The organism is Streptomyces sp. NPDC002181 (assembly GCF_042890485.1).
Lineage (GTDB): Bacteria > Actinomycetota > Actinomycetes > Streptomycetales > Streptomycetaceae > Streptomyces.
The window spans coordinates 55106-111384 of the sequence record NZ_JBIASC010000009.1 but is presented as its reverse complement, the minus strand read 5'-3'; the positions used below and the strand labels follow the sequence as shown (position 1 = coordinate 111384).

General features: G+C 72.9%; 50 protein-coding genes (2 of these 50 running past the window's edge). 28 read left to right on the top strand and 22 right to left on the bottom strand.

Annotated features, from left to right (window positions below):
• Window positions 1-1523: the 5' portion of a carbohydrate-binding module family 20 domain-containing protein gene (locus ACFYXV_RS22300; protein WP_389383827.1), read on the bottom strand. Its footprint begins 184 nt before the window's first position; 1523 of the gene's 1707 nt are visible here — the first part of the coding sequence; it begins with the start codon at window positions 1521-1523; its stop codon lies off the left edge, out of view.
• Between the two features lie 227 nt (window positions 1524-1750).
• Between ACFYXV_RS22300 and ACFYXV_RS22295 the strand changes: the two genes are divergently transcribed.
• Both ACFYXV_RS22295 and ACFYXV_RS22290 read left to right on the top strand, forming a co-directional pair.
• Complete coding sequence (locus tag ACFYXV_RS22295) at window positions 1751-2317, top strand: hypothetical protein (RefSeq protein WP_385474741.1); 567 nt, start codon at window positions 1751-1753, stop codon at window positions 2315-2317.
• Window positions 2318-2472: 155 nt separating this feature from the next.
• A complete protein-coding gene (locus ACFYXV_RS22290) occupies window positions 2473-2724 on the top strand; it encodes a hypothetical protein (protein WP_385474739.1) in 252 nt (83 codons plus the stop codon).
• 65 nt (window positions 2725-2789) lie between these two features.
• On the opposite strand, the gene ACFYXV_RS22285 is transcribed toward ACFYXV_RS22290, so the two are convergent.
• From ACFYXV_RS22285 to ACFYXV_RS22265, 5 genes are all read right to left on the bottom strand, one after another.
• The gene (locus tag ACFYXV_RS22285; protein WP_383345355.1) at window positions 2790-3806 is read right to left on the bottom strand and encodes a LacI family DNA-binding transcriptional regulator; all 1017 of its coding nucleotides are present in this window, start codon (window positions 3804-3806) and stop codon (window positions 2790-2792) included.
• Window positions 3794-5386, bottom strand: coding sequence for a glycoside hydrolase family 13 protein (locus ACFYXV_RS22280; RefSeq protein WP_385474737.1), 1593 nt, complete (start codon window positions 5384-5386; stop codon window positions 3794-3796). The genes ACFYXV_RS22285 and ACFYXV_RS22280 overlap by 13 nt, the downstream gene beginning before the upstream one ends.
• Window positions 5387-5460: 74 nt before the next feature.
• Window positions 5461-6309, bottom strand: a complete 849-nt coding sequence (locus tag ACFYXV_RS22275) for a sugar ABC transporter permease (protein WP_383345580.1) — start codon at window positions 6307-6309, stop codon at window positions 5461-5463.
• A gap of 2 nt (window positions 6310-6311) precedes the next feature.
• Window positions 6312-7340: a carbohydrate ABC transporter permease gene (locus ACFYXV_RS22270; RefSeq protein ID WP_385835991.1), complete on the bottom strand. Its 1029-nt coding sequence runs from the start codon at window positions 7338-7340 to the stop codon at window positions 6312-6314.
• Between the two features lie 8 nt (window positions 7341-7348).
• Window positions 7349-8620 carry an extracellular solute-binding protein gene (locus ACFYXV_RS22265; RefSeq protein WP_385476477.1) on the bottom strand — a complete coding sequence of 424 codons (1272 nt, stop codon included), beginning with the start codon at window positions 8618-8620 and terminating at the stop codon, window positions 7349-7351.
• Between the two features lie 222 nt (window positions 8621-8842).
• Here ACFYXV_RS22265 and ACFYXV_RS22260 point away from each other — a divergent pair, with 222 nt between their 5' ends.
• From ACFYXV_RS22260 to ACFYXV_RS22245, 4 genes are all read left to right on the top strand, one after another.
• On the top strand, window positions 8843-10468 hold the full coding sequence (locus tag ACFYXV_RS22260; protein WP_389383826.1) for a glycoside hydrolase family 13 protein: 1626 nt from the start codon (window positions 8843-8845) through the stop codon (window positions 10466-10468).
• A gap of 26 nt (window positions 10469-10494) precedes the next feature.
• Window positions 10495-11526 carry a LacI family DNA-binding transcriptional regulator gene (locus tag ACFYXV_RS22255; RefSeq protein WP_385476482.1) on the top strand — a complete coding sequence of 344 codons (1032 nt, stop codon included), beginning with the start codon at window positions 10495-10497 and terminating at the stop codon, window positions 11524-11526.
• A gap of 93 nt (window positions 11527-11619) precedes the next feature.
• Window positions 11620-12510: a phosphatase PAP2 family protein gene (locus ACFYXV_RS22250; RefSeq protein WP_385476485.1), complete on the top strand. Its 891-nt coding sequence runs from the start codon at window positions 11620-11622 to the stop codon at window positions 12508-12510.
• Between the two features lie 85 nt (window positions 12511-12595).
• A complete protein-coding gene (locus tag ACFYXV_RS22245; RefSeq protein ID WP_389383825.1) occupies window positions 12596-13492 on the top strand; it encodes an immunity 49 family protein in 897 nt (298 codons plus the stop codon).
• Between the two features lie 27 nt (window positions 13493-13519).
• On the opposite strand, the gene ACFYXV_RS22240 is transcribed toward ACFYXV_RS22245, so the two are convergent.
• Window positions 13520-15103 carry an amidohydrolase gene (locus ACFYXV_RS22240; RefSeq protein ID WP_389383824.1) on the bottom strand — a complete coding sequence of 528 codons (1584 nt, stop codon included), beginning with the start codon at window positions 15101-15103 and terminating at the stop codon, window positions 13520-13522.
• Window positions 15025-16650 carry an amino acid permease gene (locus ACFYXV_RS22235; RefSeq protein ID WP_389383823.1) on the bottom strand — a complete coding sequence of 542 codons (1626 nt, stop codon included), beginning with the start codon at window positions 16648-16650 and terminating at the stop codon, window positions 15025-15027. Before ACFYXV_RS22235 ends, ACFYXV_RS22240 begins: the two co-directional genes overlap by 79 nt.
• Window positions 16651-16763: 113 nt before the next feature.
• Here ACFYXV_RS22235 and ACFYXV_RS22230 point away from each other — a divergent pair, with 113 nt between their 5' ends.
• Window positions 16764-17369, top strand: coding sequence for a TetR/AcrR family transcriptional regulator (locus ACFYXV_RS22230; RefSeq protein WP_385476496.1), 606 nt, complete (start codon window positions 16764-16766; stop codon window positions 17367-17369).
• A 12-nt stretch (window positions 17370-17381) separates the two neighbouring features.
• Here the strand turns inward: ACFYXV_RS22230 and ACFYXV_RS22225 are convergent, their stop codons facing one another.
• Genes ACFYXV_RS22225 through ACFYXV_RS22215 form a run of 3 tightly spaced genes read right to left on the bottom strand, consistent with a single transcriptional unit; the run spans window position 17382 to window position 19647 of the window.
• Window positions 17382-18548 carry a hypothetical protein gene (locus ACFYXV_RS22225; RefSeq protein ID WP_389383822.1) on the bottom strand — a complete coding sequence of 389 codons (1167 nt, stop codon included), beginning with the start codon at window positions 18546-18548 and terminating at the stop codon, window positions 17382-17384.
• Complete coding sequence (locus ACFYXV_RS22220; RefSeq protein WP_389383821.1) at window positions 18545-18802, bottom strand: DUF397 domain-containing protein; 258 nt, start codon at window positions 18800-18802, stop codon at window positions 18545-18547. The genes ACFYXV_RS22225 and ACFYXV_RS22220 overlap by 4 nt, the downstream gene beginning before the upstream one ends.
• Complete coding sequence (locus ACFYXV_RS22215) at window positions 18799-19647, bottom strand: helix-turn-helix domain-containing protein (protein WP_389383820.1); 849 nt, start codon at window positions 19645-19647, stop codon at window positions 18799-18801. Before ACFYXV_RS22215 ends, ACFYXV_RS22220 begins: the two co-directional genes overlap by 4 nt.
• Before the next feature lie 343 nt (window positions 19648-19990).
• On the opposite strand from ACFYXV_RS22215, the gene ACFYXV_RS22210 reads away from it, so the two are divergent.
• The gene (locus ACFYXV_RS22210) at window positions 19991-20833 is read left to right on the top strand and encodes a helix-turn-helix domain-containing protein (RefSeq protein WP_389383819.1); all 843 of its coding nucleotides are present in this window, start codon (window positions 19991-19993) and stop codon (window positions 20831-20833) included.
• Window positions 20834-20884: 51 nt separating this feature from the next.
• A complete protein-coding gene (locus tag ACFYXV_RS22205; protein WP_389383818.1) occupies window positions 20885-21301 on the top strand; it encodes a hypothetical protein in 417 nt (138 codons plus the stop codon).
• Between the two features lie 9 nt (window positions 21302-21310).
• On the opposite strand, the gene ACFYXV_RS22200 is transcribed toward ACFYXV_RS22205, so the two are convergent.
• The gene (locus ACFYXV_RS22200; protein ID WP_385476512.1) at window positions 21311-24298 is read right to left on the bottom strand and encodes a bifunctional [glutamine synthetase] adenylyltransferase/[glutamine synthetase]-adenylyl-L-tyrosine phosphorylase; all 2988 of its coding nucleotides are present in this window, start codon (window positions 24296-24298) and stop codon (window positions 21311-21313) included.
• Window positions 24299-24494: 196 nt separating this feature from the next.
• Between ACFYXV_RS22200 and ACFYXV_RS22195 the strand changes: the two genes are divergently transcribed.
• The 3 genes from ACFYXV_RS22195 to ACFYXV_RS22185 all read left to right on the top strand — a co-directional run bounded on the left by ACFYXV_RS22195 (window position 24495) and on the right by ACFYXV_RS22185 (window position 29349).
• On the top strand, window positions 24495-26804 hold the full coding sequence (locus tag ACFYXV_RS22195) for a PIG-L family deacetylase (RefSeq protein WP_389383817.1): 2310 nt from the start codon (window positions 24495-24497) through the stop codon (window positions 26802-26804).
• Window positions 26805-26950: 146 nt separating this feature from the next.
• A complete protein-coding gene (locus ACFYXV_RS22190; protein WP_385476778.1) occupies window positions 26951-29038 on the top strand; it encodes a PIG-L family deacetylase in 2088 nt (695 codons plus the stop codon).
• Between the two features lie 83 nt (window positions 29039-29121).
• On the top strand, window positions 29122-29349 hold the full coding sequence (locus ACFYXV_RS22185) for a hypothetical protein (protein ID WP_385476780.1): 228 nt from the start codon (window positions 29122-29124) through the stop codon (window positions 29347-29349).
• 84 nt (window positions 29350-29433) lie between these two features.
• Here the strand turns inward: ACFYXV_RS22185 and ACFYXV_RS22180 are convergent, their stop codons facing one another.
• Window positions 29434-30795: a glutamine synthetase family protein gene (locus ACFYXV_RS22180; RefSeq protein ID WP_030156261.1), complete on the bottom strand. Its 1362-nt coding sequence runs from the start codon at window positions 30793-30795 to the stop codon at window positions 29434-29436.
• 173 nt (window positions 30796-30968) lie between these two features.
• On the opposite strand from ACFYXV_RS22180, the gene ACFYXV_RS22175 reads away from it, so the two are divergent.
• From ACFYXV_RS22175 to ACFYXV_RS22165, 3 genes are all read left to right on the top strand, one after another.
• On the top strand, window positions 30969-31361 hold the full coding sequence (locus ACFYXV_RS22175) for a hypothetical protein (RefSeq protein ID WP_389383816.1): 393 nt from the start codon (window positions 30969-30971) through the stop codon (window positions 31359-31361).
• 72 nt (window positions 31362-31433) lie between these two features.
• Window positions 31434-32087, top strand: coding sequence for a DUF3105 domain-containing protein (locus tag ACFYXV_RS22170; protein ID WP_389383815.1), 654 nt, complete (start codon window positions 31434-31436; stop codon window positions 32085-32087).
• Window positions 32084-32839 (top strand): DUF305 domain-containing protein, encoded by a 756-nt coding sequence (locus ACFYXV_RS22165; protein WP_389383814.1) that lies wholly within the window; start codon window positions 32084-32086, stop codon window positions 32837-32839. Before ACFYXV_RS22170 ends, ACFYXV_RS22165 begins: the two co-directional genes overlap by 4 nt.
• Window positions 32840-32893: 54 nt before the next feature.
• On the opposite strand, the gene ACFYXV_RS22160 is transcribed toward ACFYXV_RS22165, so the two are convergent.
• Window positions 32894-33784, bottom strand: a complete 891-nt coding sequence (locus ACFYXV_RS22160; RefSeq protein WP_385476792.1) for an alpha/beta fold hydrolase — start codon at window positions 33782-33784, stop codon at window positions 32894-32896.
• A complete protein-coding gene (locus tag ACFYXV_RS22155) occupies window positions 33781-34497 on the bottom strand; it encodes a DUF998 domain-containing protein (RefSeq protein ID WP_385476795.1) in 717 nt (238 codons plus the stop codon). Before ACFYXV_RS22155 ends, ACFYXV_RS22160 begins: the two co-directional genes overlap by 4 nt.
• 71 nt (window positions 34498-34568) lie before the next feature.
• Here ACFYXV_RS22155 and ACFYXV_RS22150 point away from each other — a divergent pair, with 71 nt between their 5' ends.
• From ACFYXV_RS22150 to ACFYXV_RS22135, 4 genes are all read left to right on the top strand, one after another.
• Window positions 34569-35039: a hypothetical protein gene (locus ACFYXV_RS22150; protein ID WP_385476798.1), complete on the top strand. Its 471-nt coding sequence runs from the start codon at window positions 34569-34571 to the stop codon at window positions 35037-35039.
• Window positions 35040-35137: 98 nt separating this feature from the next.
• Complete coding sequence (locus tag ACFYXV_RS22145; RefSeq protein WP_389383813.1) at window positions 35138-36820, top strand: multicopper oxidase family protein; 1683 nt, start codon at window positions 35138-35140, stop codon at window positions 36818-36820.
• Window positions 36821-36954: 134 nt separating this feature from the next.
• Window positions 36955-38172 carry a DUF4190 domain-containing protein gene (locus ACFYXV_RS22140; protein ID WP_389383812.1) on the top strand — a complete coding sequence of 406 codons (1218 nt, stop codon included), beginning with the start codon at window positions 36955-36957 and terminating at the stop codon, window positions 38170-38172.
• 105 nt (window positions 38173-38277) lie between these two features.
• The gene (locus ACFYXV_RS22135; RefSeq protein WP_389383811.1) at window positions 38278-40032 is read left to right on the top strand and encodes an NAD+ synthase; all 1755 of its coding nucleotides are present in this window, start codon (window positions 38278-38280) and stop codon (window positions 40030-40032) included.
• Window positions 40033-40119: 87 nt separating this feature from the next.
• On the opposite strand, the gene ACFYXV_RS22130 is transcribed toward ACFYXV_RS22135, so the two are convergent.
• Entirely contained in the window at window positions 40120-41148 is a 1029-nt protein-coding gene (locus ACFYXV_RS22130; RefSeq protein ID WP_389383810.1) for an endonuclease/exonuclease/phosphatase family protein, read from the bottom strand.
• Window positions 41149-41510: 362 nt separating this feature from the next.
• Here ACFYXV_RS22130 and panB point away from each other — a divergent pair, with 362 nt between their 5' ends.
• The 3 genes from panB to ACFYXV_RS22115 all read left to right on the top strand — a co-directional run bounded on the left by panB (window position 41511) and on the right by ACFYXV_RS22115 (window position 44455).
• Window positions 41511-42371, top strand: coding sequence for a 3-methyl-2-oxobutanoate hydroxymethyltransferase (panB, locus tag ACFYXV_RS22125; protein ID WP_383345461.1), 861 nt, complete (start codon window positions 41511-41513; stop codon window positions 42369-42371).
• Window positions 42372-42578: 207 nt separating this feature from the next.
• Entirely contained in the window at window positions 42579-43610 is a 1032-nt protein-coding gene (locus ACFYXV_RS22120; protein WP_385470725.1) for an ATP-binding cassette domain-containing protein, read from the top strand.
• Window positions 43607-44455 (top strand): ABC transporter permease, encoded by an 849-nt coding sequence (locus ACFYXV_RS22115; protein ID WP_383345467.1) that lies wholly within the window; start codon window positions 43607-43609, stop codon window positions 44453-44455. Before ACFYXV_RS22120 ends, ACFYXV_RS22115 begins: the two co-directional genes overlap by 4 nt.
• Window positions 44456-44514: 59 nt before the next feature.
• Here the strand turns inward: ACFYXV_RS22115 and ACFYXV_RS22110 are convergent, their stop codons facing one another.
• The gene (locus ACFYXV_RS22110) at window positions 44515-47904 is read right to left on the bottom strand and encodes a BTAD domain-containing putative transcriptional regulator (protein WP_389383809.1); all 3390 of its coding nucleotides are present in this window, start codon (window positions 47902-47904) and stop codon (window positions 44515-44517) included.
• Between the two features lie 73 nt (window positions 47905-47977).
• Here ACFYXV_RS22110 and ACFYXV_RS22105 point away from each other — a divergent pair, with 73 nt between their 5' ends.
• Together ACFYXV_RS22105 and ACFYXV_RS22100 are read left to right on the top strand one after the other, a co-directional pair.
• Window positions 47978-48778 (top strand): site-2 protease family protein, encoded by an 801-nt coding sequence (locus ACFYXV_RS22105; protein WP_385470730.1) that lies wholly within the window; start codon window positions 47978-47980, stop codon window positions 48776-48778.
• Window positions 48779-48886: 108 nt separating this feature from the next.
• The gene (locus ACFYXV_RS22100; protein ID WP_385470732.1) at window positions 48887-49210 is read left to right on the top strand and encodes a YcxB family protein; all 324 of its coding nucleotides are present in this window, start codon (window positions 48887-48889) and stop codon (window positions 49208-49210) included.
• A gap of 43 nt (window positions 49211-49253) precedes the next feature.
• On the opposite strand, the gene ACFYXV_RS22095 is transcribed toward ACFYXV_RS22100, so the two are convergent.
• The gene (locus ACFYXV_RS22095) at window positions 49254-49442 is read right to left on the bottom strand and encodes a hypothetical protein (RefSeq protein ID WP_383345475.1); all 189 of its coding nucleotides are present in this window, start codon (window positions 49440-49442) and stop codon (window positions 49254-49256) included.
• Between the two features lie 227 nt (window positions 49443-49669).
• On the opposite strand from ACFYXV_RS22095, the gene ACFYXV_RS22090 reads away from it, so the two are divergent.
• Window positions 49670-51745 carry a TerD family protein gene (locus ACFYXV_RS22090; RefSeq protein ID WP_389383808.1) on the top strand — a complete coding sequence of 692 codons (2076 nt, stop codon included), beginning with the start codon at window positions 49670-49672 and terminating at the stop codon, window positions 51743-51745.
• Between the two features lie 48 nt (window positions 51746-51793).
• On the opposite strand, the gene npdG is transcribed toward ACFYXV_RS22090, so the two are convergent.
• Entirely contained in the window at window positions 51794-52540 is a 747-nt protein-coding gene (npdG, locus tag ACFYXV_RS22085; protein ID WP_383345476.1) for an NADPH-dependent F420 reductase, read from the bottom strand.
• Window positions 52541-52653: 113 nt separating this feature from the next.
• Here npdG and ACFYXV_RS22080 point away from each other — a divergent pair, with 113 nt between their 5' ends.
• Window positions 52654-53259, top strand: a complete 606-nt coding sequence (locus ACFYXV_RS22080; RefSeq protein ID WP_385470736.1) for a hypothetical protein — start codon at window positions 52654-52656, stop codon at window positions 53257-53259.
• A 21-nt stretch (window positions 53260-53280) separates the two neighbouring features.
• Here the strand turns inward: ACFYXV_RS22080 and ACFYXV_RS22075 are convergent, their stop codons facing one another.
• Window positions 53281-53520 carry a hypothetical protein gene (locus tag ACFYXV_RS22075; protein ID WP_376020056.1) on the bottom strand — a complete coding sequence of 80 codons (240 nt, stop codon included), beginning with the start codon at window positions 53518-53520 and terminating at the stop codon, window positions 53281-53283.
• Window positions 53521-53592: 72 nt separating this feature from the next.
• On the opposite strand from ACFYXV_RS22075, the gene map reads away from it, so the two are divergent.
• Window positions 53593-54450, top strand: coding sequence for a type I methionyl aminopeptidase (map, locus tag ACFYXV_RS22070; RefSeq protein WP_030156294.1), 858 nt, complete (start codon window positions 53593-53595; stop codon window positions 54448-54450).
• A 168-nt stretch (window positions 54451-54618) separates the two neighbouring features.
• Window positions 54619-55266 carry a heme oxygenase (biliverdin-producing) gene (locus tag ACFYXV_RS22065; RefSeq protein WP_389383807.1) on the top strand — a complete coding sequence of 216 codons (648 nt, stop codon included), beginning with the start codon at window positions 54619-54621 and terminating at the stop codon, window positions 55264-55266.
• Between the two features lie 104 nt (window positions 55267-55370).
• Here ACFYXV_RS22065 and ACFYXV_RS22060 read toward each other — a convergent pair whose 3' ends face one another.
• Both ACFYXV_RS22060 and ACFYXV_RS22055 read right to left on the bottom strand, forming a co-directional pair.
• Window positions 55371-55745: a hypothetical protein gene (locus ACFYXV_RS22060; RefSeq protein ID WP_389383806.1), complete on the bottom strand. Its 375-nt coding sequence runs from the start codon at window positions 55743-55745 to the stop codon at window positions 55371-55373.
• A 66-nt stretch (window positions 55746-55811) separates the two neighbouring features.
• A protein-coding gene (locus ACFYXV_RS22055; protein WP_389383805.1) for a PhzF family phenazine biosynthesis protein crosses the window boundary here: on the bottom strand, window positions 55812-56279 show its 3' portion. Its footprint extends 219 nt past the window's final position; 468 of the gene's 687 nt are visible here — the last part of the coding sequence; its start codon lies off the right edge, out of view; the stop codon is at window positions 55812-55814.

Here is a 56279-nt window from a genome sequence, read left to right as displayed (position 1 = left end):
TTGAGGGCGCTCGCGGTGTTCCAGCCGCCGAGCTCGGCGCGGTCCCCGGTGACGTAGATGTCCTGTCCGACGGCGGTGGTGGCGTTGACGGCGAACGAGGCGCCCGCGGCCGCCGGCGGGGGCGTGGTCCCGCCGGCGCAGGTACGGGCGCCAACGTGCAGGGCGAGGGCCGTACCGGCCCCGAGGGTGGCGGTGAACTGCCCGCCGGAGTTCACGTTCACGGTGCGCCCGCTCTGGACGTCGCAGTAGTCGCCGGCCGGGAGCGAGCTCTGGAAGGTGCGGGTGAGGGCCGCGCTCTCGTGGTTGATCGCGACGTACGCCTTGGCCCCGCGCCCGAAGGCGATCCGGTCGGCGCCGTCGTCCCACCAGTCGGTGACGGCCTGGCCGCGGGCGGCGTTGCGGAAGGCGACCATGGAGGAGATCTCCCGCCAGGCGTGCTGGCACTTCCACCCGTCTGAGTAACAGCCGTTCACGGTGCCGCCGTTCGGCGGGCCGGCGTCCTTGTCGGTCCACTCGTACCCGGAGTGCACGTCGGGGGATCCGTACGGCCAGGCCAGCATGAAGACGCTCGCGAGGGTGTAGGCGGAGCCGTCCTTGTAGTTGAGGGTGTCGCCGCCCCGCTCGGTGTCGTGGTTGTCGACGAACACCCCGGCCTGCCCGCTCGGCATGTATCCCCAGGCCTCGCCGAAGTTCTTCAGGTAGGCGAGGTTCTCGCTCTGGAAGACGCGCTTGAGGTCGCGGGCGTAGCGGAACTCCTGCACGTCGCCGTTGCCGAGGTACTCGGAGGGCGAGACGGCTTCGCCGGCCCCGTATATCGCCTCCTGCTTCCAGTAGACGGAGGGATTCGTCAGCCGGGACTTGATGTCGGCGAGGTCGGCGGCGGGCATGTGCTTGGCGGCGTCGATCCGCAGGCCGTCGACGCCCAGCGACAGCAGGTCGTTGAGGTACCCGGCGATCCGCCCCCGCACGTGGTCCTCACCGGTGTCGAGGTCGGCGAGCTGGACGAGTTCGCAGTTCTGGACGTTGGCCCGGTCCTGGTAGTTGGAGATCGTGGCGCGGCAGTCGTCCATGTCGGAGCCCGAATAGATCCCGGGGTACCCGTACTTCGTGTACGAGGACCCCCCGGTCCCCACGCCGTCGCCGGCGGCCATGTGGTTGATGACGGAGTCGGCGACGACCTTCACCCCGGCGGCGTGGCAGGTGTCGACCATGGCCTTGAAGGCGGCGCGGTCGCCGAGCCGCCCGGCGATCTTGTAGCTGACGGGCTGGTACGAGGTCCACCACTGGGGGCCCTGGATGTGCTCCTGGGGCGGCGAGACCTGGACGTACCCGTATCCGGCGGGCCCGAGGGCATCGGTGCAGGCCTTGGCGACGGAGTCGAAGCGCCACTCGAAGAGGACGGCGGTGACGTCCTTGCTCCCGGGCGCCGCGGCGGCGGCCTGCGGTGCCGGGCCGGTGAGGGCGGCCGCGGCAAGTGCGGTGGCGGTGAAAAGAGTTGCAGCTCTGACGGCTCTGGCAGGCATGCGGGGGGCCTCCTGGCGGGAGAGGTGGGGATTGCAGCGACCGTAGGGGCCAGGTAAGAGGCCTGCAAGAGTTTGCGCAAGAGATTGCAGAATTGTTTCCGGGGCGTGTCCTGCCGTTCGGGCGGGCCGCGTAGGCCCGTTGGCACCGCCGCACGTCCCCGAGCCGGCCGGCGAAGCGGTCACGGCCCGGTCGCGGGCCGACCGGCCGCTGGTGGCATGCTCCCTGCGTGATCGATGAACGGAACGACGGCTGGTCGTTCGCGACGGCGCGGGTGGCGGCCCGGTTCGGGGCCTGCGAGGTGAGGGGCGCTCCCGGGGTCGAGCACGCCGGTGGCGGGCGCGGGACGCTCTGCGGGATAGCGGCCCGCTGCCTCACCTGGTATCTCCACCTGTTCGAGCCCGACGCCCTGCAGTCATGCCGGCGGTGTCGCCGGGCGGCGAAGGACGCTCCGACGGAGCCGTGCGTCCAGGAACGCCTTCACGAGCGGGTCGAGTCGGCCGCCGAGGGCCGGGTCCGCGAGGAGCTGCTGGCAGCCCTCCGCCGGGGCGCGGCGGTGCGGTCGTGGATCAACGGCCCCTCCGCGCACCTGACCGGGTTCCACGCCCGTCTCGACGAGCTGACCGAAGGCGCCGGGCCCGCCGCCGAGGCGCTCGCGGCGGCCGCGGCCACCGGACTGGCCGTCGTCGAGGACGGCCGGTGGCGGTTCCTCGTCGTCCTGCCGGACGGCGTCGGGGGCGTCGGGGGCGGCGAGGGCGGCCCCCCGGTCATCGCTCGCGGGCCGCGCAACCCCTGAGCGACCAGGGGGGCGCGAAACGGGGCGCAGAGTGTCGAAACGATACAGCTGCGGGCATTGGAGTGAACACCCGTTCCCGACAGCCCTCGCGGACGGTTGGACCGGCCGACGCGCGGACCGAACAGCGCGTCCTTCCGATGATCCTTAGGGGAGTCATGCGCATTCGTTCCGCTGTCACCGCGTCCGTCCTGGCTGCCGGCATCCTGCTCGGCGGGGCCGGCGCCGCCCTGGCCGACGGGGTCGACATCGACTACTTCGGCGGCGGCCACTCGGCCAAGTCGTCGAACTGCTCCACGTTCGCCGCGGTGCCGCACAACCTGCCCGCGTTCGCCGGCCCGGTCTTCAACTCGTCCTGCGAGAAGAGCAGCGAGAACGAGTGGCTGAAGGGCCACCACCTCGGCGCCTGATCCCGCGGCCGGCACCGCGGGGGCGGACCGACGGTGACGTCGGCCGCCCCCGCGGCGTTCACGGCCTACTCCTCGGGAACCTGGGCCGTCGAGCCCCTGACCACCAGTTCCGGCTGGAAGACGTACTCCGTGCGCTGGACCGGGGTGCCGGCCACCGCTTCCAGGAGCGCACCCACCGCCGCGTTCGCCATCGCGCGGACCGGCTGGCGGACCGTCGTCAGCGGCGGGTCCGTGAAGGCGATCAGCGGGGAGTCGTCGAAGCCGACCACCGAGACGTCCTCGGGGACCCTCAGGCCCCGCTCCCTCGCCGCGCGGATCACGCCGAGCGCCATCGGGTCGCTGCCGCACACGATGCCCGTGCAGCCGCGGTCCAGCAGGGCGCCGCCCGCCGCGTGGCCCCCCTCCACCGTGAACAGCGTCCGCTGGATCAGGCCGTCCGCCTCGGCCGACGGCAGCGCCGCCTTGAACCCCGCCTCCTTGCGGGCCGACGGAACGTACCGGGTCGGACCTATCGCCAGACCGATGCGCCGGTGGCCCAGGTCCGCGAGGTGACGTACCGCCATGTCCGCCGCCGCACGGTCGTCCGGCGAGATGAACGGGGCGTTGACGTGCTCGTTGAAGCCGTTGATGAGGACGAAGGGGATGCCGCGCGAGGACAGCCGGTGGTAGCGGGACGGGTCCAGCGACGCGTCCGCGTGCAGGCCCGACAGGAAGACGATCCCCGTGACCCCCCGCTCCTCCAGCTGCTCCACCAGCTCGTCCTCCGTGGCCCCGCCCGGCGTCTGCGTGCACAGCACCGGCGTGTAGCCGTGGCCCGCCAGCGCCTGCTCGATGACCTGCGCGAACGCCGGGAAGATGGGGTTCGTCAGCTCGGGGATCAGCAGTCCGACCAGCCCGTTGCTGCGGCGGCGCAGACGGACCGGGCGCTCGTAGCCCAGCAGGTCCATGGCGGCCAGCACCCGGTGCCGGGTGCCGGCCGCCACGCCCGCCTTGCCGTTGAGCACACGGCTGACCGTCGCCTCGCTGACCTCGGCCTGCGCGGCGATGTCCGTCAGCCGGAGCGGGGAGGTCACCCCTGCCACCACACCGCCGTGTCGGCCCCGAGGACCCCCGGGTCCGTCACCTCGCCGCTCGCCAGCAGCAGCGTCCCCGGCGCGGGCATCCGTACCGGCTCCCCCGTCGTGTTGGCCGTGCAGACGAAGTCCCCGCGCCGGAACGCCAGTACGCCCTCCGGCGCCTCCAGCCATTCCACCGCGTCACCCGCGCCCAGGTCGGCGTGGTCCCGGCGGATCCGCAGCGCCGCCCGGTACAGCTCCAGGGTGGAGTCCGGGTCGCCCGTCTGGGCCTCGACGCTCAGACCGGCCCACTCGGCCGGCTGCGGCAGCCAGCTGCCGCCGTCGCCGAAGCCGTACGGGGCCCGGTCGCCCGACCACGGGATGGGCACGCGGCAGCCGTCGCGCAGCCCGTCCTGGCCGTTCGCCTTGAAGAAGGAGGGGTCCTGGCGCACCTCGTCCGGCAGGTCCGTCACCTCCGGCAGGCCGAGCTCCTCGCCCTGGTAGACGTACGCCGACCCCGGCAGCGCCAGCATCAGCAGCGCGGCAGCGCGCGCCCGCTCCAGGCTGCCGAAGCGGGTGCGGTGGCGTACGACGTCGTGGTTGGAGAGCACCCACGTGGTCGGCGCCCCCACCGGGCGCATCGAGTCGAGCGAGTCGTCGATGGCGGTGCGCAGCGCGGCCGCGTCCCAGCCGGTGGTCAGGTAGTGGAAGTTGAAGGCCTGGTGCAGCTCGTCGTGGCGCAGGTAGAGGGCCGTCCGGTCCGCGCTCGGGGTCCAGGCCTCGGCGACGCCGATGCGGTCGCCCGCGTACTCGTCGAGCACCTTCCGCCAGGAGCGGTAGATCTCGTGGACCCCGTCCTGGTCGAAGAAGGGCAGCACCTGGTTGCCGAGCAGCTTGAGCTGCTCGTCGCGGCCGAGGTCGGGCAGGCCGGGGGCCTTGACGAGGCCGTGGGCGACGTCGATGCGGAAGCCGTCGACGCCGAGGTCGAGCCAGAACCGGAGCACGGAGCGGAATTCGTCCTGGACGGCGGGGTGTTCCCAGTTGAAGTCCGGCTGCTCGGGGGCGAAGAGGTGCAGGTACCACTCCCCGTCGGCCACCCGGGTCCACGCCGGACCGCCGAAGATCGACTCCCAGTCGTTGGGCGGCAGCTCCCCGTCGGCCCCCTGTCCCGGCCGGAAGTGGAAGCGCTCGCGCAGCGGGGTGCCGGGGCCCTCCCGCAGCGCCTGCTTGAACCATTCGTGCTGGTCGGAGCAGTGGTTCGGGACGAGGTCCACGATGATGCGCAGGCCCAGCCCGTGGGCTTCGCGGATCACGGCGTCGGCGTCGTGCAGGGTGCCGAACATGGGGTCGATGGCCCGGTAGTCGGCGACGTCGTAGCCGGCGTCGGCCTGCGGGGAGGCGTAGAAGGGGCTGAGCCAGACGGCGTCGACGCCCAGCTCCTTCAGGTACGGCAGTCGGCTGCGGATGCCTTCGAGGTCCCCCATGCCGTCTCCGTTGGAGTCGGCGAAGCTGCGCGGATAGACCTGGTAGATCACCGCTTCTCTCCACCAGCCGGGCAGGGGGCTGCCGGTCCGGGTGGAGATCGTTTCGGCGAGGTGCTGGGTCATGTCGTCCTTGAAGAGATCGGGCCGGGGGTGAGAGGGGGCAGGCAGGGTGGTCGGCCCTGGGTCGCGGGAGGGGGTCAGCCCTTGGTCGCGCCTGCCGTCATCCCGGCGACGAGGTGACGCTGGGCGAAGAGGAAGAAGATGGCCGCCGGGATGGCGATGAGGACCGAGGCGGCGCTCATCGCACCCCAGTTGGAGGTGTACTGCGTGACGAAGGTCTGCAGGCCCCCGGCGAGGGTGAGGTGTTCGTCGCCGACCATGAAGGCGGAGGCGTACGCGACCTCGCCCCAGGCGGTGATGAACGAGTAGAAGCCGGTGACGGCGAGGCCCGGCTTGGCCAGCGGCAGGATCAGGCGCCAGAAGGTGCCGAAGGGGTTGAGCCCGTCGACGCGGCCGGATTCGTCGATCTCGACCGGGATGGTGTCGAAGAACCCCTTCATCATCCAGGCGCAGAAGGGCACGGCGATGGTGAGGTACGTGATGATCAGCCCGAGCGGCTGGTTGAGCAGTCCCAGCTGTCCCATGAGGTTGTAGAGCGGGACGATCAGGATGGCCATCGGGAACATCTGCGTGATGAGCAGGGTCCACATCAGCGGCTTCATGCCGGGGAACTTGAACCGGCTGACGGCGTAGCCGGTCGTGGCGGCGATGAACACGCCGAGGACGGTGGTGATGCCGGCCACCAGCACGGAGTTGCCGAACCAGGTGAAGAAGGAGGTCGACTCCACCAGGTAGCGGTAGTTCTCCAGGGTCGGTTCCTTCACGAAGTCCGTGGAGATCGCGTGCTTCGCGGGCTTGATCGAGGTCAGCAGGACCCACAGCACCGGGAAGACGGCGATCACGGACGCCACGATCAGGGTGACGTGCAGTCCTGCGGAGGCGAGCGGGGAGCGCTGCCCCCTGATGCGTGTGCGCGGGGTCGTCACGGTCACCACACCTCTCCCTGCTTGCGCAGCGAGCGCCGGTAGACCAGCGCGAAGATCATGAGCAGGGCGAGGATGAGCACGCCCCAGGTGGCGGACCCCGCGAAATCGCGCGGGCTGGCCACGAACGCCTCCCGGAAGGCCTGGGTCACCAGGATCTCCGTGGAGTCGCCCGGTCCGCCCCGCGTCAGCAGGAAGATCACCGGGAACATGTTGAAGGTCCAGATGGTGGAGAGCAGGATCACGGTCATGCTCACCGCCCGCAGCCCGGGCAGGGTGATGTGCCGGAACCGCTGCCAGGCCGTGGCCCCGTCCATCTCGGCGGCCTCGTACAGCTCGCCGGGGATCGACTGCAGACCGCCGAGCAGGGCGACCATCATGAAGGGGACGCCCAGCCAGACGTTGACGGCGACGACCGAGAACTTCGCCCACGTCGGGTCGTCGAGCCACGGGACCGCCGAAATGCCGCCCCCGTCGAGGATCTTGTTCAGGATGCCGCTGTCGCGGTTGAACAGGAACCGCCAGGCGAAGACGGAGACGAAGCCGGGGACGGCCCAGGGCAGGATGAGCGCCATCCGGTAGGCGGCGCGGCCCCGGAAGTCCCGGTTGAGCATGTTGGCCAGGGCCAGCCCGAGCGTGAAGGTGATCGACACGCACAGGACGGTCCACACCACCGTCCACACCAGCCGCTGCAGGAACACCGGGTCGGCCAGGACGTCGGCGTAGTTGTCGAGGCCGACGAACTTGTACGTGGCCTCGATGTGGTTGGCGCCGATCGTACGGCCGACGTTGCGCTCGTTGGCGTCGGTCAGCGACAGGTAGATGCCGCGGGCGAGCGGCCAGCCGATGATCACACCGAGGACGAGCACCACCGGGGCGATCATGGCCCAGGCGTACCAGTGGGTGGCCAGGGCGCGCCCCAGGCCACCTCGCTTCGCGCTGTCAGTCCTGCGGCTCCGGCCGCGGGCCGCGACGGGGTTCTCCCCGTCGCCGCCCGCGGCCGTCGCCACCGACTGGCTGGTGTCAGCAGCCATCTTCTCTACTACTTCCAACCCTTGAGGATCTTGCGGAACTCGGCGCCGGTCGCCTTGGCCGCATCCTCCGGGCTCGACGCCCCGGTGATCGCCTTGGTGTATTCGACCTTCAGCGGCTCGAAGAGGGAGCCGTTCTCCGGGATCCAGGCGCGCTCGACGGCCTTGTCCACGGCCGGCTTGAAGAACTGGACCATCTCGCTGGCCTTGACGTCCGGCTGCTCGTAGGCGGCCGTCCGGGTCGGGAGCAGGCTGAGGTCCTTGGTGGACTGCACCTGCACGTCCTGCGAGGTCATGTACTCGACGAAGGCGTGCGCGGCGGCGCGGTTCTTCGAACCGGCGTAGACGGCGAGGTCGTGGCCGCCCTGCGGGGCGCCGGCCTTGGCGGAGCCGGCCGGGACGGCGGCGACGCCGAGGTTGGCCTTGTCCTTGAACTGGTCGCCGGCGTAGGTGTCGGCGACGGCCCACGGACCGTTGATCATCATCGCGGCCTCGCCCGACTTGAAGGCGGTCTGCATGTTGGTCCAGCCGTCGGTCGCGTTGGTGATCGCCGCGCCCGAGGTGACCAGGTCGCGGGCGGTCTTGAACGCCTTGACGCCGGCCGGGTTGTCGACGGTGACCGTCTTGGTCTTCGCGTCGACGAGGTCGCCGCCCTCGCCGTAGATGAGCGGCAGGAACCAGTACGAGTCGTCGCCGCGCAGGTAGAGGCCGGCCTTGCCGGTCTTCGCCTTGATCGCGGCGGAGGCGGTCTTCAGCTCCTCCAGGGTCTTGGGGGGCTGGACGCCGGCGTCGGCGAGCATCTTCTTGTTGTAGAAGAGGCCGAGGGTGTCGATGACCTGCGGGACGGCGTAGGTCTTGCCCTCGTACTTGCCGCTGGCCGCGGCCTGCGGCAGGAACTCGGCGTCGACCTTCTTCACCGTCTCGGCCGGGACCTCGTCGAGGTAGCCGAGCGAGGCGAAGTCGGCGACCCAGCCGACGTCGGCGCGGATCACGTCAGGGGCTTCGGAACCGCTGCTGAAGGCGTTCTTGACCTTGTTCTGCGCGTCGCCGTACGGGACGTTGACGTACTTGACGGTGACCTTCGGGTGCTTCGCGGTGAACGCCTCGGCGATCTTCTGGAAGCTGGCCTTCTCGGCGTCGTTCGAGGTGTCCCACCACGTGACCGTGCCGGAGAGCTCCCCGCCGGCCTTGGTCTCGTCGCCGCCCTTGTCGTCACCGCCGCAAGCCGTCGCCGCGAGCGCCAGGGTCGCGACCAGCGCGGTGGCCGCTATGCCACGCCGCATATGAACTCCTTCGATGATCCCGGCCGCGCCCTCGCGGTCCCGAGTTGCAGGGAACGTAACAAGCCTGAAAGCCGACCGAAAGAGCTTGCGGCAATTTTCTGCAAGCTGGGCCGATCGTTACATCCGTGTGTCCTGACGGTTGCCGCCGCTTGCTGGTTGTTCGAACTTCCTTCGGGGCACCAGGCCCGCAACCAGGGGGCATGTGCGCGCGTTGACCCCTATATGACCCATGAGCTGACCGCCTCCCGGCTTGCAAGCGCTTCCAGCAAGGTCGCCGCAAGCGGCGGCTGGTGGCGCGATGCCGTCATCTATCAGGTGTACGTACGCTCCTTCGCGGACAGCGACGGCGACGGCATCGGAGACCTCCAGGGGGTGCGCGCCCGCCTGCCCCACCTGGCCCGGCTCGGGGTCGACGCCGTGTGGCTCACCCCCTTCTACGTCTCCCCGCAGGCCGACGGCGGATACGACGTCGCCGACTACCGGGCCGTCGACCCCCTCTTCGGGGACCTGTCCGACGCAGACGAGCTCGTCCGGTCCGCCCACGCGCTGGGCCTGCGGGTCATCGTGGACGTGGTGCCCAACCACACCTCCGAGCGGCACGCCTGGTTCCGCGAGGCCCTCGCCGACCCCGCGGCCCGGGCCCGGGACCGCTACCACTTCCGCCCCGGCCGCGGGCCCGGCGGGGAGCTCCCGCCCAACGACTGGGAGTCCGTCTTCGGCGGCCCCGCCTGGACCCGCACCCCCGACGGGGCCTGGTACCTGCACCTCTTCGCCCCCGAGCAGCCCGATCTGAACTGGGAGCACCCCGAGGTGGCGGAGGAGTTCTCCTCCGTCCTGCGCTTCTGGCTCGACCTCGGCGTCGACGGGTTCCGCATCGACGTGGCCCACGGCATGGTCAAGGCGCCCGGCATGCCCGACATCGGCCGCGGCGCCCAGGCCACCTTGATCGGCACCGAGCCGCTCCCCTTCTTCGACCAGGACGGCGTGCACGAGATCCACCGCTCCTGGCGGCGGCTGCTCGACTCCTACGAGGGCCCCCGCATCGGGGTCGCCGAGGCCTGGGCGCCGACCTCCGAGCGGCTCGCCCTGTACGTGCGGCCCGACGAGCTGCACCAGGCCTTCAACTTCCGCTTCCTGAACTGTCCCTGGGACACCCCCGCGATGCGGACCGTCATCGACGAGTCCCTGGCGGCCACGGCCTCCGTCGGCGCCCCCACCACCTGGGTGCTGTCCAACCACGACGTCGTACGCCATGTGACCCGGTACGGGGGTGGCGCCCAGGGCCTGGCCCGCGCCCGGGCCGCCGCGCTGCTGATGCTCGCCCTGCCCGGATCGGCGTACCTCTACCAGGGCGAGGAGCTCGGCCTGCCCGAGGTCGGCGACCTCCCCGACGCCGTGCGCCAGGACCCGGCCTTCCTGCGCTCCGCCGGGCAGGACGGGCTGCGCGACGGCTGCCGGATCCCGCTGCCCTGGTCCGGCGAGCGGCCCCCGTACGGGTTCGGGCCGGCCGGCAGCTGGCTCCCGCAGCCCGCCGACTGGGGCCCGCTCAGCGTCGCCGCCCAGACCGGCGACCCCCACTCCACCCTGGAGCTGTACCGGGCCGCGCTGGAGCTGCGCCGCGCGCTGCCCGGCCTCGGCTCCCCCGACGCGGGCCGGCTGACCTGGCTGTCCGCGCCCGAGGGCGTGCTCCTCTTCACCCGGCCCGGGTTCGCCTGCACCCTCAACAGCCGCTCCGAGCCGCTCGAACTCCCCGCGCCGGGTCGTCCCGTACTCTCCAGCGCGCCGGTGGAGACCGACGGCCGGACCGTGCTGCTGCCACCGGATTCGTGCACGTGGTGGGCGTTGTGAGCCGGGGACCGGTACAGTCCAATCCCGTGACCGCACGGCTAGCCGACATCGCAGCCCAGGCGGGGGTCAGCGAAGCCACAGTCAGCCGCGTGCTCAACGGCAAGCCCGGTGTGGCCGCCGGCACCCGTGAATCGGTGCTGGCCGCGCTCGACGTGCTCGGCTACGAGCGCCCGGTCAAGCTGCGCCAGCGCAGCGCGGGGCTCGTCGGCCTGATAACCCCCGAGCTGGACAACCCCATCTTCCCGGCGCTCGCGCAGGTCATCGGCCAGGCGCTGACCCGGCAGGGGTACACCCCGGTCCTGGCCACGCAGACCCCCGGCGGGTCCACCGAGGACGAGCTCACCGAGATGCTGGTCGACCGCGGGGTCTCCGGGATCATCTTCGTCTCCGGGCTGCACGCCGACACCACCGCCGACATGGGCCGCTACGACCAACTCCGCGGGCAGGGCGTCCCGTACGTCCTCATCAACGGGTTCTCCGACAAGGTGCAGGCCCCCTTCGTCTCCCCCGACGACCGCGCCGCGATGCAGCTCGCCGTGACCCACCTGACCGCGCTCGGGCACACCCGCATCGGGCTCGCGGTCGGGCCCAAGCGGTTCGTGCCCGTACTGCGCAAGATCGAGGGCTTCCGGCTCGGGATGAAGGAGCGGCTCGGCCTCGACGAGGCCGAGGTGGAGGAGCTCGTCCAGCACTCCCTGTACACCCTGGAGGGCGGGCAGGCCGCGGCGGCGGCGCTCATCTCGCGCGGCTGCACCGCCATCGTGTGCGCCAGCGACATGATGGCGCTCGGGGCGATCCGGGCGGCCCGGCAGCAGGGGCTGCGGGTGCCGCAGGACGTATCGGTCGTCGGCTTCGACGACTCCCCCCTCATAGCGTTCACCGATCCGCCGCTGACCACCATCCGGCAGCCGGTGCAGGCCATGGGACAGGCGGCGGTCCGCACGCTCCTGGAGGAGATCGGCGGTACGCCGGCCCCGCACAGCGAGTTCGTCTTCCTCCCCGAGCTGGTGGTCCGCGGATCCACCGCCTCCGGTCCGCAGCAGCGCAGGGCAACGTAGGGGACCGTCTACTCCCCAGGGGTGAGCGGCTGCGCCAGAGACCGTCCGGAGGGATGATCGAAGGCGAGAGGCCATCTGGCAGACTCTTTCCCCATGGGTGAATCGAGCGTGAAGACACTGGAAACCCGGACGGAAGTGTCGTCGCCCCACGTGACCGGGGACGAGGCCCGTCCGGGGGCGCAGCGCGCTCTCCTGCCGCGGCTGCGGGCTCCGCGCCGGCCCCGGATCTGGTTCGAGATCCTGCTCATCGGGGTCAGCTACTGGACCTACTCGCTCATCCGCAACGCGGTGCCCGAGCAGAAGGCGGCCGCCCTCGCGAACGCCGACTGGCTGTGGGACCTCGAACGCACCCTCGGCATCGCCGTGGAGCACTCGGTCAACCACGCCGTCAACTCGGTGACGTGGCTGATCGTCGGCATGAACTACTACTACGCCACGCTCCACTTCATCGTGACCATCGGTGTCCTGGTGTGGATCTACCGCTTCCATCCGGGGCGTTACGCGGCGACGCGGCTGGTCCTCTTCGCCACCACGGGCGTGGCCCTGCTCGGCTACTACTTCTTCCCGCTCGCGCCGCCCCGGCTGATGAACGGGCAGGACTTCGTGGACACGGTGCTGGTCCACCACACCTGGGGCTCGATGGCCTCCGGCAACCTCAAGCACATGTCGAACCAGTACGCGGCCATGCCCTCGATGCACATAGGGTGGTCGCTCTGGTGCGGACTGACGATCTTCGCGGTCGCCTCCGCCCCGTGGGCCCGGATCCTGGGCCTGCTCTACCCGGTGGCCACCCTCGTGGTCATCGTGGCCACCGCCAACCACTTCTGGCTGGACGCCGCGGGCGGCATGCTCTGCCTCGCGTTCGGCTACACGGTCTCGCGGGCCTGGTACGGCTCGCTGCCGCACCGGCTGCCGCGCGAGCCGGAGGCCACCGGCCCGCACCCGGCGACGGCCGCCCTGCTGAACCGGTTCCGCAAAGCCTAGACACGGCCTGGGCCGCCCTGGTCGGGCGATGTCAGTGCGTGTTGTTAGCGTGCGCGTCGCCAGTAGGAACGATCAAGGAGGCGGCGTGCGGGACGTGGAGCGGCACGAGGTGGGCGAGCACCGGATAACCGAGGCCCTGGAGGACGTCCCGGGGCGGGCCTACGACCATTGGTACAGGCTGCGGTACGGCGGCGGGCTGTCCCTGAAGGGGCTCCACGAGACCCGTGACGACCTCCTCGACCATGTCGGCGCACGGACGCTGGCGGACCCCGGGCTGACCGGAGCCGTCGCACGCCGTGCGCTGCTGACGGCCGCCGAATGCGCCCTCGGGGAGCTCTCCCTCGGCTGCTTCCCGAACGGCGACTTCGAGGTGCCGTTCCCCCTCCTCCACGAGGAGCTCAGCAGCATGGACCTCTCCTTCGGCGACGCCGTCGACCAGGCGCCCACGGCCCGGACCTGGCTGGACGCCTTCGCGCTGTCCGTGGCCTGCGGGGTGGTCCGGGAGCGGGACCGGGTGATCGGGCTGCTGCTGCGGAACGACTACGCACCCGCCCTGCGCGACGGCGTGCCGTACTCGCCGCTCGATTCGCACTCCGACCCGGCCGAGCTCGCCGAGATGGACGCCCTGTGCCTCTACCTCACACCGGCGGCCGGGCACCTGCCGCGTGACTGGCCGGACGCGACCCTGCGCAAGCCCGACGCCGCCGAGCGTGCGGAGGCCGCCCGCCGGCTGGACGGCTTCGGTGCGCTCACTGCGGACCAGCGGCTGCTGCGCGTCCTCCTCGACGACGACCAGCCGGCCTTCGAGCGCGCCCTGGCCGGGAACCTCGCCGGCCTCCGCGAGGGCGCGGGCCCCGACGCTCCCGCCCGCTCCCTCTTCCCGGCCGGCACGATCGCCGTGGCCGCGCTCGCCGTCCAGGTCCACGGCTGGCGGCTCGGCGTCACCTCCGCCTACCTCCCGCAGAGCCTCCTGCACGCCTGAGGCCCGGGGGTGTCAGCCGGACACCCCTCAGGCGTTTGCGTCGTACGTGATCCGGCCGCCCGACATCGTGAGCCGGATCGGGGCCTCGGCCAGCTCGTCGGGGGCCGTGTCCACCGGGTCGAGGGCGAAGGCCGTCAGGTCCGCCCGGTAGCCGGGCGCGATGCGGCCCGCCACCCGCTGCTCCCCCGCCGCGAGCGCCGCGTGCGAGGTCATGCCCTCCAGGGCCATCAGCCCGGTCAGGGCGGGCCCGGCGGCGGCCGCGCCCAGGGGGCTGCGGGCGATGGCCAGCACCCGGCGGGCGTCGTGGTGGGCGATGGGCCAGTCCGAGCCCAGGGCCAGCACGGCCCCCGCCTCGCGCAGGTCCCGGCAGCGCCAGGCCCGGGCCGCCCGGTCCGCGCCCAGCCGCTTCGACCACTCGTCACTGTGGTCGGCCCGGGTGTACGCGGTGTGCGGCGGCTGCATCGAGGCGATCACCCCGAGCTGCGCGAACCGCTTCAGCTGGTCGTCGGGGACGGTCTCGATGTGCTCGATCCGGTGCCGCATCCGGGCCTGCTCGCCCAGCGAGGCCACCGTGTCCAGGACGTGGCGGACGGCCGCGTCGCCGATGGCGTGGGTCGCGGTGCGCACCCCGGCCGCGTCGAGGGTCCGTACGGCCGCCGAGTAGGCCTCGGGATCGGGCCAGAAGGCGTCGGTGCCGCGGCCGTGGCAGTCGGCGTGCTCCAGCCAGGCGGTGCCGCCCTCGACGGTGCCGTCCATGAAGAACTTGACGCCGCCGACCTGCCAGTGGCGGCCGCGCACGCCCTGGAGTCCGATCAGCTCGGTCAGGTCCTGTGCGGTGGCGCCCGGCATGCACCAGGGCGCGAGCTTCAGGCGCAGGGGCAGGTCGCCGTCGTATTCGACGCCCGCGAGCAGGGCCGGTACGTCGCCGTCGCCGAGGTCCATGACGTGGGCGCCGGTGAGGCCGGTGGCGGCCATCTCGCCGAGCAGGGCGGTGAGCCGGGTGCGCCGCTCGGCGGCCGAGGGCTTGGGGGCGAGGGCGCCGACCAGGGACATCGCGGCGTGCTCGACGAGGTGCCCCGTCGGGCGGCCGTCCGGATCGCAGACGATCTCCGAGCGCTGGTCGAAGGTGCGCGGGCCGGTGATGCCCGCGGCGGTCAGGGCCGCGCCGGAGGCGAGCGCGGAGTGGCCGTCGTACAGGCGCAGGAAGGCGGGTGCGCCGTTCAAGGCCTCCTCGATCAGCGTCTTGTCGACGGGACGGCCGCCGAAGGCGTTGTGGTCGAGGCCGTGGCCGAGGACCCAGCCCCCGGGGCGGGGCGCGGTGCGCAGGGCGGCCCGGAGCCGGTCGAGGTCGCGGACGGCCGAGAGGTCGGTGCCGGTGGCCATCTCGATGCCCCAGACGGGGTGGCTGTGGGCGTCGGTCAGCCCGGGGGTGAGGGTGGCGCCGCCGAGGTCGAGCACCTCGGTGGCGGGGCCGCGCCAGTCGCGTACGTCGGCCTCGTCGCCCACGGCGAGGACCTCGCCGCCGCGGACGGCTACCGCGCGGGCCTCGGGGCGGGCGGGGTCGAGGGTGCGGACGCGGGCTCCGGTGAGGACGGTGTCGGCAGCGGGCACGGCTCTTCTCCTTCGGGTACGTCGGGTGCGGGCACGCCGGGTGCGGGCACGTCGGGTGCGGGCACGTCGGTTGCGGGCACGTCGGTTGCGGGTACGTCGGTTGCGGGCCCGGTCGGCTCGGCGGCGAACCGGGCGTAGACCTCCGGGCGGCGGGTCTTCAGGCGCTGCGCGAGCGCGAGCCCGGCCAGGAACACGGCGGGGACGAGGGCGACGAGGACGGTGTTCACGGTGGTGGAGGCCGTGGTGAACAGGCCCACCTTGGAGACGACGAGGCAGATCGCGACGGCCAGCAGCACGGCGGCGGCGACCGGCGCGACCACGGTCCGCCAGGGGCCCTCGGTGTGCGCGGTGCGCCGGAAGTAGACGGGTACGGCGATCGCGGCGAGCAGCATCAGCGCCATGAGGCCGATCATGCCGGGCGTGTTCACCCAGAGCAGCAGCTGCTGGTACGGGTCGGCCCCGGCGAGCGCGAAGGCGAGCACGATGACGGCGCCGAGGGCGGTCTGGGCGAGTCCGGCGAGGTACGGAGAGCGGTGGCGCGGGTGGACCCGGCCGAGGGCGGCGGGCAGTACGCCCTCCTCGGCGAGGGCGAGCGCGTAGCGGTTGATGGCGTTGTGGAAGGCGAGGAGGGAGGCGATGACGCTGGTGACGATGAACAGGTGCATGAGGTCGGCCGCCCAGGGGCCGACGTACGTGGTGATCGCGGCGAAGAAGAGGCCGCCGGGGTCCTCGGCGGCGGCCGCGAGGACCTCCTCGGCGCCGAAGGCCTGGATGACGGTCCAGACGACGAAGGCGTAGAAGAGGCCGAGGAAGGCGACGGCGATGTAGGTGGCGCGCGGGATGGTCCGGTCGGGGTCGCGGGCCTCGCGGCGGTAGATGACGGTGGACTCGAAGCCGGTGAACGCGGCGAAGGCGAAGGCGAGGACGGCGGCGGTGCCGGGGACGAGGACCGCGCCGGGGGCGAAGGAGCCGGCGGAGAGCCCGTGGGCGCCGCCCTTGATCAGCACTCCGGCCGCGAGCAGGACGAGTATCCCGGTCTCGGCGACCAGGAGGACGCCGAGCACCTTGGCCCCGAAGTCGATCGAGCGGAAGCCGCCGTACCAGATGAGGGCGAGGCCGGCGAGGGAGACGGGGAGCCAGGGGACATCGAAGCCTCCGAGGGCGTGCGCGGTGTCGGCGGTGGTGGTGCCGAGGAGTCCGTAGACCCCGATCTCCATGCCGTTGTAGCCGACGAGGGCGAGCAGGGCGGCGCCGATGCCGACGCGTTTGCCGAGGCCGCGGGTGATGTACGCGTAGAAGGCGCCGCCGCTGCGGACGTGGCGGCTCATGGTGGTGAACCCGACGGCGAACACGGCGAGGGTGAGCCCGGCGAGGAGGTACCCGGCGGGCGCGCCGATCCCGCCGAGCAGGATCGCGACGGGGGCCACCCCGGCCATGACGGTGAGGGGGGCGGCGGCGGAGACGACGAAGAAGGAGATGTCGGCGGTGCCGAGCGCCGCGCGGCGCAGGGCGGGTCCGTCGGTCGGCGGTTCCGGCGTTTCGGGCATGCGGCAGTGCACCCTTCGGGAGACCTAAACCTAAAGGCTTTCGGTTCTTCGGTTCGCGGCAATGTAGCCTCCGGTTTTGGCGTACGGGAAGACCTCACGGCGGGAGAAAACCGATGGCACGGCCGCACACCCCCCTCCTCGACCGGGAGCGGATCGCCGCGACCGCCCTGCAACTCGTCGAGGAGCAGGGCGAGTTCAGCGTCCCGCAGATCGCCCGGGAGCTCGGCGTGCAGACGGCGTCGGTGTATCACCACGTGGACGGCCGGGCGGGGGTGGTGGAGCTGGTGCGGGAGCTCGTATGCGACCGGATCGCCGGCGAAACGCTGGACCTGGAGCCGTGGGACCGGGCCCTGGAGGCCTGGGCGCGCTCGTACCGGGCCGCCTTCGCGGCCTCGCCGCGGGCCATCCCGCTGCTGATGACCACGCCGGTGCGGGCCCCGCGGGTGCTGGCGCAGTACGAGCGGGCGGTCGGCATGCTGCTGGCCGCGGGGTTCACCCGCGACCGGGTCATGCCGCTGTTGACGGCGCTGGAGAACCTGGTCCTCGGATCGGCCCTGGACCTGGCCGCCCCCGAGGCCATGTGGGAGCCGTCGCCCGACACCCCGCTGCTCGCGGACGCCCTGGAGGCCGTGGGTCCGGGCCGCGCGGACGCCGCCTTCGACGTGGGCCTGGCCGCGTTCCTGACGTACGCGCGGTCCCTGCGGGGCGAAGCGGGCTGAGGGGTCGGCCGGTCAGCGGGTGCGCGCTGCGCGCGGGCCCAGCCAACGCTCCAGCACCCCGCGCCGGGCGGCGGGCAAGGGCTCCGGCGCCGGGCCGTCCGCGCTCGGGCCGATCCGTTCGAGGGCCTCGGTGAGGGTGCGGACGTAGGCCTCGTCGGCCATGATCCGGACGAGCTCGTACGGGTGGCTCAGCCGCTCCTGCGCCGCCAGGATCCGGCGCAGCAGGGGCGCCGCGGCGGCAGCGGGCGCGCCGATCCCGCCGAGCCGGCGGACGGCCTCGCGGGTCGGCAGGGCGGGGTTCCCGGTCCAGTCGGGGTCCACCTCGGCCAGCAGCACCGCCACGGCGGGCTCCGGGTCACCGGTGATCCGCGCGTACGCGTGGGCCGCGGCGACGCGGGTCCACGGCCCGGGCGATTCCATCAGGCCGCGCACGGTGTCCGCGTGGGCAGCGGCCAGGGGTCCGAGGTCGGCGAGGAAGGGCAGGCCGTTGCTGGCGGTCCCGGACCGCACGGCCGCCCCGCACACTTCGAGGGCGAGCGCCGGGTCGCCGGTGGCCCTCCAGTGCGCCCAGGCGGCCAGCCGCGGATGGTGGCGGGCGGCCCGCGGGGCGCGGCCGGTGGCGAAGTCGGCCAGCCGGTCCGCCGCTCCCGCCGCCGCCGGGCCGATCCGGCCCAGGGCGCGCAGGGCGCCGTAGGCGTACGGGCTCTCCAGGTACGGGACCGCCTCGGGTACGGCGGGCGCGGCGGCCGGGCCCCAGAGCGCGAGGAGTTCGAGGGCGGCGGTGCTCGCGTGGTACTTCGCCGGAGCCCGGCGCAGCACCGCCCGCATCGTCGGGAGCAGTTCCGCGGCGGGCAGCGCGGCCAGGTGCGAGACCCAGGGGACGTGGAACGGGACCCCTTCGCCCTCCGCGATGCGCCGGAGGGCGGGCAGCGCGCGGAGGTCCCCCGTACCGGCGAGGGCGACCGCGAGCTCCTCGACGTTCCCGAGCCGCGTGGCGAGGGCCCTGGCCAGCCGGTCGGCGTGCCCGGAGACGGCGGGGCCGGCCTGGGCCACCGCCTTGGCCGCGTCCCAGCTGCTGCCGAGGGGGTTGCAGGCCGCCCTGACCACGACCGCCCAGCACTCCGGATCCGGCCGCCGGTAGCGGACGACGGCCTTGACGGCCGAACCCGTGCTTCTCACGCGGTGGCGTGAGTGACGAACCCGACCCAGGCGGCCGGGGCGACGGCCAGCCGGCCGCCGTCGGGCCGCTTGGAGTCCCGGACGAGGACGGTGCCGGGGGTCCGGGCGACCTCGATGCAGTCGGCCCCGTCGGCAGTGCTGTAGCTGCTCTTGGTCCAGGCGACTTCGACGCAGTTGGGTCCGTCGTTGGTGCTGTAGCTGCTCTTGACCCACATCAATGCGGAGAGGCCCTCAGCCGACGGCTTGATACTCATGTCTCCCCCAGTACCTTCTCGATGAACGTCAGAGATTCGCGAGGCGTCAGAGCCTGTGCTCGGATCATGCCATAGCGCATGTCCAGGACCTGGACCTCTTTGGGTTCAGTGATCAAGCGGCTGACCAGCTGAACTTCGTTGTGCCCGACTGTCGTTCCGTCCTTGAGGCGCATGACCGTGAGGGATCCGGCGAGGCCTGCGTGCTCCTCGACTGCGGTGGGCATCACCTGGATCTCCACGTTGCGCAACTGGCCGACCTCCAGCAGGTGCTCCAGTTGGCGGCGCAGCACCATCTTGCCCCCGACGGGCCGTCGGAGAACAGCCTCCTCCTGTACGACGGTCAGCAACGGGGCCGGATGTCGCCGGAGGATGTCGTGGCGCGCCACCCTCGCCGCGACCAGCCGCTCGACCTGATCCTCCGAGTAGGCCGGGCGCCTCACCGCGTACAGGGCACGGATGTACTCCTCGGTCTGAAGCAAGCCCGGGACCACGCCGTTGTCGTAGGACCCGATCTCCACCGCCTCGGATTCCAACTTGGCAAGATCCCGAACCTTCTTGGGATAGCGGGCCTTTTCGACGTCCACCTTCATCGCGGCGATCTTCCCGCCCGCACCGAGAACCTCGTCCGCCTTGTCCAGGTACTCCGGGCGCGGAATTCGGATGCCGCTCTCGATCTTGCGGGTCAGGTCCGACCCGTAACCCATCCGTTCAGCGAAAGCGGATCGGTCAAGTCCGGCTGCTTCCCGCCACATTTTCAACTGGCGTCCCACCGCCGCGACGACCGCCCCGGATTCGTCCTCCGGATCGAGTGCCCAGCTCGACTCGTCGGTGCCCTCTGCGCTCACTGCCACCTCCGTTGGCCTGCAACTCCCTTCAGGCTAAGCACGGATGCACACGTCCAGGCACGGGAATCGGAAAGTCCGATTTCGCCGGATCGAGGTTTCCACGCTCCGGTGGGGCGATAGCCGGTGACGCTCGACACCTAAAGACAAACAACCGGGGGAAATGACCTCTCCTCACCTCCCCCTCCCCTCTCACTCGGACGGGTGAATCACCCCAACCCGACTGGCGCATATGCCAATCCGTCGGGCACGCTAACCCCCGACAACCCCATAAACGCAATTCGGCCCTCGTACGGGACGCCAATCCCGACCGAGGGCCTGACCAAGAGAAGGCATCTACCCTTCCATGGCTGATCAGCAGTTTAGCGCGCCCTCGCGCGTCTCGTCGGGCATCCGGCACATCAATCACGATCACCACCGCGGCTACGTCAAGATCGGCAACCACCTCGCCCAGCACCGCGAGTTGAGCATGGGCGCGATCGGTCTGGCCACGCACATCCAGTCCCTCCCGCCGGGCGCGAAGGTCACCATCAAGGCCCTCGCCGAACGCTTCCCCGAGGGGGAAGTCCGCATCGCGGCCACCCTGCGCGAGCTGGAGGAGCACGGCTACCTGGCCCGCTACCACGAGCGGCTCCCCACCGGCCGGATCGTGACCTGCACCGTCTCGTACAACAACCCGCCCGCGATGGCGGCGGCGGCGCGCGAGCGGCGCACCGAGCCCACCGCGGCCGAGCGGAAGCCGGCTCCCGAGCCAGACCCCGAACCGGACCCCGAACCGGAGCCGGACCCCGCCCCGGACACCGTCTCCGAGGCCGAGCTCCAGGCCCGCGAGCTGCTGGCCCGGCTGCGGCTGCGGGATCCCCGACTGGTCCTGTCCGAGCGGGACACCGTACGGCTGGCGCCCGCCGCGGCGGTGTGGCTGGAGCGCGGGGTGACCGCGAGCGCCGTCGCCGCCGCGCTGACGCGTTCGCTGCCGCTGACAGCCATCCACTCCCCGGCCGCGCTGCTCGCCCACCGCCTGCGGGAACTGCTCCCGCCCCGGCTGCCCGACCCCGGTGCGGCCCGCCCCGTACCGCCCGACCGCGAGATCCACCCCCTGCGCACCTGCGACGGCTGCGAGCGCGCCTTCCGCTCCCCCGTCCCGGGCCGCTGCCGCGACTGCCCACCCGCCGACTCACACGCGGCGTAGCCGAGTGGCGGGGCCCCGCCAGCAGGAGTGAACTGGATGGGGAGGCACGTCATGCGCTACTCACCGCTGTTCGCCCTGACAGGACTTGCACTCTCGGCCGCGCTCACCCTCGGACCGGGCGCTGCCGCGGCGCAGCCCCCGTCCGGCCAGGTCTCCGTCGCACCGACCGCGACCCTGTGCAAGCTGGACGGCACGGTCTGGGACTACTCCACGGGACACGTCTCCACGGACCAGAAGGCCCGCGCCCGCTGCGAGGGCCTCCGGCAGGGCGAAGCCCGCGGCGCCGACGACGGACGCCAGTGCCGCCCGAAGAACTACCCGCTGTGGGTGCCCAACCCCAACGAGGTGTCGAGCGCCAAGCAGAGCGGCTTCAAGATCGGGTACGACCGGGCCTACCAGCGCGAATGGAACAACGCCAACTGCCAGAACCGGCCGCAGCCCGAGCCCTACTACCCGCCCGTGCACTAGCCCCGGGCGTCACGCCCCGTAGAAGAGGTCGTCCACCACCGCCCGCGCGCGGCGGGTGATGCGGCGGTAGTCGTCGAGCAGTTCGCCGGCCGTGCCCTCCGCGTAGCCCAGGTAGCGGCCCACCGCCGCCAGTTCGCGGGCCTCCGAGGGGAAGGTGTCCCCGGCGCGGCCCCGGACCAGCATCACCGCGTTGCGGACCCGGGTGGCGAGCACCCAGGCCTCGTCCAGGATCTGCGCCTCCTCGGTCGGGATCAGCCCGGCCGCGTGCGCGGCGGCCAGGGCCTCGCGGGTCCGGGTGGTGCGCAGGCCCGGTTCGGACCAGGCGTGTTGCATCTGGATCAGCTGGACGGTCCACTCGACGTCGCTGAGGCCGCCGCGGCCCAGCTTGGTGTGGAGCGTGGGGTCGGCGCCGCGCGGCAGGCGTTCGGACTCCATGCGGGCCTTCAGGCGGCGGATCTCCCGTACGGCGTCCTCGCCGAGGCCCTCCGCCGGGTAGCGCAGCGGGTCGATCAGCTCGATGAAGCGGGCGCCGAGCTCGATGTCGCCCGCGACCGGTTCGGCGCGCAGCAGGGCCTGGCTCTCCCAGGTCAGGGACCAGCGCCGGTAGTACGCGGCGTACGAGGACAGCGTACGGACCAGGGGGCCCGAGCGGCCTTCCGGGCGCAGGTCGGCGTCGATGAGCAGCGGCGGGTCGGCGGTGGGGAGTTGGAGCAGCCTGCGCATCTCGGCGATGACGGTCTGGGCGGCCTTCGCGGCCTCCTGTTCGTCGACGCCCTCGCGGGGTTCGTGGACGAACAGGACGTCGGCGTCGGACCCGTAGCCGAGCTCGTGGCCGCCGAAGCGGCCCACGCCGATGATCGCGAAGCGGGTGGGCAGCGTCTCGCCCCAGTGGTGGCGGACGGCGGCGCGCAGCGCTCCGGCGACGGTGGCGGCGGTGAGGTCGGAGACGGCGCCGCCGACCCGGTCGACGAGGGCTCCGGCGTCCTCCTCGGCCGGGCTGTCCTCCGTGCCGTACGAGCGGATGATGTCGGCGGCGGCCGTACGGAACAGCTCGCGGCGGCGGACCCCGCGGGCGGCCGCGACGCCGGCCTCCGCGCTGTCGGCGCGGCCGACGGCGGCGAGCACCTCCTGCGCCAGGGCCTCGTGGGTGCGGGGGGAGAGCCCGCCGGGGTCGCCGAGCAGGGCGACGGCTTCGGGGGCGCGCATCAGCAGGTCGGGGGCGAGCCGGCCGGCGGACAGGACGCGGGCGAGGTTCTCGGCGGCGGCGCCCTCGTCGCGCAGGAGCCGCAGGTACCAGGGGGTCTTGCCGAGCGCGTCGGAGACCTTGCGGAAGTTCAGCAGGCCGGCGTCCGGGTCGGCGGAGTCGGCGAACCAGCCGAGCATGACCGGGAGCAGGGTGCGCTGGATGGCGGCCTTGCGGGTGACGCCGGAGGCGAGGGCTTCGAGGTGGCGCAGGGCCGAGGCCGGGTCGGCGTAGCCGAGGGCTTCGAGGCGCTGGCCGGCGGCGCGCGGGGAGAGCCTGGTCTCGCCGGGGGCGAGCTGGGCGACGGCGTCGAGCAGCGGCCGGTAGAACAGCTTCTCGTGCAGGCGCCGGACCACGGAGGCGTGCCGGCGCCAGGCCTTGTTGAGCTCGGCGACGGGTTCGGTGCGCAGGCCCAGCGAACGGCCGAGGCGGCGCAGGTCGGCCTCGTCCTCGGGGACGAGGTGGGTGCGGCGCAGCCGGTACAGCTGGATGCGGTGCTCCATGGCGCGCAGGAAGCGGTACGCGTCGTTCAGCTGGGCGGCGTCGGTGCGGCCGACGTAGCCGCCGGCGGCGAGGGCGTGCAGGGCGTCGAGGGTGGAGCCGGAGTGCAGGGTGGCGTCGCTGCGGCCGTGGACGAGCTGGAGCAGCTGGACGGCGAACTCGACGTCGCGCAGGCCGCCGGGGCCGAGCTTGAGCTCGCGGTCGACCTGGGCGGCGGGGATGTTGTCGACGACGCGGCGGCGCATCTTCTGGACGTCGGCGACGAAGTTCTCGCGTTCGGCGGCGTGCCAGACCAGCGGCGTTATGGCGTCGATGTACTGGGCGCCGAGTTCGGCGTCTCCGGCGACGGCGCGGGCCTTGAGGAGGGCCTGGAACTCCCAGGTCTTGGCCCAGCGCTGGTAGTAGGCGAGGTGGGAGGCGAGGGTGCGGACGAGCGGGCCGTTGCGGCCCTCGGGGCGCAGGTTGGCGTCGACGGGCCAGATGGTGCCCTCGACGGTGGTCTCGGAGCAGATCCGCATGAGGTGGGAGGCGAGGCGGGTGGCGGCCTGGATGCCCTTGCCCTCGTCGGTGCCGGGGGCGGTCTCGCCGACGAAGATGACGTCGACGTCGGAGACGTAATTGAGCTCGTTGCCCCCGCACTTGCCCATGGCGATGACGGCGAGCCGGCAGGCGGCGGCGTCGTCCGGGGCGGCCGCGGAGGCGATCCGCAGGGCGGCGCGCAGGGTGGCGGTGGCGAGGTCGGCGAGCTCGGCGGCGGTCTCGGCGACGTCGATGGTGCCGCAGACGTCGCGGGCGGCGATGGAGAGCAGGCAGCGGCGGTAGGCGACGCGCAGGGCGACGGGGTCGTGGGCCTGGGCGAGCCCCAGTTCGAACTCGGCGAGCCCGGGGTGCAGGTCGGCGGCCTCGTACGTGACGAGCGCGTGCCAGTCGCGGGGGTGGCGGGCGAGGTGGTCGGCGAGCGCCTCGGACGCGCCGAGCACGCCGAGGAGGCGGTCGCGCAGCGGCTTGGCGCTGACGAGGGTGTCGAGGAGTGCGGGCCGCTCGCCCTCGCTCTGCGCCTCGGCGAGCCGTACGAGCCCGAGGAGGGCGAGGTCGGGATCGGCGGTGGCCCCGAGGGCGTCGAGGAGCACCGGATCGGTGCGTACGGAGGCCAGCGCGTCGGAGTCGAGCAGCCGGGCGGCGGCCGAGGGGTCGGTGAAGCCGCTGCGCAGCAGCCGCATGAAGGTACTGCTCCTGCGTCCCGGGACTGTCATCCCGCCGCCTCCCGCGTACGTCGCCGTCGCTGCTGCTGCCTGTGCCACTGCCCGTGAGGGCCTGGGGGGAGCCTAGCCGGAGCAGGCGTTCGACTCACCGGCCCGACCGGGCACGTACCATGATCCCGATTATCGGATTATCTGCATAAATACGGACGCTTTACCTCCGCTCCCGCCCGACAGTCGAAGGACCCCCATGCCCGAACGACCCCCCTCCCAGGGGCACACCCCCTGGCCGGGCGGACCGGGCGGAGACCCCTTCGAAGATCCGGCCCGGGCCGGCGCACCCGGCGGCCGGCGCGCGACGAGGCGGGCGCGGGCCGCCGAGGCCGCGGAGCCCGCACCCGCCGGCCGGCGCGCCGCGCGCCGGGCCCGGGCCGCCGAGGCCTCGGGACAGCGGGGCGCACGCGCCCGGGCCCGGGTGGTCAAGGGGATCGCCGGCGCCGCCGCCGTCGCGGCGGGCTGCATGTTCCTGCTCCGCGGCAGCGAGGCCCTCAGCGGAATCGGCGGCATCAGCGCCCTCGGCAGCCTCGGCGGCGACCGGCACGGCCCCGCCCCGGCAGCCGTCGACGCCCCCGACCCCGGCCGGGTTCTCCAGATCGTCGCCCACCCCGACGACGACCTGTACTTCATGAACCCCGACCTGCGGTACTCCATAGCCGCCGGCCACCCCGTCACCACCGTCTACCTCACCGCCGGCGAGGCGGACGGCATCAACGCCACCGAAGGCAGACAGAGCACCACCCCTCCCAACAAGCCCGCCTACGCCGAAGCCCGCCAGAACGGCATCCGCGCCGCCTACGCCCAGATGGCGACCGGCGACCGCGCCAGCGCCTGGAAGCGCACCGTCGTCCCCACCAAGGGCGGCGGCCAGGCCGAGGTCGACGTCCTCGTCGCCAAGCCCGAGGTCAACCTCGTCTGGCTCCAGCTGCGCGAGGCCGGCACCGTCTACGACAGCGCCCCCGACAGCCTGCACGGCCTCTGGGACGGCAAGACGGCCGCGCTCGGCGCCCAGCTCTCCTCGGGCACCCCCGTCAAGCAGCGCTTCTCGTACTCCAAGGACCAGGTCGTCCGCACCCTCGTCGGCGTCCTGGAGCAGTACAAGCCGACCACCGTCCGCACCCAGGACCCCACCCCCGGCCGGTTCCCCGACACCAGGAAGTACACCGACCACCAGGACCACTTCTACGGCGCCCGCTTCGTGCAGGCCGCCCTCGCCGCGTACGCGAAGGACGTCGACGCGAAGGACCGCCCGCACTTCGCGGTGCAGAACTACCTCGGCTACTCCAACGGCTCCCTGCCCAGCGCCCTGGGACCCGACGAGGCCAAGGAGAAGCTGGACATACTCGACACGTACGCCTGGCTCGACAAGCAGAACCACTGCGGCAGCGACGCCGGCTGCGGCGACCTCAAGGTCGCCGACCACCCCGCCGGAAACGGCTGGACCTCCACCGTCAACTACGCCCGCGGCACCGGCACCTCCTGGCTGACCTCCGACAAGGAGCACGGCCTGTGGGCCTTCAAGGTGCTCGACGGCCAGGTCGCGCTCTGGCACCGCTCCGGCCCCATCGGCGCCTGGAGCGGGCCGCGCCTGCTGCCCGGCACCGGCATGGACCCGGGCGCGGCCACCGTCACCCTGCCGGACGGGCGGATCGCCGTCTTCGGCACCCGTACGTCGTTCGGCGCGCGGCCCGCGGAGTACCGGCGCGAGGTCGTCTACTGCGTCCAGAAGGGCCCCGGCACGGAGGAGTTCGGGGACTGGCAGTCGCTCGGCACGCCCGAGACCTCCGACGAGAACTGGACCTCCGACATCAGCGCACCGGCCGTCGCGGTCGACGGCTCCGGGCAGCCGGCGGCGTACGTGCGCGACGGCGCGGGCACGCTGCGCGGCCGGGTGCAGTCGGCGAACGGCAGCTGGGGGCCCTGGACCTCGTACGGCGGCGCCGACCTGCACGGCACCCCGGTCGCCGCTACCGACGGCGCCGGGCGGCGCATGGTGTTCGCGGCGACCACCAAGTCGGTGGTGGGCTGGGTGCAGCCGAAGCCGGGCGCCCCGCTGGGGCGGGCCACCCCCACCGGGTTGCCGGACACCACGCTCCCGCTCACCGCGGAGGGGCGCGAGGGCGGGGTGCGGCTGTGGTTCCGCAAGCCGGGCTCGGGCAACGTCCGTACCGCCCTGGTGACGGGCGACGGCGGGCTGAAGGTCAACCACCTCACCGACCTCGGCGGGCTCCAGGGCTTCGGCTCGGTGACGGCGAGCGGGCACGTGCTGGCCGGCCGCTCGGCGGGCGGGCTGCTGGGCTCGGGCCTGGGGCCCGGGCGGCCGTGGGAGCGGTCGCCGCTGATGTTCGTCGGGGCGCCGTCGTCCACGATGACCGGCAGGAACCTGGTCAGCCTGGCGGTGGTGGGGCTCGACGCGCGGCTGTACGTGACCTCGTCGGCGGACGACGCGGACGCGCACCTGGCGCCGTGGCTGCCGGTGGGTCCGCGCAACGCCGAGCGCTAGGGGGTGTCTGCGGACACCCCCTGGGCGGTGTCTTGCCGATGGGGGCGGGAAATCGGGAGTGATCGCGCCCTTCGGTGAACCAAGTCCCGGGATTTGGCCTCTCAGTGGATGAGCTGACTGCCCGGAACGACCCCAAGGCGTGCCCGATGCCGATTGCCCGTCGCCGTTTCCTCCTCGCGGCGCTCCTTCCCGTCCTCACCGTCGGCGCCACCGGCGTGCTCGCCGTCGCGACCGGCCAGCAGACCTCGGCAGAGGCCACCGCCACCCCGGAGCAGAACCCGGACGCCGCGATCGTCGCGAGCACCACGTCCGGATCGGTCGTCCAGATCGTCGCCCACCCCGACGACGACCTGTTCTTCATGAACCCGGACCTCAGCCGCTCGCTGACCGCCGGCCTCCGGCTCACCACCCTCTACCTGACCTCCGGCGAGGCCGACGGCCGCAACGAGGCCAACGGCTCCGGCGTCAAGGACCCGGAACAGCCCGCCGACCGCGCCCACTACGCGGAAGCCCGGCAGAACGGCATCCGCGCCGCCTACGCCCAGATGGCCACCGGCGACCGCACCAGCGCCTGGCAGCGCACCGTCATATCCACCGCGGGCGGCGGGCGGGCCGAGCTCGACGTCCTCACGGCCCGGCCGCACATCAACCTGGTCTGGCTGCAGATGCGCGAGGCCCGCAACCCCACCGCCGAGAACCCGGACAGCCTGCGCGGCCTGTGGAACGGCAAGATACCTTCGCTCGGCGCCCAGTTGACCTCCGGAACCCCGGTCAAGCAGCAGTACGCGTACACCAAGGACCAGGTGGTCCAGTCGATAGCCGGGCTGCTCGCGCTGTACAAGCCGACGACGATACGCATGCAGGACCCGACGCCGGGCCGCTACCACGACACCGGCAAGTACACCGACCACCAGGACCACATGTACGGCGCGCGCTTCGTACAGGCCGCCACCGCCGCCTACGCCGCCCAGGTCACCGACCGGCCGCGGTTCTCGGTGCAGAACTACCTCGGCTACCACAACGGCACCCTGCCGCACGCGCTGGACCCGCAGACGGCCGAGACGAAGACCGGCTTCCTCAAGACATACGCCTGGCTCGACCACCAGAACTACTGCGGCAGCCCCTCGGGCTGCGGCGACCGCAAGGTGGCCGGCAGCCCCACCGGCCGCAACTGGGCCCAGTCGCTGCGCTACGCCCGCGCCGACAACACCTCCTGGCTGGTGCCGGGTACCGGCGGCCGGCTCTACGCCTTCGCCGCCCTGGACGGGCAGATGGCCTACTGGACGCGGCCGGGCGGCCCGGGGACCGCATGGGCCGGCCCGCAGCTGCTCCCCGGCACCGGAATCGACCCGGGCGCGAGCACCGCCCGCCTCCCCGACGGCCGCGTCGCGATCTTCGCCACCCGCACGAGCCTGGGCCCGTCCCCCGCGGACTACCGGCGCGAGACCGTGTACGCCGTCCAGGCCGCGCCCGACGGCCCGTTCGGGCCCTGGCAGTCGCTCGGCACCCCCGAGGGCGCCGACGACGAGGGCACCTCCGCGATCAGCGCGCCCGCGGCGGCCGTCGCCCCCGACGGGCGGCTGACCGTCTACGTCCGCGACTCCCGCCGCACCCTGCGCGCCCGCGAGCAGCAGCCGGACGGCGTCTTCGGCTCCTGGCAGCGCCTGGGCGGCGAGGACCTGCAGAGCGACCCGGTGACGGCGGTGGACGCCGCCGGGCGGCGCCAGGTGTACGCCACCACCACCAAGTCGGTACTGGCCTGGACCCAGCCCGGCCCGGGCGCCCCGCTCCAGGGACCGTTCCCGACGGGGCTGCCGGCCACCACGGTCCCGCTGTCGGCGGCCGCGGAGGGCGCGGGCGTCCGGCTCTACTTCCGGCGCCCCGACTCCGGGGTGGTCCGTACGGCCCTGGTCACGGCGGGCTCCGGCAAGCCGCAGGTCTCCAGCGTCACGGAGGCCGGCGGCCGGGCGGGCTACGGCGCCGTCGGGGTCGCGGGCCGCCTCCTGTCGGGCCGCGCGGACACGGGCACGGTCGGCACGACGGGCCTGGGCGGCCCGCCGGCGTGGACGGAGTCGCAGATGCTGTACGCGGGCGCCCCGGCCGGAGTCCTGGAACCGGCGGGCTCGACGACGGCGGCGGTCCTGGGCCTGGACGCGGAACTCCACATCACCACGACCGCACCCACCACCCCCACCCCGCGGACCCCCTGGCACCGGGCGGTGCCCCCGAAGTAGCCGGGCGACTGCATCCTTCGGCCTACCGGGTTCTCGACCCCGCGGAGGACGATCTCGCGGCGCCGCCGCGAGAGGGTTGATCCGTGCGAGCAACCATCGGATACACCATCGAAAGCATCGGCTACGTCGTAGGGGCCCAGGGGCTCATCAGCTTCGCCTCCCAGGCCTTCTTCGGCACGGAGTGGGGCTGGCTGCACAAGGTCGTCGACTTCCCGCCCGTCGCCTACCTCGGCATCGTCGCCGCGGGCCTGGCGCTCATCGCCGCCGGGGTGAGGACCCGCAGGGCACCCGGCCCCCGGAAACTCGCCTGACCGGCAACGACACACCTCCGGGCCGGCGGTCGACGACCACCGGCCCGGAGCGCCGCGCATGCCCCAACGGGCGTCGAACAGGGGTTACAGCACCGGCAGGTTCTTCCGCAGCTCGAAGGCCGTGACCTCCGAGCGGTACTCCTCCCACTCCTGCTTCTTGTTGCGCAGGAAGAAGTCGAAGACGTGCTCGCCGAGGGTTTCGGCGACCAGTTCGCTGCGTTCCATCAGGGAGATGGCCTCGCCGAGGTTCTGGGGGAGGGGTTCGATGCCCATCGCGCGGCGTTCGGCGTCGGAGAGGGCCCAGACGTCGTCGTCGGCGCCCGCCGGGAGTTCGTAGCCCTCCTCGATGCCCTTGAGGCCGGCCGCCAGGAGGACCGCGTACGTCAGGTACGGGTTGGCGCCCGAGTCGATCGAGCGGACCTCGACGCGCGAGGAGCCCGTCTTGCCCGGCTTGTACATCGGGACGCGGATCAGGGCCGAGCGGTTGTTGTGGCCCCAGCAGATGTACGAGGGGGCCTCGCCGCCGGAGCCGGCCGTGCGGGAGGAGCCGCCCCAGATGCGCTTGTAGGAGTTCACCCACTGGTTCGTGACCGCCGCCGTCTCCGCGGCGTGGCGCAGCAGGCCCGCGATGAAGGAGCGGCCGACCTTCGACAGCTGGTACTCGGCGCCCGACTCGTAGAAGGCGTTGCGGTCCCCCTCGAAGAGGGAGAGGTGGGTGTGCATGCCCGAGCCGGGGTATTCGGAGAACGGCTTCGGCATGAAGGTGGCCTGGACGCCCTGCTCCAGCGCCACCTGCTTCATCACCAGGCGGAACGTCATGATGTTGTCGGCCGTCGAGAGGGCGTCGGCGTACCGGAGGTCGATCTCCTGCTGGCCGGGGGCGCCCTCGTGGTGGCTGAACTCGACCGAGATGCCCATCGATTCGAGCATGGTGATCGCCTGACGGCGGAAGTCCATGCCGACGTTCTGCGGAGTGTGGTCGAAATATCCGGAGTTGTCCGCGGGCACCGGGCGGGTCCCGTCCAGCGGCTTGTCCTTCAGCAGGAAGAACTCGATCTCCGGGTGGGTGTAGAAGGTGAAGCCCAGGTCGGAGGTCTTGTTCAGGATCCGCTTGAGGACGAAGCGGGGGTCCGCGAAGGAAGGGGAGCCGTCCGGCATCAGGATGTCGCAGAACATCCGGGCGGTCCCGGGGGCCTCCGCGCGCCACGGCAGTATCTGGAACGTGCTGGGGTCCGGCTTGGCGATCATGTCGGACTCGTAGACCCGGGCGAAGCCCTCGATGGCCGAGCCGTCGAAGCCGATGCCCTCGTCGAAGGCCTGCTCCAGCTCGGCGGGGGCGACCGCGACGGACTTCAGGAAGCCCAGTACGTCGGTGAACCACAGGCGCACGAACCGGATGTCGCGCTCCTCGAGCGTCCGGAGGACGAATTCCTGCTGCTTGTCCATGCCTTCATCCTCGCAGTTCAGACGGCCTGTGCACCACTCCCCCGAGTGGTGGGGGCACGATCGGGCGGGCCCAGTATCGCCAGCCGCGGTTTCCGCCACATTACGCATCCTTGACAGCTCGTGGCACCCCCGCACTGACCTCGGGGCCGTCATGAGCATTACCATCTGCGCCCATGGGGGGCCGGGAGCACATACGACGCGGGCGCATCGGGCGCCACGTACGTCGGCGTGCCGTCATCGCGGTCGCCCTGTCGGTGCTGTTCGGAGCCCTGTTCCTGTGCGTACGGCCGGGCGAGCCGCACGTCGGGACGGCGGGGGCCGCGGTCACCGCCGCGGCCCCGGCGACCACCGCGCGCGCCGTCTGCGTCGCGCCCGACGAGCCGCCGGGCTGCTCCCCCTTCTCGCACGTGGCCCCCGGCGTGCTGCCCGCCCCGCCGCCCGCGCAGGCCGTACCCGGCTGCGCCCCGGATCCCGTCGCGCGCGCCGCCCGCGGCGGGCCGGCCCGGCCGCACGGGACGCTCGCCCGCGCCCCCGACCTCCACGCCCTCCAAGTGCTGCGGACCTGACGGGTCCGGGCGCCGTACCGCGCTCCACCGGATCCATCCCTCCACCCCCCTCCGCAGAAGGATTCAGGGCACATGGCCAGCAGGACCTCTCCCGACAACAACTCCCGCCAGGCGCGCATAGCCGAGATGCGCCGCGCCGAGCAGTCCCGCGACCGGCGCAACAAGGCCCTCGCGATCACCGCCTCCGTGGCCGTCGTCGCCGCGCTCGTCGGTTTCGGCGCCTGGGTGATGATCGACAAGAAGGAGAAGAAGGACGCCGCCGCGGCGGCCGCCAAGGCCCCGGTGAACGGCGAGCAGACCTGGGACGCGAAGACGCTGGGCCGCAACCACGTCGAGACCCCGGTGAAGTACCCGATGAACCCGCCGGTCGGCGGGGACCACAACCCGCGCTGGATGAACTGCAACGGCGACGTCTACAAGAACGCGATCCCCGAGGTCAACGCCGTGCACTCGCTGGAGCACGGAGCGGTCTGGGTGACGTACAGCGAGAAGGCCGCCAAGGGCGACGTCGACACGCTCGCCGGGAAGGTGGCCAAGACCCCGTACACGCTGATGAGCCCGGACAAGGAGCAGGCCGGCGCGATCATGCTGAGCGCCTGGGGCAAGCAGCTGACGGTGGACAAGGCGGACGACCCGCGCGTCGCGCAGTTCTTCACCAAGTACGTGCAGGGCCCGCAGACCCCCGAGCCGGGCGCGGCCTGCACCAACGGGCTGGCCGAGAAGTGACCCGTACGTACTGGGCGGCCGGGACGGCCGTCCTGCTCGCGCTGCTGTTCGCGGTGGCGGCCACGGTCGCCTCCGCGAGCGGAGACGGCGACGGCTCCCGTACGGCGGCCCGCGCGCCGGCCCTCTACTCGCCGGACGCGGGCTTCGCCCGGGACATGGCCGTGCACCACCAGCAGGCGGTGGAGATGTCGTTCATCGTGCGGGACCGCACCAAGGACGAGCCAGTGCGCGGGCTCGCGTACGACATCGCCAACACCCAGGCCAACCAGCGGGGCATGCTGCTGGGCTGGCTGGACCTGTGGGGGCTGCCGAAGGTGGTGGCCGACGAGCCGCCGATGTCCTGGATGGGGACGTCCGACCAGCACGGCGGGCACGGCGCGGCCGGTCACGACACGGCCGGGCACGGCGCGGCCAGTCACGACACGGCCGGGCACGGCGCGACCGGTCACGACACGACCGGTCACGACATGGGCGGGGCCACCACCAAGCCCGGCGCGCTCATGCCCGGCATGGCCACCAAGGAGGAGCTCGCGCAGCTCGGCACCGCCGAGGGCCGGGACGCCGAGGTGCTCTACCTCCAGCTGATGACCGACCACCACAAGGGCGGGGTCGCGATGGCCCAGGGCTGCGCGAAGCAGTGCGAGACCCCCGCCGAGCGGGCGCTGGCCCAGGGCATGGTCGAAGCGCAGCAGTCGGAGCTCACCCTCATGGCGGACATGCTGAAGCAGCGCGGGGCCGCGCCGCGCGGGTGACGCGTCACGGTCACCCGCGGTGACATGGCCCGGGGCGCGGTTCCCGGGCCCCCTTCACCCCGCGTCCGCGTCCAGGACCGCCCGCGCCACCAGGCCCGGGCGGTCCAGCATGACCAGGTGCCCCGCCGGTTCGGCCACCTCGAAGCGGGCGCCGAGCCGGGCGGCCAGCTCCGCCTGGCGCGCGAGCCAGCGCAGGGCCCCCCGCCGCGACGAGCCGTCGTACCCCGCGAGGACGGTGGCGGGCGCGGCCAGCGGGTGCCCGGTCCGCAGCGCGAGCACCTCGGCGGCGGTGTCGGGGTAGCGGGCGTTCTCCAGCAGGGCGCCGCGCCAGACCCGGCCGGTGCGGTAGACGCGCCGTACGAGGTCCCGCGCGGCTGGGGGTCCCCCCGCCGAAGGCAGGGAGCGGTCGGAACCGCCGGTGCGCGAGGCCCGTACGGCGGCGCGGCGCGCGAGCGGGCCCAGCGCCGCGGGCAGCCCCGCCGCGGTCAGGGTCCGGCCGAGCACGCGCGCGGCGCCGGTGCGCACCCCGGCGGGCAGCACCGTACGGGGGGCCTCCTCGATGCTGGTGTCCACCAGGACCAGGGCCGCGGTGCGCTCGGGGTACAGCCGGGCGAAGGCCTCGGCGTGGAACCCGGCGATCGAGTGCCCGGCGATGGTGACGGGGCCGGACAGGCGGAGCGCGTCCAGCAGCCCGGCGATCCGGCGGGCCTCCCCGGCGGCGGTCGGCGGGGTGGTGGCGGGGGCGCTCAGCCCGTGCCCGGGGCGGTCGAAGCGGACCACGGTACGGCCCTGCGCGACGAGCAGCGCGGCCACGGGATCCCAGTCGAACCAGGCCATCGCCAGCCCGGCGCTCAGCACCACCGTGGGCCCGGAACCCTCGACGACGACGTGCAGGGGCACCCCGTCCACCCGCACGAAGCGCCCGCCCCGGGTCCCCGCCGTCACGTGCGCCGCTCCTTGTGGACGGAGTACGCGAGCAGGCCCAGCCAGAGCGCCACGAGCAGCACCTGCATCCGCTGCCCGGCGCCGAGCGCCCAGGTCCCGCGCCCGGCGGTGAACAGGGCGATGGCGGTCAGCGTCCAGACGGTGGCCAGCAGTTCCAGTACGACCAGGGCAGGACCGTAGCGGGCGAGCGGGGCGAGCCGGCGGTGGCGACGGGCGGCGAAGGTGAGGGCCACGATCCCGACGAGGGCGCCGGTCATGGCGAGGCTGCTGCTGACGGCGTGCGCCTGGTGGGTGGCCGGGACCAGGCCGGCGGTCTCCCGGGCGGCGCACACGGGGTCCGCGGTGGGCGTGCAGCTGAGCGGGAGCCAGGCGTCGGCGGCGGTGGCCGCGCCGAACAGGGTGACGCCGGCCCAGCCGACCACCGACCAGGGCCGCCGGGATCCGTCCCGCAGCTGCCAGGCGAGGCCCAGCAGGCCGCCCGCGAAGGCGAGCACGCCCGCGGTGAAGTCGGTGGCCCGGAACAGCCCGCCGAGCGGCTGGTCCCGGGCCGCCAGCTCGCTGACGTACGTCTCGATGGGGTTCAGACCGGTGGAGAGCACGACTTCGAGCACCCAGGCGGTGTAAGCGGCGGCGCCCAGGCCGATGAGGAGGGCGACCGGCCACGGGTTCCTGGTGAACGGACCGAACGGAGCCTTTTCAGGACTTGTGGACATACTGCGCATCATCCTCAACACGGCGGACCCGGTCCTACGATCAGATACCCACCCGGGGTAGGGTTCCGGCCATGACGCGCCCTGCGCAGCGCACCGCACAGCGGGCCACCCGGTGGCCCCGGCTGCTGCTGCTCGCTGCGCTGCTCCTGGGCATCGTCACCATGCACACCCTGGGCCATCCGAGTCGGTCCCACGCCATGGAGGACGCGGCCGCGGCCGCCGCCGTTGCCCCGGCCCGGCATGCGGTCGGCCACACCGCCGGGCACCGCCCGGACCCTGCGGACCAGGCCTCCGGCGACCAGGCCTCCGGCGACCGGACCCCCGCCGCCGGGACCCCGCCGGCCGGGACCGGCATGGACCCGATGTCGGTGTGCCTGGCCGTGCTCGGCGGGCTCACCCTGCTGATCCTGGGCGCCGGACCGGCCGGCTCCCGCGACGCCGCGCCGCTCGGGGGCGCGGCCCGCGCGCCGGGCCGGTCCGGCGGACCCGATCCGCCCTCACCCCGCGAACTCCTCACGCGGCTGGCGGTCCTGCGCGTATAGCGACGGGCCCGCTGCCGTCCCCGCGTGCCCTCACACGGCCCGGTCGGCGGCAGCAGACGGCGCCCATCCGCTCGTACGACACATCACGAGGTGCTTCCATGCGCTCTCTTCCCAACCGCCCTGGTCACCCCGGCCGCCCCGACCACCCCGACCACCCCGGCCGCCCCACCCGCCGCGCCGTCCTCGGCGCCACCGCCGCCCTCGCCGGTTCGGGGCTGCTCGCCGCCTGCTCCGACGGCGGCTCCGGCACGTCCGGCGGCACCGGCACGGACCACGGCTCCATGAACCACGGCGGCCCCTCCCCCGCCGCCTCGCCGGGCGGCTACGTCGACCCCGCCGGGCCCGAGGTGCGGGCGGCCGAAGCCGCCCGCAAGGCCACCGGACCGGTCTCCGAGGTCAAGCTGACCGCCACCGCGACCCCGCTCGACCTCGGCGGAGGGCTCACCGTCCGCTCCTGGGCGTACGGGGACCGGCTGCCCGGCCAGGAGGTCCGGGTCACCGCGGGCGGCACCCTCGCCCTGACCCTGGCCAACAACCTCCCCGAGGCCACTTCCCTGCACTGCCACGGCCTCGCCCTGCGCAACGACATGGACGGGGTCCCGGGCCTGACCCAGCGGGAGGTCGCCCCGGGCGGGTCCTTCGCGTACCGCTTCGCCGTCCCGCACCCGGGGACCTACTGGTTCCACCCGCACTCGGGCGTCCAGCTGGACCGCGGCCTGTACGCGCCGCTCATCGTCGAGGACCCGAAGGAGCCCCTCTCGTACGACGCGGAGTGGGTGGTGGTGCTGGACGACTGGCTCGACGGGATGGACGGCTCCACCCCGGACGCGGTCCTCGCTGAACTCCGCAAGGGCATGGACACGAGGGCGGGCGGCGGCCACGCGGGCCACGGCGGCGCCGCGTCGACCCCCTCCCCTCAGACCCCGGCGGCCGGCGGGGCGCCCTCGCGGCTGCTCATGGGCGGCGAGAGCGACGTCCTCGGCAAGGACCCGGGCGACGTGGCGTACCCGCACTACCTGGTCAACGGCCGGACGGCGCAGGACCCCTCGGTCTTCACCGCCAAGCCGGGTGACCGGATCCGGCTCCGGATCGTCAACGCGGGCGCGGACACCGCCTTCCGGATCGCCCTCGGCGGCCACGAGCTGACGGTCACCCACACCGACGGCTATCCGGTCGAGCACGCGAAGACCGGCTCCCTGCTGCTCGGCATGGGCGAGCGCTACGACGTACTCGTCACCGCGCGGGACGGGGTGTTTCCGCTGACCGCGCTCGCCGAGGGCAAGGGCGGCTCGGCCTCGGCCCTCGCCCTGCTGCGCACCGGCTCCGGTACGGCGCCCACGGCCGAGACCCGGCCCGCCGAGCTGGCCGGGAGGCCGCTGACGGCGGACGCGCTGCGGGCGGCGGAGCCCGCCGCGCTGCCGGCCCGTGCTCCGGACCGCACGATCCGCATCGAACTGACCGGCGGGATGGAGAAGTACGACTGGGCCTTCGACGGCAAGCCGTACACCCCGGACCAGCGGCACCCGGTGAAGGCGGGCGAGCGGGTCCGGCTGGAGTTCAACAACTCCACAACGATGTGGCACCCGCTGCACCTGCACGGGCACACCTTCGCCCTCGGCGGGGGCGCGGGCGGCGCGCGCAAGGACACCGCCCTGATCCTGGCGAACTCGAAGCTGACGGTGGACTTCGACGCCGACAACCCCGGGCTGTGGATGGCGCATTGCCACAACGTGTACCACGCGGAGGCCGGGATGATGACGGTGCTCGGCTACCAGCGGTAGCCCCTTTGAGCAGGGGTTGGACCCCCGGCCGCCCGAGTGCGGGCCGGGGGTCCAATTCCCTTGGAGCCGTCAGAGGCGCATGGCAGGCTTGGCGATCACCGCGTACACCACCACCGTGAGGACTCCTGCCAGGTATGAGCACGCCCCCGAACCAGCCCAGCACCCCGTCCGGTACGCCGGCGGAACCCGCGGGCACGCCCATACCGGAGCCGGCCGCCGAGCCGGCTCAGCCGCTCTCCCTCCAGAAGACCCCGCAGCCGGAAGCCGTGCCCGCGCCGACGCCGGAGCCGACGCCGGAGCCGGAGCACGCGCCGACGCCGGAACCCGCCCAGGAGCCGATGCCGGAGCCGACCCCGGCCCCCGCTCCCGCCCCCGCCGCGGCACCCGAACCGCAGCCCGCGCGCGTCGACCCCTTCGCGCCCCCCGCGCCCGGGTCGTTCGCGCCCCCCGCGCCCGGGTCCTTCGCACCCCCCGCGCCCATGCCCCCGGCCCCCTCGTTCGGCGCGCCCGTACCGCCCGTACCGCCCGCCGGCGGCCCCTGGGGCGCCCACGCCCCCGGCGCCACCCCGGGCAACCCGTGGGGCACTCCCGCCCCGAGCACCACCAACGGCCTGGCCGTGGCCGCCCTCACGCTCGGCATCGCCGCCGTGGTCATCGGCATCATCCCGTTCCTCTTCTGGGCGGGCGGCATCCTCGCCGTGGTCGGCATCGGCATCGGCATCGGCGCCCTCGTCCGCGCCTCGAAGGGCGCCGGCCGCAAGGCGATGGCCGTCACCGGCACGGCCCTGGCCGTGCTCGGCATCGGCGCCTCGGCCGGAGGCCTCTTCCTCACCGGCTACGTCGTCACGAACGTGGCCGACAAGAAGCTGCGCGAGGGCTGGGAGGTCCCGTCCGACCTCGACGGCAGCATGTCCCCGTACCCGTATCCGGCGCCTTCGCCGACGCCCACGCAGGTCCCGGGCATCGATTCCCCGCTGGCGTTCGGCGAGACGTACTCGTACCCGAACGGCATCAAGGTCACCCTCTCGAAGCCGAAGAAGTACGTCACGAAGAACAAGTACTCGACGGTCGGGAACGCGGTGGAGTTCACGCTCACCATCACCAACAACTCCACCGAGACCCACAACGTCATCTACGCGGTACCCAACGTCCGCGACGACAAGGGCATGACCGCCAAGCTGGCCTTCGACGGCGGCGACGTCCCGAAGATGATCCGGGGCGACATCCTGCCCGGCGAGTCCGCCAGCGGGATCCTGGCCTACGAGGTCCCCGAGGGCACCGAGCACCTCGTCGCGGACATCTCCCCCGGCATCCGCCTGCCCAGCGCGAAGTTCAGCGGCTCGATCGGCTGACCCCGGAGGCCGGGGACGGCCCGGGAAGGCCCGGGAAGGCCGTACGACACGGCAATGAGGCACGGCCCCAGGACATCGCGTCAGAAAGACGATTACACTGGGCCCGTGCCTCAACTTCGCCTCGCTCTGAATCAGATCGACTCGCAGGTCGGCAACATCGCCGCCAACGCCGACTCGGTCGTGCACTGGACCCGGCACTCCGCCGAGCAGGGCGCCCACCTGGTGGCGTTCCCGGAGATGATGCTGACCGGGTACCCCGTCGAGGACCTCGCCCTGCGCGCCTCCTTCGTCGAGGCCTCCCGTACGGCGCTGCGCGAACTCGCGGAGCGGCTGGCGGCCGAGGGCTTCGGCGAACTGCCGGTCGTCGTCGGCTACCTCGACCGTACGGAGCAGGCCGCGCCGCGGCTCGGCCGCCCCGCCGGCTCCCCGGAGAACGCGGCCGCCGTGCTGTACGGCGGGAAGGTCGCCCTCCGCTTCGCCAAGCACCACCTCCCCAACTACGGCGTGTTCGACGAGTTCCGGTACTTCGTGCCGGGCGACACCCAGCCGGTCGTCCGGGTGCGCGGCGTCGACGTGGCCCTGGCCATCTGCGAGGACCTCTGGCAGGAGGGCGGCCGCGTCCCGGCCACCCGCTCCGCCGGGGCCGGGCTGCTGATCTCCGTCAACGCCTCCCCGTACGAGCGCAACAAGGACGACCAGCGCCTGGAGCTGGTGGGCAAGCGCGCCCAGGAGGCCGGCTGCACCCTCGCCTACCTGGCGATGATCGGCGGGCAGGACGAGCTGGTCTTCGACGGGGACTCGATCGTCGTCGGCGCCGACGGCGAGGTCATCGCCCGCGCCCCGCAGTTCTCCGAGGGCTGCGTCCTCGTCGACCTCGACCTGCCGGCCGCCCGCGCCGATGCCCCCGAGGGCCTCGTCGGCGACGGGCTGCGCATCGACCGCGTGATCCTCTCCGAGGAGCCGGTCGAGCCGTACGAGCCCGTGGTCACCGGCGGTTACGCCGACCGCCTGGACGACGACGAGGAGGTCTACGACGCGCTGGTCGTGGGCCTGCGCGCGTACGTCAGGAAGAACGGGTTCCGCTCCGTCCTGATCGGACTCTCCGGCGGCATCGACTCCGCGCTCGTCGCGGCCATCGCCTGCGACGCGATCGGCGCACAGAACGTGTACGGCATCTCGATGCCCTCGAAGTACTCCTCGGACCACTCCAGGGGCGACGCCGCCGACCTCGCCGACCGGACCGGCCTGAACTTCCGGACCGTGCCGATCGAGCCGATGTTCGACGCGTACATGGGCTCGCTGGGCCTGACCGGCCTGGCGGAGGAGAACCTCCAGTCCCGGCTGCGCGGCACGATGCTGATGGCGGTCTCCAACCAGGAGGGCCACATCGTGCTGGCCCCGGGCAACAAGTCGGAGCTGGCCGTCGGCTACTCCACCCTGTACGGCGACTCGGTGGGCGCGTACGGCCCGATCAAGGACGTCTACAAGACGGACGTCTTCCGGCTCGCGCGCTACCGCAACCGGGCCGCGGCCGAGCGCGGCGAGACCCCGCCGATCCCGGAGAACTCCATCGTCAAGCCGCCGAGCGCCGAACTGCGCCCGGGCCAGGTGGACACGGATTCCCTGCCGGACTACCCGGTGCTCGACGCGATCCTGGAGCTGTACGTGGACCGCGACCAGGGCATCGACACGATCGTCGGGGCCGGCTTCGACCGCGCGCTGGTCGCCAGGACCCTGCGGATGGTGGACACGGCCGAGTACAAGCGGCGCCAGTACCCGCCGGGCACGAAGATCTCCGCGAAGGGCTTCGGGAAGGACCGCCGGCTGCCCATCACGAACGGCTGGCGCGAGCACGCGTAGCCGGAGGTGAGGTGAGGTGAGGGAGGGGTCCCGCCGCCGGAGCGGCGGGACCCCTCCCTCACCCGTACGGGCGTACAGACGTACGGGCTACGGCTTCACGCTGACCCGCGCGGCGACCGGCAGGTGGTCGCTGCCGGTGCGCGGCAGGGTCCAGGAGGCCTCCGGCTTCATCCCGCGGACCATGATCTGGTCGATCCGGGCCATCGGGAACTGGGCGGGCCAGCTGAAGCCGAAGCCGTCGCCCGCCGCGCCCTGCGTGGAGCGCATCTGCGAGGTGACGTCGGACAGGGACCGGTCGTTCATGGTGCCGTTGAGGTCGCCGAGCAGGATGACCTTCTTCAGCGGTTCGGCGGCGAGCGCGTTGCCCAGGGCGCCGGCGCTGTTGTCGCGCTGGTTGGCGGTGAAGCCGGCGTTGAGCTTGACCCGGACGGAGGGCAGGTGGGCGGCGAAGACGGCGATCTGGCCGTACGGGCCGTCCACGGTGGTGCGCATGGCGCGGGTCCAGCCCATCTTGATGTCGACGGGCGCGCTGGAGCTGAGCGGGTACCTGCTCCACACGCCGACCGTGCCCTCGACGGAGTGGTACTTGTACGCGCCCGCCAGGGCCTGCTCGTAGACGGGGACGTCGCTGCCCTTGAGCTCGGTCAGGGCCAGCACGTCGGCGCCGGACTTGGCGATCTGGGCGGCGGTGCCCCGCGGGTCGGGGTTGTCGGCGTCGACGTTGTGCGTGGCGACCATCAGGTTGCCGCCGGAGCCGGACTTGTCGAGGACCAGGCTGCCGAAGAGGTTGACCCACACGACGGCCGTCAGCAGTATCGCGATCAGGGCGGTCGCCGACTTGCGGACGACGGCGGCGGCGAGCAGCAGCGGTACGGCCAGGCCCAGCCAGGGCAGGAAGGTCTCGGTGAGGCTGCCGAGGTTGCCCACGTCGTTCGGCAGCTCGGCGTGGAAGATCATGACGAGTGAGATCAGGGCGGCCAGGGCCGCGGTCACGATCCCGCGCCGCCAGATGCCCCGGTCCCGGCGCAGCCCGGCCAGTCGGCGCCGGAGGCGGGATCCGGAGGGCTCGGGCTCCGAGCCGCCGTTCCCCGTCTCCGTCATGTACGCCTGTGCCATGCCACTGCCCTCGCTGCCGTGCTTGCGCTCCGTCCCCGCACCTTGACCCTAGGCGATCGACGGAGCCTTCCGTGCCGTTGTTCCGGCCGTACGTCCGGGAGGACGAGCTGCCGTGCGGCCGAGGTTCCGCTTGTCACGAAACGCGCACATTGCCTCCCGCGCGCGCCGAACCGCCGGGAAGGGGACCATGAGAGGGCCAAGAGGGGGCCATGAGGGTGCAGGCAGTGCTCCGCGCGCAGGGCCGGAGTGTGACGTACGGGTCCTCTCACCACTTTCGCCGCGGGCCCGGCAGGTGCCACCATGGTGGGTGAGTCCGGGGACGCCGTGAGGGCGCCTCGAGATGACATCAAGGAGCAGTTGCAATGACGCATGCCGTTTCGCCTGCCCGCGAAGCCGCCGCCCCCAGCCTGTACGGGGGCAAGCGCAACCGGCGGACCACCGTCCGTGACCTCACCCTCGCCAAGGAGCGCGGTGAGAAGTGGCCCATGCTCACGGCCTACGACGCGATGACCGCCTCCGTCTTCGACGAGGCCGGCATCCCGGTCATCCTCGTCGGCGACTCCATGGGCAACTGCCACCTCGGCTACGAGACCACCGTCCCGGTGACGATGGACGAGATGACCATGCTCTCGGCCGCGGTCGTACGGGGCACCAGCCGGGCCATGGTCGTCGGCGACCTGCCGTTCGGCTCGTACCAGGAAGGCGCCGTGCAGGGGCTGCGCAGCGCCACCCGCCTCGTGAAGGAGGCCGGTGTCGGGGCCGTGAAGCTGGAGGGCGGCGAGCGCTCGCTGCACCAGACCGAGCTGATCGTGCAGTCCGGCATCCCCGTCATGTCCCACCTGGGCCTGACCCCGCAGTCCGTGAACGCCATGGGCTACCGGGTGCAGGGCCGCGGCGACGAGGCCGCCCACCAGCTGCTGCGCGACGCCAAGGCGGCGCAGGACGCGGGCGCCTTCGCGGTGGTGCTGGAGCTGGTCCCGGCCGAGCTGGCCGCCGAGGTCACCCGGTCCCTGCACATCCCGACGGTCGGCATCGGGGCCGGCGCGGAGTGCGACGCGCAGGTGCTGGTGTGGACGGACATGATGGGCCTGACCGGCGGGAAGATGCCGAAGTTCGTGAAGCAGTACGCGAACCTGCGCGCGACCATGGGCGACGCGGCGAAGGCCTTCGCCGAGGACGTGGTCGGCGGAACGTTCCCGCAGGCCGAGCACAGCTTCCACTGACCCGTTCCACTGAGCGGTTCCACTGAGCGGTTCCACTGAGCGGTTCCACTGGCCCGCCGAGCCCGTACCGGAGGCCCGCCGACGCCCGTCGGCGGGCCTCCGGCGTCCCGAGAGGGCACCGGGCGGGCCCCCCGCGGGCTTGTGGACGGCTCCTTGTCGGTCGGCTGTCGGTGCACTGTCGGTGCGTTGTCGGTGGCGGATGGTCCCATGGTGGACATGACGCGAAACGACAAGAATCCCCTGAGCGGCTCGCACGCCGTGGAGGTACGGGGGCTGGTCAAGCACTACGGCGAGACGAAGGCCCTGGACGGGGTCGACCTGGACGTCCGCGAGGGCACGGTCCTCGGTGTCCTCGGCCCCAACGGCGCGGGCAAGACCACCCTCGTCCGCTGCCTGTCCACCCTGATCGTCCCGGACGCCGGGACCGCGACCGTCGCCGGCTACGACGTGGTCCGCCAGCCGCGGCAGCTGCGCCGCACCATAGGCCTCACCGGCCAGTACGCCTCGGTCGACGAGAAGCTCTCCGGCTGGGAGAACCTCTACATGATCGGCCGGCTGCTCGACCTGCCCCGCAAGGACGCCCGTTCGCGCGCCGACGAGCTGCTGGAGCGGTTCTCGCTCACCGACGCCGCCAAGAAGGCCGCGATGAACTACTCCGGCGGCATGCGCCGCCGGCTCGACCTGGCCGCCTCGATGATCGGCCGCCCGGCCGTGCTGTACCTGGACGAGCCGACCACCGGCCTCGACCCCCGAACCCGCAACGAGGTCTGGGACGAGGTGCAGCGGATGGTCGCCGAGGGGGCCACCGTCCTGCTCACCACCCAGTACATGGAGGAGGCCGAGCAGCTCGCGAACGAGCTGACGGTCATCGACAAGGGCAAGGTCATCGCCAACGGCAAGGTCGACGAGCTGAAGGCCCGCGTCGGCGGCCGGACCCTGAGGATCCGCCCCGTCGACGCCTCCGACCTGCCGGGCATGGCCCGTTCTCTGGCGGAGACCGGGCTCGACGGGGTCGCCGGCTCGCAGGCCGTCCCGGACGAGGGCGTGCTGCTGGTCCCGATCCTGAGCGACGAGCAGCTGACCGCCGTGGTGGGCCTGCTGGCCGCCCGCGGGTACGCGATCGCCGACCTCGGCACCTACCTGCCCAGCCTCGACGAGGTGTTCCTGGCCATCACGGGCCAGCGGCCCACCGTCGAGGACTCCGTTCCCACCGAGCAGACCGAGGAGGTCGCGGTATGAGCACCGTCACCACCGCCAAGCCCGCGCCCGCCCCGGCGGCAGCGGCGGCGTCCGCCCCGTCCGGCGAGGGCCGGATCGGCCTGCGGGCCAATCTGCGGCACATCGGCGCCCTGGTGCGCCGCAACGCCCTGCAGATCAAGCAGGACCCCGAGTCGATGTTCGACGTCCTGTTCATGCCGATCATCTTCACGCTGCTGTTCGTGTTCGTCTTCGGCGGCGCGATCTCCGGCAAGGGCCAGCAGGAGGCGTACGTCAACTACGTCGTCCCGGGCCTGATGGCCATGATGGGCATGAACATCGCCATGGGCGTCGGCACCGGCGTCAACGACGACTTCAAGAAGGGCGTGATGGACCGGTTCCGGTCCATGCCGATCGCCCGGTCGTCCGTCCTGATCGCCAAGATCGTCGTCGAGCTCGGCCGGATGATGGTCGCCATCGCGATCCTGCTCGCCGTGGGCTTCATGCTCGGCCTCTCGATCAAGACCTCGGTGTTCGACCTGTTCCTGTCCATCGGTCTGTCGGCGGTCTTCGGCGCCTCGCTGATGTGGATCTTCATCCTGCTCGGCCTCACCATGAAGACCGCGCAGGCCGTCCAGGGCATGGCGATGCTGGTCCTGATGCCGCTGCAGTTCGGCAGCTCGATCTTCGCCCCGCCGTCGACGATGCCCGGCTGGCTGCAGGCCTTCACGGACTACAACCCGCTGTCCAACCTGGCGGACGCGGCCCGCGGCCTGATCAACGGCGGCGCGGTCGCCCACCCGGTGACGGTGACGCTGATCTGGTCGGTCGCCATCACGGCGGTCACCATGCCCCTCGCGGTCCGCAAGTTCCGTCAGAAGACCTGATCCGGGCCGGCCGGTCCGTTCCGGATCGCGTCCCGGACGGACCCCGCACGGGGGCCGGGTCAGATGAGGGCGGTGGCCTCCTCCAGGGTGAGGCCGCCGCCTTCGGCGCATGCCGCCGCGTACGCGGCCCCGCCGAGCGCGGCCCGCGTCAGCTCCTCGGTGCGGGCCGCGTCCTCGCGTTCGGTACTGACCGGGAAGTGCTGGGCCGGCAACTGGGCCCGGTAGGCGCCCAGCAGGCGTGCGGCGGCGTACGCGTGCTCCCCGCCGCCGAGGCCGGCGTGCGAGAGGGCCGCCGTCAGCAGGTTCACGGCGGGCATCTGCGGGGCGACCATGAGGGCGAGGGGATCCCGGGCGGCCTCCGGCATGGCCTTGCGCAGATGGGCGAGGGCGTCCTCGTAGGCGCCGGCCTGATTGTCCAGCCAGGCCATCATGCCGAGCAGGAACCCGTCGAACACGGCGAAGGCGCCGAGCGCGAACTCCTCGCGCATCATCCGGAGCTGCCGGCGGGCCTCGGCGACGCGGCCGGTGCGGCCGTAGATGCCCGCGAGGAACATCCGGGCGACCGGCAGGGCCTCGTTGCCGTAGGTGAGCGGGGTGCCCAGCAGTCCGCCGAGGATCTCCTCGGCCTCGGCGAGTTCGCCGCTCTCGACGAGGGTCCCGGCCATCCGGACGCGCAGGACCGTGACCTGGGACCGGGCGCCGAGCCGCTCCGCGTGCTCGATCGCCGCCCGGAAGTCCTCCGCGGCCCCCGCGTACTCGCCGCGCTTCTCACGGGATTCGGCCCGGGCGGAGAGGGCCTCGGCGCAGCCCCAGTCGTCGCCCAGCGACTCGAAGATGGCGTGGCTCTCGTCGGCGTCGCGCGCCGCGTCCCCGGACCATGCGGCCCGGTTGGCGAGCCAGTTGGCCCGCACCTGGAGGGTGCCGGCCAGCTCCCAGCGGTAGTCCAGCGCGCGTGCCGTCTCGACGGAGGCGTCGAGGACCTGCTGGAGCAGTTCGGAGTCCCCGCTGATGATCACGGCGTAGACCCACAGGCCCCCCGGGTTGCGGCAGGTCTGCGGCAGGCCCGGCCGGTAGGCCGAGACGATCCCCTCGATCTCCTCCCGGACCCCCGGAGCATCCCAGGTCTCGTTGGTCTGGTCGCGCGAGGCGAGCCGGATCAGCCGGATGCCGCGCCAGGCCTCGGTGAGCAGTTCCCCGCCGTACGGCGGGGGCGTGTCCACGACCTGCGCGTACACCGGTTCGGCGGGTACGACGGGAGCTCGGAAGGGGTCGGGGCCGAGCGCGGCGGCGGCTTCGGCCCAGTGCCGGGACTCGGTGCGCAGTTCGTGCATCGACCAGTACCAGGCGAGCGAGTGGACGAGGCAGAGCACCTCGCCGGTGTCGCGGGCGGCGATGGCGCGGCGCAGCGCGGTACGGAGGTTCTCGTACTCGGTGGCGAACCGCCGGGTGGCCTCGCGCTGGCGGCGGCCGCGCAGCAGCGGGTCGGTGGTGCGGGCGAGTTCGCGGTAGTACGTGAGGTGGCGGCGCTCGGTGGCCGCGCGGTCCCCGTCCGCCTCCGCGAGCCGCTCGGCGGTGTACTCGGCGACCGTCTCCAGGAGCCCGTAGCGCATGCCGGTGCCGCCCTGGCCGGGGGCGGCGACGACGAGGGACTTGTCGACGAGGGAGCCGAGCAGGTCCAGGACGTCGGGGGTGCCGGGGTCGGCGCAGACGGCTTCGGCGGCGGCGACGTCGCAGCCGCCGGCGAAGACGGAGAGGCGGCGCAGGACGGTGCGCTCGGGTTCGTCGAGGAGGTCCCAGGACCAGTCGACGACGGCGCGCAGGGTCTGCTGGCGGGGCAGTACGGTACGGGCGCCGCCGGTCAGGAGCCGGAACCGGTCGTCGAGCCGGTCGGCGATCTGACGCGGGGTGAGCAGGCGCAGCCGGGCCGCGGCCAGCTCGATGGCGAGCGGCAGCCCGTCGAGGCGACGGCAGATCTCGGCGGCGGCCTCGGGGTCCTCGTCGGTACGGAAGCCGGGCCGGGCTGCGGCCCCCCGGTCTCCCAGGAGCCGGAGCGCCACGGGGTCGGGCAACGGCTCCACCGGGCGCAGGAACTCCCCCGGCACGCCGAGGGGTTCGCGGCTGGTGGCCAGGATCCGGACGCCGGGACAGCGGGCGAGGAGCTCCTCGGCGAGCTCGGCGGCGGCGCCGATGACGTGCTCGCAGTTGTCCAGGACGAGCAGCATCCGCCGCCGCGCGCAGTGCTCCGCGAGCCGGTCGAGGGGCTGGTCGCCGGCGCGGTCGGTCAGCGCCCGCAGCTCCTCGGCGGCGCCGCCGCGCAGCTTGGTCTCGCGGGCGCCGAGTGCGGCGAGGGCGGCCTCGGCCACGTCCTCGGGGTCGCCGTGCCCGTCGATGGACGCCAGCTCCACGAGCCACACCCCGTCGGGCCAGGCCTCGGCGGCGTGCTCGGCGGCTTCCTGGGACAGCCGGGTCTTCCCGGCCCCGCCGGGCCCGAGCAGGGTGATGAGACGGACCCGCCCGAGCTCCTCGCCGATGGCCCGGATGTCCCCCTCGCGCCCCACGAAGCTGGTCACGCGGGCCCGCAGGTTGCCGGGGCGGGGGGTCGCGGGTACGCCGTACGCCCCGGCGGGGGCCGGTGCGGGGGCCGGCGCCGGGGCCGGATGCGCGGCCCCGGCCGCACGGCCCGGATCCGGCGACTGCGCGCCGTGCTCCGGACCGGCCGGGCCGGCGGGCACGCCGGGAACCGGGGTGAGGAGTTCCGTGTGGAGCGCGCGCAGGCCCGGGCCCGGGTCGGTGCCCAGTCGGGCGGCCAGGTCGCGCCGGACGGCTTCGTAGGCGGCGAGTGCCTCCGCCGGGCGGCCCGTGTCGCGCAGGGCCCGGATCCGCAGGGCCTGGAGCGGCTCGTCCAGCGGGCGCTCCCCGCACAGGGCGGTCAGCTCAGGGAGGGCCCGCTCGGCCTCGCCCAGCGCCAGGGCCGCCGCGAGCCGGCCCCGGCGCGCGTCCAGGCGTACGGCTTCCCAGCGGGCGGACTCGGCCGACGCGTCCGGCAGATCGGCCAGCGCAGGGCCGCGCCACAACGCCAGGGCCTCCTCGTACAGGGCGGCCGCCTCTGCCGGGTCCCGGGCCGCGCCGCCGGCCCGGGCGAGCCGCTCGAAGCGGTACAGGTCGACGTCCTCGCCCGCGGCGTCGAGCAGGTACCCGCCCTCCGCCGAGCGCACCGCCCCGTGTCCCAGCGCCCTGCGCAGCCGGCCCACGAGCGCCTGGAGGGCGGCCTGGGCGTCCGCCGGGCGGTCGCCGTCCCACACCTGCTCCACCAGCAGGTGCACCGGCACCACCCGCCCCGGTCGGAGCGCGAGCGCGGTGAGCAGCGCCCGCAGGCGCGTTCCGCCGACGGCGACGGGGCTCCCGTCGTCGCGGCTGGCCTGGGCAGTGCCGAGAATCGCGTAACGCACCGGCCCATTGTCGCTGCCCGGGGGCCGGGCCCCGTACTCCTTTTGGCCTCCCGCCCGAGGTAGGTTTCGCCGCATGGGTCATCAGGGCGGCCGCGGCGAGCGGCAGATCAGTTCCGTATTCCTCGGCATCTTCGCCGTCATGGCGGTCACCGGCTGGGCCGTGTGGACGGGGTACTCGACGAGCACCGGGCTGGCCGTGTTCCTCTTCGTGACCTCGGCCTGGGTCGTCTCGCTCTGCCTGCACGAGTACGCGCACGCCCGCACCGCCCTGCACAGCGGCGACCTCACGGTCGGGGCCAAGGGCTACCTGACGCTGAATCCGCTGAAGTACACGCACGCGCTGCTCAGCATCGTCCTGCCGGTGATCTTCGTGATCATGGGCGGGCTGGGCCTGCCCGGCGGCGCGGTGTACATCGAACGGGACCGGATCCAGGGCCGCTGGAAGCACAGCCTCATCTCGGCGGCGGGCCCGCTGACCAACGTGGCCTTCGCGGTCGTCTGCACGGCGCCGTTCTGGCTGAACGCCCTCGACGGGGTCCCGATGGCGTTCCGCTTCGCGCTCGCGTTCCTCGCGCTGCTCCAGGTCTCGGCGGCGATCCTGAACTTCCTGCCGGTCCCGGGCCTGGACGGCTACGGGATCATCGAGCCCTGGCTCTCGTACCGGATCCGCCGCGAGGTGGCGCCGCTGGCGCCGTTCGGCCTGATCGCGGTCTTCGCCCTCCTCTGGATCCCGGAGGTCAACGGGTTCTTCTTCGACGTGGTGCGCAACCTGCTGGACGCTCTGGGCGTGTCCGACCTCGAGACCTACTGCGGCCGCGACCTCTACCGCTTCTGGCAGGACACGAACGGCTATTGCGCGGTGCCGCAGGACTGAGCAGGGCAGCCGCCCGGACCCGAGGGGCGTGCCCCGGACCTGCTGGTATACGTCCGCTGCCATGCACAAGGGTGGGGACAGGGCTTCACGCCCACGGAGACGGGCTGCGTGATCGGCGCGGTCGCCCTCGCCTCGATGGTGATCGCCCCGCGCGCGCTGGCCCGCGTGGCGCGGCAGCAGTACGAGGACATGGAGGCGTACGGGACCTGCCGGACCGTGGTCGGCGAGGGGGGTCTGACCACGACGGGCGGGGAGCTGTCCAGTGGCATCGACTGGCACGCGTTCCCCCGGTACCTCGAAACGGACGACCTCTTCGTCCTCATGACGAAGGGCACCCGCATCTACTTCGCGCTGCCCAAGCGCGGCGCTCAGGACCCGGCCGATGTGGACAGGGTCCGGGCCGTCCTCGACCGGAACCTCCGGCGCCTGTAGGCCTCGTACGCGGCCGGATGGCCCGCGCGCGGCGGGCGGGCCGTCAGGAGGTGCGGGCGGAGGCGGCCTTCTCGGCCTTCGCCTTGCGCAGGTAGAACCAGGCCATGTTCGACGTGAGGCCGGCCAGCAGCACCCAGATGATGCCCAGGAAGCTGCCCTCCACGAAGGCGACCACGGCCGCGGCCACGGACAGGACGCAGACGACGATGGCGAACACGGCAAGGCGGGGCATGGGGAACAGCTCCTCGGCGACACGGAACGGGGTGGAACCCCACCAGTCTCCCCCATGCCCCGCAGTGCTCCCGTAAGGCCGCCCCGCGCTCCGCTTCCGCCCCTCTTTCGGCGTTTCCCGATCTTCCGCGCGGCACGCCGCTACGGTCGCCGGGTACGGAAGAACGACAGTCCGGCCTGCACGGTCCGCCACGGCCGGAGCCGGGCGAACTGGGGGGACGGACGGACATGCAGGAGATCTCAAAGGGCGCCAACGTCAGCCTGACGGCCCTCAGCGAAGACGCCGGGGCCGTGGTGGTGAGCCTGAGCTGGAGCAGTGTGTCGGGGGCCGGCGACGCCGACGTCTCGGTGCTCCTCCTGGACGCGAACGGCAAGGTCCGCAGCGAGGACGACTTCTACTTCTACAACAACCCGGCCGCCGCCGACGGAAGCGTGCAGCTGCTGGGGAAGACGCCCACCGGGAACGGGGACGAGGACCGGATCGGCGTGGACCTGACCGCCGTGCCCCAGGGGGTCGAGCGGATCGTCGTGGCGGCCAGCCAGTACGGGGGCGCCCGGTTCGGCGACCTGGACGACCTGCGGATGACGGTCGCGGACCGGTCCGGGGAACCGCTGGTCGGGTTCTCCATCCACGACGCGGGCGTGGAGACCGCGTTCATCTTCGGTGAGCTGTACCGGCGCGGCGAGGAGTGGAAGTTCCGCGCGGTCGGGCAGGGCTACGAGACCGGGCTGGCCGGGCTGGCCACCGATTTCGGCATCGCCGTGCACGAGGAGGCGGAGGAGCCGGAGGAGGCCGGGGACCCGGGCGAGGCGGGCCACGGCGCCGACGCCGTCGCCATGGAGAAGGCACCCGACGCGGAGCCCGAACCGGTCGCCCCGGATCCGGCCCCGTCTCCGGTCACGGCCCCGTCTCCGGTCACGGCCCCGGCCCCGGCCCCGGTCACGGCGGAGCCCGTCGCCGTTCCCTCCCAGACCCGCGGCCGGGGCCCCCGTACGACCACGACCAAGAAGAAGGTCACCCTCCCCAAGGTGGCCAAGAGCTCTCTCGCCGAGAACGACTCCTGGCGCCCGGCCCGGCTGTTCCCGGTGCCGACGCTGAAGAGCGACAAGGAGCGGGAGGTGCGGGCCACCTCCGTGCTGCTGTCCGTGATGGCTCAGGTTCCGGAGTTCGGCCGCCGCCTCACCGCCGCGTTCGGCGCCCCCGCCGGACGGATGCAGACCTTCACCGAGGTGTCCCTCCCCCACGGCGACACCCCGCGCCGCCCGGACGGCGTGATCCGGGTCGAACGCGCCGGCAAGCTCTGGACGGCCCTGGTCGAGACGAAGACGAACGGCAACCCGCTCAAGCCGGAGCAGGTGCAGGAGTACATGGACATCGCCGCCCGCCGCGGCTACGAGGCCGTGATCACGCTCTCCAACGACGTGGCCCTCGAAGGCGCGCCCATGGTGGACGTCAAGATCGACGGGCGGCGCAAGCACAAGGTCAGCCTCTGGCACCTGTCCTGGGCCGAGGTGGCCCACCAGGCCCAGATGCTGATCCGCCACGAGGGCGTGGGCAACGCCGCGCACGCCTGGCTGCTCCAGGAGCTGCTGGAGTACCTGCGGCACGACCAGTCGGGCTGCCACGGGTTCCAGAACATGGGCGCCGCCTGGGTGCCCGTACGCAAGGGGATCGAGGACGAGACCCTCGCCTCCGACGACCCGCGCGCCGTCGAGGTCGTCGAGAGCTGGGAGAGGCTGATCCGCCAGGTCTGCCTGCGCCTGGGCGGGGAGCTCGGGCAGAAGGCGCTCCCGGTGCAGCGCGTGCGGCGCGGCAGCGACCCGCGGGCGCGCCGTGCGGCCGCGGCCGAGAGGCTCTGCCTGGACGGGCGGCTCACCGCGGAGCTGCGCATCGACGGGACGAGCAGCGTCATCGCGGTCACCGCCGATCTGCGGACGGGCAAGGTCCGCACCTGCGTGGACGTGCCGGCGCCGGAGGGCTCGTACCCGCTGACCACGGTGAAGCGGCTGGTCCGACTGCTGGCCGAGGCCCCGGCGGACCTGCACGTGGAGACCCTCGTCGAGGCCGGTAACGGACCGCGCGGCACGCTGGAGCGGCTGCGCCCCGAGCCGGGCGACCTGCTGCCCAAGGGCGGGGCGGCCCTCACCGGGTTCCGCCTGTCGCTGATCAAGGGCATGGGCAACACCCGCGGCAATACGGAGTCCGGTTTCATCCGCAGCGTCGACGAGGCCGTGGCCCGCTTCCACCAGGGGGTCGTGGCGCATCTGGGCCCGGTCGAGGCGCGCGCCGGCCGCCAGAGCTGACGCGGCCCCTGCGTCCGGCTGGTGCCGCCGGGCGCAGGGGCTGCGGGGTCAGACGTCCGTGACGCGCAGGCCCGAGTGGGCCTTGTACCGGCGGTTGGTGGAGATGAGGTTGGCCACCAGGGACTCGACCTGGTGGGCGTTGCGCAGGCGGCCCGCGAAGACTCCGCGCATGCCCGGGATGCGGGCGGCCAGGGCCTGGACGATGTCGGTGTCGGCGCGGACCTCGCCGAGGACCATCACGTCGGTGTCGATCTCCTCGACCGACTCGTCCTGGAGCAGGACCGCCGAGAGGTGGTGGAAGGCCGCCGTCACGCGGGAGTCGGGGAGCAGGGCGGCGGCCTGCTGGGCCGCGCTGCCCTCTTCGACCCGGAGGGCGTAGGCGCCCTGCTTGTCGAAGCCGAGCGGGTTGACGCAGTCGACCACGAGCTTGCCCGCGAGGTCCTCGCGCAGGGCTTCGAGGGTCTTCGCGTGGCCCTCCCACGGCACCGCGATGATCACGATGTCGCTGCGGCGCGCGCACTCGGCGTTGTCCGCGCCCTCCACGCCGAGGCCCAGCTCGTCGGCGGCGCTCTGCGCGCGGTCGGCGGCGCGGGAGCCGATGATCACCTTCTGGCCGGCCCGGGCGAGCCGGTAGGCCAGGCCCCGGCCCTGGTCGCCGGTGCCGCCGAGGACGCCGACGACGAGGCCGGAGACGTCCGGCAGGTCCCACGGGTCCTTGGCCGGCGCCTTCGCCGGTGCCTTCGCGGCGGCCGCGGCCTCGGCGGGCGCGTTCTGAGTGCTGTCTGAGGAGGTCATGGGGGCGAGGGTAACGCCGTGATCGCGAGAGGCGAACGCACATGCGCCCGCCCGGTCGGGCGAAGCGGGGCGAAGTGCTCCCGTAGGTCCCTTTCCTGCGGCAGGATGCCGGTATGGACGCCGTGAGGGTCGCGCTGCTGCGCGAGGTGCTCGCCGGTACGCAGTGGCCCGGCGCCGCGCGCCGCTTCGCCGGATCGCTGCGGCATTCCGTCGTTCCGGCCGGCGGGAACCTGCTGCTGGTGGGGACCGAGCAGTACGAGCCCTGGCACATGGCGGCGCACCTGGTGGACGAGGCCGCCTGGTCCGGGCTGCCGGAGCTGGCCCCCACCCTCGTACGGCACCGGGTGCGGCCCGGTCAGCCGCCGCACCTGTCGGTGGGGCTGGGCCGGCTGGCGGCGGCCCGGCGCGGGTACACGCTGCTGGTGGTGGCCCCGGAGCAGCCGGGGGCGGCGCTGCTGGAGCGGGTGCACGACGCCCGGCGCGCGGGGGCGACCGTACTGTCGCTGCACTGCGGGGATCCGGATCTCGCCGCCCTGGCGCACGACGCGCTGTCCGTACGGGAGGGGGCCGGCGAGCTGGACCTGGACACGGTGCAGCACCTGGTCGGCGCGGCGGCCGGGGAGAACGGCGTGCCGGCGCAGGGCGGACCGCGGCGGCTGCGGGACCGGCTGGCGCGGCTGGCCGACCAGCTGACCGCACCGCCGCCCAGCGGCTGGTAGGCCCCGCTGCGCACCGCTGCCCTACGGCGCGCTCGTACCCTCGTCCTCTTCGCGGGACTTGTCGTTCCACTTGGGGTCGTTCTGCCATTCGAGGTTGCGCTCCTGCGCCGTCTCCATGGCGTGGGTGGCCTCCTCGGGCGTGGCGTACGGACCGAAACGGTCCTTCGCCGGGCACTCCGGGCCTTCCTCGACCTTGTGGTGGACCAGGCAGTAGTACCACTCGCCGGGTTTGCCCACCTGGCGCTTCTTGAACAGGGCCATCGTCTCCGGGCTCCTCTCGATACCGCTCTCCTCCGCCATGCTGCCCCATCCCCGCTGGATACACTCGCTTGCATGTCTGGCCAGTCGCTGCTCGTACCAGGCGAGCTCTCTCCCGCCCGTTCCGTTCCCGGAAACATCCGCCGGCCCGAGTACGTGGGCAAGCCCGCGCCCACTCCGTACACCGGACCGGAGGTGCAGTCGGCCGCGACCATCGAGGCCATGCGCATCGCCGGCCGGATCGCCGCCCAGGCGATGGAAGAGGCCGCCAAGCTGATCGCCCCGGGGGTGACCACCGACGAGCTGGACCGGGTCGCGCACGAGTACATGTGCGACCACGGCGCCTACCCGTCGACGCTGGGCTACCGGGGCTTCCCGAAGTCCCTGTGCTCCTCGGTGAACGAGGTCATCTGCCACGGCATCCCCGACTCCACCGTCCTGCGCGACGGCGACATCGTGAACCTCGACGTCACCGCTTTCATCGGCGGGGTGCACGGCGACAACAACGCCACCTACCTGTGCGGTGAGGTGGACGAGGAGTCGCGGCTGCTGGTGGAGCGCACCCGCGAGGCCCTGAACCGGGCCGTCAAGGCCGTCAAGCCGGGCCGCCAGATCAACGTGATCGGCCGGGTCATCGAGTCGTACGCGAAGCGCTTCGGCTACGGCGTGGTCCGGGACTTCACCGGGCACGGCATCAACTCGTCCTTCCACTCCGGCCTGATCATCCCGCACTACGACAGCCCGCACGCCACGACGGTCATCGAGCCCGGGATGACGTTCACGATCGAGCCGATGCTGACCCTGGGCACGCACGAGTACGACATGTGGGCGGACGGCTGGACGGTCGTCACGAAGGACCGCAAGCGCACCGCACAGTTCGAGCACACACTGGTGGTGACGGACACGGGCGCCGAGATCCTCACCCTTCCGTAACGCTTCACCGTAAAAGCTCTCCCCAAAAGACCTCCGGAGGAGTTTTACCGACAGGACGTCGGGAAGACATTGACTTAGGTAACCCTAAGCGCGAGGATCGGGCGTGGCGGCCGTGCCGTCACGCCCGCCGGGCCCCGCTATTCCTCGTCCCGTCTTCGGAGGATTGTCTTGGACGCCTTCTCTACGGTCATCCGTGTCGCGTCGCACGAGCAGCACACCGAGGCCGAGACCTCGTCGTTCATGAGCGACCTGCTCGGCGGGCGGCTCGGGGTGGACGCGTACACGCGCTACACCGAGCAGCTGTGGTTCGTGTACCGGGCCCTGGAGGACGCGGCCGAGTCCCTGAAGGACGATCCGGTGGCGGGCCCGTTCATACGGCCCGAGCTGATGCGCGTCGCCGAGATCGAGCGCGACCTGGCGCACCTGCGCGGCCCGTCGTGGCGCGAGACGCTGGTCGCGCTGCCCGCGACCGAGGCCTACGCGGCCCGCGTGGCCGAATGCGCGGCCGGCTGGCCCGGCGGATACGTCGCCCACCACTACACCCGCTACCTGGGCGACCTCTCGGGCGGCCAGATCATCCGCGACAAGGCGGAGCGGACGTGGGGCTTCACCCGCAAGGGTGACGGCGTGCGGTTCTACGTCTTCGCGGACATCTCCAACCCTGCGGCCTTCAAGCGGACCTACCGCGAGCTGCTGGACGCGATCGTGGCGGACGACCTGGAGAAGCAGCGCATCATCGACGAGTGCAAGCGCGCCTTCGACTTCAACGGCTCGGTCTTCCGGGAACTGGGCGCGGAGTTCCCGCTGAGCGCCTGACCCTCCCCCGTACGGGCGTACGACGCGTCCGCGTACGGCACGTACGACACGGCACCCCCGGCACCGAGCGGCGCCGGGGTGCCGCTCGCGTTGCCGTTGCGCCGTCAGTCGCCGTGGATCAGCCAGAGGGCCAGGCCGAGGAACATGAGCACGGCTTCGACGGCCTTGGCGCAGAAGAGGGCGAGTCCGGCGCCGATGCTGCCCGCCACGATGCGGTTCGTACGCTGCGCCGGGGTCCGGGGCCGCCGCCAGGCGAGGGCCGTCAGGCCCAGCGGGATCAGGTACGGGAGGGAGAACCACAGCGGGCAGCGCGGCAGGTACGAGGACGCGTAGCCCAAGCCCCCGGCCACCAGCGTCAGCGCCGTGAAGAGCGCCGGGGCCAGCAGCCACCGCCTCGTCTCTTCGGGGTGCGGGTGCGGGTGCGCGTGCGGGTACGTCTGCGGCTGCCGCGGCCAACCTGCGCTCGATGGCGTGTTCATGCAGCCATGGAACCGCCGCACGGCATCGCGCCCGCAGCGCTGAGGTACTCAATCGGGCGGGCGCACCTACTCAGTTCCCGCCTGCCCGGTTCGCGGCGGCGGCAGCTTCGCGAAGCGGACGCGCCCGCCGATCTCGACGGTGCCGTCCGGACCGGGCGCGGTGAGGATCTGGGAGCCCGCGCCCTGGGTGATGTTCAGCGCCCGGTTCAGCTCGGCGGTCAGCAGGATCGCGGCCGATCCGGTGGCCTCGTCCTCGGCGATCACCCCGTCGGGGCGGCGCGGGAAGCCGCGGGCCCGGATGCGGCCCGCGGCCTCGTCCTCCCAGGCCCAGGCGTACAGCCAGCCCTCGCCGGGCGGTGGCGCGGGCAGCGCGTCGACCTCGGCGGGGCTGGCGTACTGCTCGGTGTGCTTGCCCTCGACCCACTCCGGGAGGGCGGTGATCCAGGTGAACTCCCCGTCGTCACGCGCCCACACGGAGCCGGCCGGCGGCTGGAGCTCCTCGATGTCGAGCAGCCAGGCGACCCCGACCAGCGG

Excerpts from the sequence above, each read along its gene's own strand:
- ACFYXV_RS22290 (WP_385474739.1), top strand. The coding sequence starts at position 2,473 with ATGCGCATTCGTTCCGCTGTCACCGCGTCCGTCCTGGCTGCCGGCATC.
- ACFYXV_RS22280 (WP_385474737.1), bottom strand. The coding sequence starts at position 5,386 with ATGACCCAGCACCTCGCCGAAACGATCTCCACCCGGACCGGCAGCCCC.
- ACFYXV_RS22270 (WP_385835991.1), bottom strand. The coding sequence starts at position 7,340 with ATGGCTGCTGACACCAGCCAGTCGGTGGCGACGGCCGCGGGCGGCGAC.
- ACFYXV_RS22265 (WP_385476477.1), bottom strand. The coding sequence starts at position 8,620 with ATGCGGCGTGGCATAGCGGCCACCGCGCTGGTCGCGACCCTGGCGCTC.
- ACFYXV_RS22260 (WP_389383826.1), top strand. The coding sequence starts at position 8,843 with ATGACCCATGAGCTGACCGCCTCCCGGCTTGCAAGCGCTTCCAGCAAG.
- ACFYXV_RS22250 (WP_385476485.1), top strand. The coding sequence starts at position 11,620 with ATGGGTGAATCGAGCGTGAAGACACTGGAAACCCGGACGGAAGTGTCG.
- ACFYXV_RS22235 (WP_389383823.1), bottom strand. The coding sequence starts at position 16,650 with ATGCCCGAAACGCCGGAACCGCCGACCGACGGACCCGCCCTGCGCCGC.
- ACFYXV_RS22230 (WP_385476496.1), top strand. The coding sequence starts at position 16,764 with ATGGCACGGCCGCACACCCCCCTCCTCGACCGGGAGCGGATCGCCGCG.
- ACFYXV_RS22220 (WP_389383821.1), bottom strand. The coding sequence starts at position 18,802 with ATGAGTATCAAGCCGTCGGCTGAGGGCCTCTCCGCATTGATGTGGGTC.
- ACFYXV_RS22210 (WP_389383819.1), top strand. The coding sequence starts at position 19,991 with ATGGCTGATCAGCAGTTTAGCGCGCCCTCGCGCGTCTCGTCGGGCATC.
- ACFYXV_RS22205 (WP_389383818.1), top strand. The coding sequence starts at position 20,885 with ATGCGCTACTCACCGCTGTTCGCCCTGACAGGACTTGCACTCTCGGCC.
- ACFYXV_RS22200 (WP_385476512.1), bottom strand. The coding sequence starts at position 24,298 with ATGACAGTCCCGGGACGCAGGAGCAGTACCTTCATGCGGCTGCTGCGC.
- ACFYXV_RS22195 (WP_389383817.1), top strand. The coding sequence starts at position 24,495 with ATGCCCGAACGACCCCCCTCCCAGGGGCACACCCCCTGGCCGGGCGGA.
- ACFYXV_RS22190 (WP_385476778.1), top strand. The coding sequence starts at position 26,951 with ATGCCGATTGCCCGTCGCCGTTTCCTCCTCGCGGCGCTCCTTCCCGTC.
- ACFYXV_RS22180 (WP_030156261.1), bottom strand. The coding sequence starts at position 30,795 with ATGGACAAGCAGCAGGAATTCGTCCTCCGGACGCTCGAGGAGCGCGAC.
- ACFYXV_RS22175 (WP_389383816.1), top strand. The coding sequence starts at position 30,969 with ATGGGGGGCCGGGAGCACATACGACGCGGGCGCATCGGGCGCCACGTA.
- ACFYXV_RS22170 (WP_389383815.1), top strand. The coding sequence starts at position 31,434 with ATGGCCAGCAGGACCTCTCCCGACAACAACTCCCGCCAGGCGCGCATA.
- ACFYXV_RS22155 (WP_385476795.1), bottom strand. The coding sequence starts at position 34,497 with ATGTCCACAAGTCCTGAAAAGGCTCCGTTCGGTCCGTTCACCAGGAAC.
- ACFYXV_RS22150 (WP_385476798.1), top strand. The coding sequence starts at position 34,569 with ATGACGCGCCCTGCGCAGCGCACCGCACAGCGGGCCACCCGGTGGCCC.
- ACFYXV_RS22145 (WP_389383813.1), top strand. The coding sequence starts at position 35,138 with ATGCGCTCTCTTCCCAACCGCCCTGGTCACCCCGGCCGCCCCGACCAC.
- ACFYXV_RS22140 (WP_389383812.1), top strand. The coding sequence starts at position 36,955 with ATGAGCACGCCCCCGAACCAGCCCAGCACCCCGTCCGGTACGCCGGCG.
- ACFYXV_RS22130 (WP_389383810.1), bottom strand. The coding sequence starts at position 41,148 with ATGGCACAGGCGTACATGACGGAGACGGGGAACGGCGGCTCGGAGCCC.
- panB (WP_383345461.1), top strand. The coding sequence starts at position 41,511 with ATGACGCATGCCGTTTCGCCTGCCCGCGAAGCCGCCGCCCCCAGCCTG.
- ACFYXV_RS22120 (WP_385470725.1), top strand. The coding sequence starts at position 42,579 with ATGGTGGACATGACGCGAAACGACAAGAATCCCCTGAGCGGCTCGCAC.
- ACFYXV_RS22115 (WP_383345467.1), top strand. The coding sequence starts at position 43,607 with ATGAGCACCGTCACCACCGCCAAGCCCGCGCCCGCCCCGGCGGCAGCG.
- ACFYXV_RS22105 (WP_385470730.1), top strand. The coding sequence starts at position 47,978 with ATGGGTCATCAGGGCGGCCGCGGCGAGCGGCAGATCAGTTCCGTATTC.
- ACFYXV_RS22095 (WP_383345475.1), bottom strand. The coding sequence starts at position 49,442 with ATGCCCCGCCTTGCCGTGTTCGCCATCGTCGTCTGCGTCCTGTCCGTG.
- ACFYXV_RS22090 (WP_389383808.1), top strand. The coding sequence starts at position 49,670 with ATGCAGGAGATCTCAAAGGGCGCCAACGTCAGCCTGACGGCCCTCAGC.
- npdG (WP_383345476.1), bottom strand. The coding sequence starts at position 52,540 with ATGACCTCCTCAGACAGCACTCAGAACGCGCCCGCCGAGGCCGCGGCC.
- ACFYXV_RS22080 (WP_385470736.1), top strand. The coding sequence starts at position 52,654 with ATGGACGCCGTGAGGGTCGCGCTGCTGCGCGAGGTGCTCGCCGGTACG.
- ACFYXV_RS22075 (WP_376020056.1), bottom strand. The coding sequence starts at position 53,520 with ATGGCCCTGTTCAAGAAGCGCCAGGTGGGCAAACCCGGCGAGTGGTAC.
- map (WP_030156294.1), top strand. The coding sequence starts at position 53,593 with ATGTCTGGCCAGTCGCTGCTCGTACCAGGCGAGCTCTCTCCCGCCCGT.
- ACFYXV_RS22060 (WP_389383806.1), bottom strand. The coding sequence starts at position 55,745 with ATGAACACGCCATCGAGCGCAGGTTGGCCGCGGCAGCCGCAGACGTAC.